The sequence below is a fragment of the Bacillus cereus genome (assembly GCF_025917685.1).
GTDB classification, from domain to species: Bacteria; Bacillota; Bacilli; order Bacillales; family Bacillaceae_G; genus Bacillus_A; species Bacillus_A cereus_AT.
Map to the genome: position 1 here is coordinate 4667501 of NZ_CP089518.1, position 56315 is coordinate 4723815.

Genomic DNA, 56315 nt, shown 5'->3' on the forward strand with positions numbered 1-56315 from the left:
GTTCACGTTGTTTGTTTCGTTCAGTTTTCAAAGAACTACTTGGTCGCTCATTTGCGACTTCCTTATGTTAACATCTTCGTTTTTCGATGTCAACTAAGTTTTTTAATTTCTTTTTTGTCGTTTTCTGCGTTTCCGCATCAGCGACGGTTATTAATATATCATGCAGAAAAATGAAATGCAACACCTTTTGAAAACTTTTTTAAAACTAACTACATTTCTTTTTTAATATCATATACTTAAACGAAATATCCCTTTCATTTCTAAGAGTTTCCTACATATATTCTATATAAAGTCACTCTACCCAAAAACATTTCTTACTATATAAATGTTTTATTCATATATCATATCATACAGGGAGGAATATATATGGACTATGCCGACTTATTAATTAAACTAGGTCTTTCGGCTATTTTAGGATTCGCCATCGGTTTAGAGCGCGAATTAAAACGTAAACCACTTGGTTTAAAAACGTGTTTAGTTATTTCTATAATTAGTTGCCTCCTGACGATTGTTTCTATTAAAGCAGCTTACAACTTACCGCATACCGATCATATGAATATGGATCCACTTCGACTCGCTGCACAAATTGTATCAGGAATCGGTTTTTTAGGTGCCGGCGTTATTTTACGCAGAGGGAACGATAGCATTGCAGGACTAACGACCGCCGCCATGATTTGGGGTGCTTCTGGTATTGGTATTGCCGTTGGAGCCGGATTCTATATTGAAGCGATTTTTGGAATGTGTTTCCTTATGATTAGTGTAGAACTTATACCATTAACGATGAAATTCATCGGTCCTAGATCATTTCGTCAACGTGATATCGCAGTAAAACTTGTTGTACGAAATATGGACAATATCCCAATTGTAATTGAAGAAATAAAAGAAATGGATATAAAAGTTAAGAACATGAAGCTCAAAACATTGGAAAATGGTTCGCACTATTTACATTTGAAATTGTCTATCGATCAAAAAAGACATACTGCTGATGTTTATTATGCTCTTCAGCACCTTGAAAGTGTTCAACAAACTGAAGTAGAAAGTATGTAAGATGAAAAAACTCTCTTTTTAATTAGAGAGTTTTTCTTTTTTCTATAATGGTAACAATGAATGTAGTCCTGCAAAGTAAGGAGGAATAATAGTTTGAAATCCCGTCCAAATTTAGTAGATACATTTCGTGATTCCATTATTTTTCGTTTAATCTGTTTTATCATTGTACTTACTGCTTTTTCTGGCTTTCTTATACATACACTCGAGCCAGCTCACTTCACCACATGGTTCGACGGGGTTTGGTGGTCAATCGTCACCATTTTCACCGTTGGATACGGCGATTTTGCCCCCCATACAACGATAGGAAAACTTATTGGTATCGGTATTATTCTATTAGGAACCGGATTTTGTTCTTATTATATGGTTCTGTTCGCTACTGAAATGATTAGTAAACAATATATGAAGATTAAAGGAGAAGAAGCTGCGACTTCTAACGGCCATATGATTATTGTCGGCTGGAACGAACGGGCAAAACACGTTGTAAAACAAATGCACGTATTACAACCAAACCTTGATATCGTTTTAATTGATGAAACACTTTCTTTACTTCCAAAACCATTTCATCATTTAGAATTTATAAAGGGTTGCCCCCATCACGATCAAACGTTATTAAAAGCTAATATTACAACGGCTCACACTATATTAATAACAGCAGATAAAGAAAAAAATGAAAGCTTAGCTGATACACAGTCCATTTTAAATATTTTAACTGCAAAAGGGCTCAACCCAAATATTCACTGCATCGCTGAACTTCTTACTTCTGAACAAATCCAAAACGCAACGAGAGCTGGTGCATCAGAAATTATAGAAGGAAATAAATTAACGAGCTATGTATTTACCGCATCTCTTTTATTCCCTTCCATTTCAGGTGTACTATTCTCACTTTATAATGAAATCTCTGATAACAAATTACAACTGATGGATCTCCCTTCGTCCTGCACCGGACAAACCTTTGCAAATTGTAGCTATACTCTTTTAAAGCAAAACATTCTCTTACTAGGTGTAAAGCGCGACGAGCAATATATGATCAATCCAGTTCATTCTTCCATTCTTATCGAAAGCGACATACTCATTGTTATTCACCATTAAAAAAATGATTTTCTAGTTCTTGTACCAATACTTTACCAATATTGACATACTTTCTCTTCACATCTCCATCTGGATCTTGCGGCTCCGCAAATTGATCCAATCCACTCGTTCCAGCTGTTAAAGCATTAACATTATCATCTAGTTCGTCTTGATATACGTGCGAAAGAATATACGGTGTTTCAAGACGGACTATTACACCAGGCACATCTAGTTCCCCATCCACCGCTGTAAATGGTACGCGTAAAAATTGATACCCTTCTTCTTCGTCGATTTTATAATCAAAGCATCCTTTATCATAATCCCAATTGCCGCCAATACTATATCCAAGTGGTTTCATAACCTCTTCTAACTTATATAACGCATATGTACTTCCTTCTAAATTTGATTGAATCGGAATCAAGCCCATCCCTCCTAGACTTTTCCTTTAGCATGTCCATTCCATTCTGAATATATATGAGATTCAACACAGAATGTAAGTTACTCGCCAAAAAATCACAAAAAAAACTGTTGGGGGCTCGTCCCCAACAGTTTTTTTATTTTAAACGCTCTTCTAATTCTGCTTTTAATTCTTCAAATCCTGGTTTACCAAGTAAAGCAAACATGTTTTTCTTGTATGCTTCTACTCCTGGTTGGTCAAATGGATTTACGCCTAATAGATAGCCGCTCATCGCACATGCTTTTTCGAAGAAGTATACAAGGTAACCGAATGTGTACTCATTTAATTCAGGGATGTTTACGATTAAGTTTGGTACTCCGCCATCGCTATGTGCAAGTAATGTACCTTCGTACGCTTTTGTGTTTACGAAGTCTATCGTTTCACCAGCAAGATAGTTTAATCCATCTAAATCGTTGTCATCTAATTCGATTTTTAGTTCGTGTGTAGATTTACCTACTTTAAGAACTGTTTCGAATAGATCACGGCGACCTTCTTGAATGTATTGACCTAATGAGTGTAAATCAGTTGAGAAGTTTGCTGAAGATGGGAAAATACCTTTTTGATCTTTTCCTTCACTTTCACCAAATAACTGTTTCCACCACTCAGAGAAGTAGTGAAGTGCTGGCTCATAGTTAACAAGCATTTCAATTGTTTTCCCTTTATTGTATAGGGCATTACGAACTACTGCGTATTGGTAAGCTGGGTTTTCTTCCAGTTCTGATGTCCCGAAGTCATCCTGACCAGCAGCTGCACCTTTCATCATCTCTTCAATATTTAAGCCACTTGCCGCGATTGGTAATAAACCAACTGGCGTTAATACAGAGAAGCGGCCGCCAACATCATCTGGAATTACGAATGTTTCGTAACCTTCGTTATCAGCTAATGTTTTTAATGCGCCACGTGCTTTATCTGTAGTTGCATAAATACGCTTGCGAGCTTCTTCTTTTCCATATTTCTCTTCTAATAACTTACGGAAAATACGGAATGCGATTGCAGGCTCTGTTGTTGTACCTGATTTGGAAATAACGTTAATAGAGAAGTCTTTACCTTCTAATACATCCATTAAATCTTTCATGTAAGTGGAGCTAATGTTTTGTCCAACAAATAGCACTTGTGGAGTTTTACGTTGTTCTTTAGATAGCGTGTTGTAGAAAGAATGGTTTAACATTTCGATTGCTGCACGTGCTCCTAGGTAAGAACCACCGATACCTACAACAAGTAAAATGTCAGAGTCATTTTTAATTTTTTCTGCGCATTTTTGAATGCGAGCAAATTCTTCTTTGTCATATTGAAGCGGAAGGTCTACCCACCCAAGGAAATCGTTCCCAGCTCCAGTTTTTTCGTGGATTGCATGATGTGTTACTTTCACTGCATCACGCAAATAAGTTAGTTCATTTTCACTGATGAAGGATAACGCTTTAGAATAGTCGAACGTTACATGTGTACTCATCTTTTTCCCTCCAATTATGTATATGTATTTCTGTATTCACTTTAGCGAAACTAAAGTTGTAAATCAAGCGATTCAACAATTGTAAACGTAACCAATATATATTTTTTAGAAAAAGTTCATTTTTTGCATAAAAATTCGCTTTTTTCGGTATAGATGTATATACATCCTTTTTAAACACATTTTTTATGTATAAAAACAACATAACTGCACCATTCTATAAAAGAGTTGATTAACTCAGCTCTTGCTCATGCTTCACAATTAAGGGGGGCTTTTTCATGAGTACATTGCAACGTATTGCATTAGTCTTTACTGTAATTGGTGCTGTAAACTGGGGACTAATCGGGTTCTTCCAGTTTGACTTAGTAGCAGCCATTTTCGGCGGACAAAACTCAGCTCTCGCACGTATTATTTACGGCATCGTTGGTATATCTGGGCTTATCAATCTTGGTTTACTCTTTAAACCATCTGAAAATCTTGGTACACACCCAGAAACAAACGAAATTCGATAACCAGTATGTCCTCTTCACCTCCGACATACGAATATGATTGCATGCAATCATATTTGCAAATATATATCATAAGATAAAGTAAAAGAGGAACGCTCATATGCGTTCCTCTTTTACTTTGTTAACTCGGACTCTTCAATCCATTCTGTCAGCTTTTCTCGCAACGTATTAAATCCGTCCTTAGATGGATTCGGTATAAGAATCCTTCCTTGTTTTCTTTTCGCCGCTTTTAACGATAAACTCATTTTTCTGTGCTCTTCATCAATTGAAAGTACTTTTACTTCTACTGTATCGCCGACTTTCAAAAAGTCATGAATATCCTTTACATATCCATTTGTAATTTCAGATATATGCACAAGTCCTTGTGTTTCTGCATCTAACGCTACAAATGCACCGTAATCTTGAATTCCAGTCACTTTCCCTGTTACAACCACTCCTGTTGTATATTGTTCTGACATATGAAACACTCCCATACGTTTACCATTTTCTCTACAAATGTAGATTGCAAAACAGATGTACTTATTATTAAATATCCGATTGGTGAATAAGTACCTTAAGTAAAATACCTAGGATACTCACACCTTATATTAGTAAATTATACCACTATGATAGAACTCATTCAAAATTCACGAAAAAATTTCCTGCAATACGTATAATTCTCCAATATTAGGATAGAATACTAACACATGGCTTTCTAGTATTCCCCCCCTTTTATGGACAAAACGTATTATGTTTTGTCCTTTTTTTATTCTCTATGAACCGTTCCATTCTCTTCATCGCTTCCATAAGTTGCTCAAGCGATGTTGCATATGAACAACGAATGAATCCTTCACCACTCTCACCAAACACACTTCCAGGAACAACAGCCACTTGTTCTTCTAATAATAATTGTTCTGCAAATTCTGCTGAAGATATTCCGGTTGAAGCTATAGAAGGGAAAACATAAAATGCCCCGCCTGGTACATGACATGTTAAGCCCATTTCATTGAAAGATGTCGCCATAAAGTTACGGCGTTTCTTATAGCTATCTCTCATTCGAATTACTTCATCATTTCCCCCACGTAATGCTTCAAGTGCTGCAAATTGAGACATCGTTGGTGCACACATCATTGAATATTGGTGGATTTTGAGCATTAATTCTGAAAATTGTACAGGGGCTGCAATCATCCCAAGACGCCATCCTGTCATCGCAAATCCTTTTGAAAATCCTGAAATTAAAATCGTATGTTCACGCATGTTTTGAATGCTCGCGAAACTTGTATACACTTCGTCATATACAAGCTCTGCATAAATTTCATCAGATAATACGATTAAATTGTGCTTCTCAACAATAACTGCTAGCCTTTCTAATTCAGATTTGTTTAACATTGCACCTGTTGGGTTATTGGGGGAGCAAAGTAATATTGCCTTTGTTTTCGCTGTAATAGCCGCTTCAATTTGTTCTGGTTGTACTTTAAACTCGTTTTCTAAAGTAGTCGCTACAGGAACTGGAACTCCTCCAGCTAATGATACAAGCGGTGCATAAGAAACGAAGCTCGGTTCAATAACGAGCACTTCATCATCAGGATTTATAATGGCGCGCATCGCTACATCTAACGCCTGGCTTGCTCCAACCGTAACAATGATTTCATCGTTTGGATCATAAGATACTGCAAATTGTTTTTTTAGATACTTTGCTATTTCTTGACGGAGCTCCAATAATCCTGCATTTGCTGTATATGACGTATACCCTTGTTCCAAAGAACGAATACATGCTTGCCTTACATTCCAAGGTGTAACAAAATCCGGCTCTCCTACCCCGAGAGAAATAACACCTTTCATATTTGCTGCTAAATCGAAAAATTTCCGAATACCAGATGGTTTTAAAGATTCTGCTGATCTGGATAGTTCAAATCGCTTCATGGTGTCACCACAATTCGCTTATCATCATCGTCTTTTTCATAAATAACGCCCTCATGTTTATACTTCTTCAAAATGAAATGAGTAGTTGTAGAAACGACAGATTCAATTGTTGCTAATTTCTCAGAAACAAACATCGCTACTTCCCCCATCGTTTTCCCTTCTAATGTAATAGAAAGATCATATGTCCCTGACATTAAATAAACGGATTTCACTTCTGAATAACGATAAATTTGTTCAGCAACCGCATCAAACCCAACGTCGTGCTTTGGCGTAACTTTCACATCGATCATCGCCGTTAAACCTGTATGTTCTTTCACCTTCGTCCAATCAATATGTGTTACATAATCCACAATAATCTTTTCATTTTCTAATCTCGCAACCATCTTCTTCACTTCTTCTACCTCTATATTTAACAGCTTCGCTAATGTATCTACAGATAATCGACTACTCTTTTCAAGACAAGCTAATAATTCTAATTCTTTTTCTGTCACCATATAAATCATCCTTCCTTTTCGTTTGTGTCTAAATTATACAAATACCTTTTCCTGTTTGAAAAGAAGATTTTTTTAGAGAATTATGTCAAAATGAAGTGAAACTTTAATCAGCGGGGGTTTTATTCATCCCCACTGATTATCAGCTGCACCAATCGGGATTAAGAGGAAAGGGGATGGAACCGTGAAACCAAAAGTATATATTGCCGAACCAGTTCCAACATTTGTAGAAAACTATTTATCAGAACACTGTGATTTTGATAAATGGGATCAAAACGAGAAAGTACCTCGTGATGTTCTATTGGAGAAAATAAAAGATAAAGATGGGTTATTAAATTTCGGATCTGCTATTAATGAAGAATTGTTAGATGTAGCTCCTAACTTAAAAGTAGTGAGTAACATTTCTGTTGGTTACGATAATTTTGATTTAACAGCGATGGAAAAGAAAAATGTTATCGGAACGAATACTCCATATGTATTAGATGATACAGTAGCTGACCTCGTTTTTGCTCTTATGTTATCTGCTGGTCGCCGTGTTTGCGAACTCAATTCCTATGTAAAAAATGGTGAATGGAACGCTGAAATCGGAAAAGAACACTTCGGACTAGATGTACATCATAGTACGATCGGTATTATCGGAATGGGACGAATCGGAGAAGCTGTCGCAAAACGAGCGAAATTTGGATTTGATATGGATGTCCTTTACTATAACCGTCGCCGTAAAGAAGAAGCCGAACAAAAATTTGATGCTACATATTGTGATTTACAAACTCTAATCAAACAATCTGACTTTATTATTCTTCTTACGCCATTAACAGATGAAACATATCATCTTATCGGGGAGAAGGAGTTTTCATTAATGAAAGAAACAGCAATTTTCATTAATGCCTCTCGCGGGAAAACAGTAGATGAAACTGCATTAATTCATGCATTAACAGAAAAGCAAATATTTGCAGCCGGTATCGACACATTTACACAAGAGCCTATCCAAAAAGATAATCCGCTCTTATCATTACAAAACGTTGTAACTTTACCGCACATCGGATCTGCAACATTAAAAACAAGACAACAAATGGCAATGACAGCTGCTGAAAATTTAGTTGCAGGATTACAAGGAAAAACACCACCTAATATTGTTCGTAGGTAATTATAAAGTGAAACTTTAATCACCCCTCACCAATCGGGCTCTTACGGGCAGTAAGACTCCCACAAATAGCGGGATAAATAAGCGAAAGGCAAGATGACGATGTCATCTTGCCTTTTTTTGTTAACATATTTTTTTCGCCCTTGGAGATGATATGAACAAAAATCAATGGAGTGACAAAAAATGAACCATGAATGCAAATGTCCTTACTTCACTTTTTCCACTCGCGGCACTACTATTCATTACGAATTGTATGAACATAATAATAAAAAAGAGCGACCTACTTTCGTACTCGTTCACGGCTTCTTATCTTCCTCATTTAGCTATCGACGGCTCATTCCTTTACTAACAAAGGAAGGTACAGTAATCGCCCTTGATTTACCACCATTCGGAAAAAGTGATAAATCTCATCTCTTTAAGTATTCTTATCACAATTTAGCAACAATTATTATCGATTTAATTGAACATTTATCGCTCTCAAATATTGTATTAGTTGGTCATTCTATGGGTGGGCAAATTTCTCTCTATGTAAACCGTATACGTCCTGAACTAATCTCAAAGACGATTTTACTATGTAGCTCTAGCTATTTAGCACGCGCAAACTTACCTTTAATGTATACTTCTTATTTACCGTTCTTTCATTTATACGTAAAGAACTGGATTATACGGCGCGGTATTGTTCACAACTTAATGAATGTCGTTCATGATCACTCATTAATTGACGATGAAATGAAAGAAGGTTACTCCGCCCCTTTTTATGATGATCGTATATTCCCTGCCTTAACTCGAATGATAAGAGACCGTGAAGGTGACCTATCTTCAAGCGAATTACAAAAAATCGAAACACCAGTATTACTCATTTGGGGTGAAAAAGATCGCGTCGTTCCTGTACATGTAGGACACCGTCTTCATAAAGATTTACCTAATTCAACATTTATCTCTTACGAAAATACAGGGCACTTACTACCAGAAGAAAAGCCCGAGCATGTTTATGAAGAAATCATGACATTTTCCGCACTGTGAAGCCAAACTTTAATCAATCCGAACGAACTAAAATAAACAAAAAGGCTGTCGTAAATTCCGACAGCCTACAATGAACAACTTCCGCCCTCTTTTAGTACAAGTAACTCCACAGCTAATTTCTCACATTTTTCAAGTGCAGGTACTTCCTCAAAAGACATAAAGTATATATGTTGAATCTTCTTTGCGATATATTTTGGATCGTCAAACACACTTACAACGTTCACAACATCGCTCGCTTCTGTTTCATAAAACTCCGGTCCCATTTGAAACGGGTCCCAATTTTTCACAAGCTCAATCATCTTTTCATATGCACCCATCTATTCCCCGCCTTTTCACTTTTTAATACTTTTCTTTATCCTATCACATCAGCTATTCTATAAGAAGAGAGAGAGAACTTTCATAACTTAACGGTTTTACAGAAGAAGGGGGCAAACATATGCAACTATTTCATAAAACGGTAAATCGGCGTGGTACACACAGCACAAAATGGGACACATATAAAAACGAAGAACTTCTCCATTCCTGGATTGCAGATATGGATTTTGAAGTACCAAAACCAATTCAAACTGCATTACAACAGCGTATAGAACATCCTATTTTCGGCTATACAATTCCTCCAGAAAATATTGGGGATATTATTTGCGATTGGACAAAAAGCCAATACGGTTGGGATATAAAAAAAGAGTGGATTGTATTTAGTGCAGGCATCGTTCCAGCTCTTAGTACGAGCATACAGGCATTAACGCAAGAAGGAGAATTTGTACTCGTACAACCTCCTATTTATCCACCATTTTTTGAAATGGTCAAAACAAATAATAGACAATTATGTGAGAGTCCCTTATTTAAACAAAATGGCACATATAAGATAGACTTCGAGCATCTAGAAACTCAATTTAAACAAGGTGTAAAACTAATGCTTCTCTGTAGCCCTCATAATCCTATTGGACGTGTTTGGACGAAAGATGAACTAACAAAACTCGGTTCGTTATGTACGCAGTATAATGTAACCGTTGTCGCCGATGAAATTCACGCCGATATTATTTATAAAGGCCATACTCATACACCGTTTGCTTCTTTATCTGAAGAATTAGCAGCATGCACTATTACTTGTATGGCTCCGAGCAAAACATTTAATATCGCAGGATTACAAGCATCTACCATTATTATTCCGAATGAAAATCTCCGTAATGCCTTTATGTCTATCCAACATAGACAAGGATTCCACGGATTAAATACATTTGCTTATACAGCAATGCAAAGCGCGTATACAGAATGTAATGATTGGCTAAATGAAATTCGATTGTACGTTGAAGATAATGCTCAATTTGCTTGTGAGTATATTCAAAATCACATACCAGCTCTTTCTGTAATTAAACCAGAAGGTAGTTTTTTACTGTGGATTGATTGTTCCCGCTTGAACCTTTCTCAAGATGCACGAACAGCATTACTTGAAGAGAAAGGTAAAATCATCGTTGAACCTGGTGAGAAATACGGGACAGGCGGGGAAGCCCATATCCGAATTAACATCGGCTGCCCACGATCTGTTTTAGAAGAGATTTTAAACAGACTACACCATACATTCTCATAACAACAAAAGCTACCTTTCACGGTAGCTTCTACTTTTTCTTCATATCCGACGCTTTTTTAACAATAACACCACAAGCAATTCGGTCACCAGATTTTCCTACTGGTTGTGTCATGCCATCATCAGCGTTTTCTGTAATAATAATAGACGCCCCATCTTTTCTATGAATCGTCGTTTTTCCTTCTTCAAGCGTTATATGCGGTGCATCGATTTCTGCTTTAATCTTTCCAGAACCATCTGCCACTACATTCGGTAAATCACCATTTTCCGCACCTTTCGGATTGAGGAGCCCATGTTTTTTATTATCTGGATTAAAATGATTCCCGGATGATTCGAAACTAGGCGCCTTACACTCTCCGATTTCGTGTACATGTAGCCCGTGTGGCCCTGGTGTAAACCCTTCCGCTTTGATCGTAATTTTCACTCCACTTGTTTGCTGAACTACTTTTGCAGTCCCCACTTCATCACCTGAAGCATTATGTAATTTCACATCAATTTCTTTCGGCTTCCCTTGGTCACAACCCGCCATTAGAAATAATAAACAACAACTGAAAAAAAGCCGTTTTTTCATTCTATTCCCTCCAAAATACTTTCTGCCCTTAGATTGTCCGAGCATAAAGGGAAACATACAATAATGAATTACTGTTTCTTTTCAGCTAAAAGCTTTTCTTCTACTTTCTGCAATCGCTCTGCTTCTCGTTTTGATACACGAATAAACATACGCCATGTAGCAACGGCACCAATGATAAATAGAACGCAAACAATACCTGGAATAATATACTCCGTTTTATCTTCAGGAAAATATAAAGGCATCATATAAAACACTCCTTATCAGGGAATTTATGAAAAGAATTAGCATCAGAATTTTCTGTCATATTATTTTAAATTATAGTTGAAGCCTGTCATATTCTCAAGGACATTCAAAAATCAACTGATTTCTTTGACTCCTTCTTATACTTTCCTTACTATAAACTTGAGGTGAAAAATATGAGAGAAACATTTGAAATTGGTGAAATCGTTACGGGTATTTATAAAACGGGAAAATACATAGGCGAAATTACAAATAGCCGTCCTGGCAGTTACGTCGTAAAAGTATTAGCTGTTTTAAAACATCCGGTGCAAGGTGATTTACATAATGTAAAACAAGCTGATGTACCATTCTTCCATGAAAGACGCGCTTTAGCTTTTCGTGAACAGACGAACATTCCAGAGCAAATGGTGAAAAAATATGAAGGAGAAATTCCGGATTATACAAAGTCACTAAAATTAGCATTAGAAACACAAATGAATTCATTTTCTGAAGATGATTCACCTTTTGCGGGGCGTAGTCTAGAAACACTTCAGCAATTGAAGCAAGATTACAAACTTTAAAAAACAAAACGACCAAATTACATGTTGTGCAATTTGGTCGTTACTGTGTACTCACGTTCTTTAACACTTTCGAAAAATCAACAAGTTCGCCTAATGTCGGAGGTGCTGGTTTGACTAAATACTCTTTATCTTTTTCTACTAATTTAAAAATATTATATGTCGTCATCGCATCATCAAGCGCACAATGATGCTTTCCTGTTCCTGCTTTTCCATATGCCTCAATTGCTTTCCACAGCCCTGTTTGATTTCTCTCTCCAAAAAACTTCTTATACTCAAGCGATAAATCACGACACTGTCCAAAGAATGGAAATTCTAAACCCGCCATTTCGCAGTTATGCTTTAAGACTTTCATATCCATATTTCCCCACGTTACAATTGTCGGTTTACACCTCTTTTCATATTCTGCAAGTTTCTCAACAAGTTCATGAAAAGAAATTCCTTTGTCCACTACTTCCTGTTTAATTCCTAAAAATTTTTTACATCGATCCGTTAAGGACGGAAATGTTTTTGGCCTGACATGTGATGCATACGTATCTTCCACCTTACAACCAACAACTGAAACGAGTCCTACCTCAATAATTTCCGGGAAAAAACCTTTTGGCTTTTTTCTATGCTGGGGCATCGTAAACTCAAAGTCTAAAAATAAAAATCGTTGTTCATCCATACGATCCCTTCCTTATCATCTTTGTCATTCCTTTCTATTTGACACTCCTACACGAACAAGCTCGAATGCTGATTCCATTTGAAATATTCAGATTGGATGTATCTTATATATATGTCAAATGCCCACAAATATTTTTAAAAATAAGAAAAAATGACCTATGCAGAAAATATGACAAAATAAACCCTTTCATTTACATCCGCCATTTTTCTACTTTATAATGGCGTTATGTGTGTTTCATCTAGTTAATTTTTTGACACACTAAGAAAAGTGAATGAAAGGAGATGAGAGTTTTGCATGAAACAACGCAAGAGCTCGCAAACTGGCAGTATTATTTCGCTATCGCAGTCTTTTTAATTACATATGCCATTATTATTTCTGAAAAAATTAACCGTGCTGTCATCGCACTTCTTGGTGCAGCATTCATGGTAATTGCAGGGGTCGTTGACTTACACAATGCCTTTACGAAACATATTGAATGGGGAACTATTACGTTACTCATCGGTATGATGATACTAGTAAACATTACAAGTAAGTCAGGTGTCTTCCAATACGTTGCCATTAAAGCCGCAAAAGGAGCACAAGGAAATCCAATTAAAATTTTAATTTCACTTTCCTTACTTACCGCGCTTGGCTCCGCATTTTTAGATAACGTTACAACAGTACTTCTTGTTGTTCCAGTTACTTTATCTATTACGCGCATCTTGCAAGTAAATCCTGTTCCATATTTACTTTCTGAAATTATTTTTTCAAATATCGGAGGAACAGCAACATTAATTGGGGATCCACCAAATATTATGATTGGTTCTGCAAATAAGCATTTAGATTTCAATGCTTTCTTACTAAACTTAGCACCAATTGTAATTATTATCATTGCAGTAACAGCAACAATGCTTTACTTCATGTACCGTAAGCAATTAATTGCTGATCCTGTACAAATTAAGAAATTAATGAGCTTAGATGAAAAACAATACATTAAAGACCCAGTATTAATGAAAAAATCTTTAACAGTACTTGGACTTACGATTGTAGGTTTCATGACTCATTCTATTTTCCATATTGATGCAGCTATCATCGCCTTAACTGGTGCTACTGTCCTTATGTTAATCGGTGTGAAAGAACATGAAATTGAAGAAGTATTCGCTAGCGTAGAATGGGTAACAATCTTCTTCTTCGCGGGACTATTCGTACTCGTTGGAGGACTTATCGATATCGGTCTTATCAAAACGTTAGCTCAAAAAGTAATCGGAATAACAGGCGGGGATATTTCTCAAGCATCTATCCTTATTCTATGGGTATCTGGTATCGCCTCTGCAACAATCGATAACATTCCATTCGTTGCAACAATGATCCCACTTATTAACGATATGGCAGTTGGGCTAGGTTTATCACCTTCTGATGCACAAATCGACGTACTATGGTGGGCATTAGCATTAGGTGCTTGCCTAGGTGGAAACGGAACATTAATTGGGGCTTCTGCTAACGTAATCGTAGCCGGAATCGCAAGTCGTGAGGGGCATAAATTCAGCTACATGGAATTCCTTAAAGTCGGCTTCCCCATTATGATCGTTTCATTAATCATTTCTCACATTTACATTTATTTCCGCTACCTTATGTAGTAGAAAAAGCGCCCTGTTAAGCAGGGCGCTTTTTTATGTCTCATTCAGTACCGATTTTTGGAAAAGTTACTCGTTATACCTCATCGGCTCATTTCGAATAATGAATAAATGAATCGGCAAGAAAACCGAAAATGTGATTACATGAATAATCGTAAATAATATCGCATTCGTTCCATATCTGTCCAAAATAGCGTAAATGAGATAAATAGACAGTACAATCGACACAGCCGCTGCTAGCAGACTTATAATTGGTACATAATTAAAAATAAAGCATGCGACATATATACCGAATACTTTCCACCCTGCTTCTTCTTTCAAGAAATCCGGCAATTTATCTTTCGCTAAGTCCCCCCATGTCTTACTATTTAAAAAAGGAATAAAAGCAAGAACACCATCCGTCGCCCCGTCATTTTTCGCCATCGTATAGAGTGCAAAAGCCGTTAACAAGTACGAAATAATTGCCCAAATTATTATAACAAGAATAAACGCAAAGCTAAGAGCAAAGAAACCTGCTAGTACGCCTTGATCTTCCATCTTATCCTCTCCTCTCTCTTCTCAACATATTTCATTACAGTGCAAGTTATGTTTTAAAATTCACCCAAACTCTTTGTATAATAAGAGAAGAAAAATAATAAGAGAGGAGCACATACCTATGCATCCATTTGTAAAGGCATTACAAGAGCATTTTACAGCTCATCAAAATCCCGAAAAAGCAGAACCGATGGCACGTTATATGAAAAATCACTTCCCTTTTCTAGGTATTCAAACACCTGAAAGAAGACAATTATTAAAAGACGTTATTCAAATACATACTCTCCCAGATAAAAAAGACTTCCAAATTATCGTACGTGAGCTTTGGGATTTACCAGAACGTGAATTTCAGGCAGCTGCACTTGATATTATGCAAAAATATAAAAAGCATATAAATGAAACTCATATCCCATTTCTAGAAGAACTTATTGTCACGAAATCTTGGTGGGATTCTGTAGATAGCATCGTTCCTACCTTTTTAGGTGGTATCTTTTTAAAACATCCAGAATTAATTTCTGCATATATTCCAAAGTGGATTGCATCAGAAAACATATGGTTACAACGTGCCGCAATTTTATTCCAGCTAAAATATAAACAAAAGATGGATGAAGAACTTCTTTTCTGGATTATCGGACAACTACATTCTTCAAAAGAATTTTTCATTCAAAAAGCGATTGGCTGGGTCCTTCGTGAATACGCAAAAACAAAGCCAGATGTAGTATGGGAATACGTTCAAACTAACGAACTTGCCCCGCTCAGTAAACGTGAAGCTATTAAACACATTAAACAAAACTATGGAATAAATAATGAAAAAATAGGCGAGACTCTATCATAGATAGACACGTTCCTCTATTGAGATTTAAAAAAGAACGTGTTAGAATATGTTCATTATTATTAATATAAGTAGCGATGACGGACTTATAAGTACTTGCACAAAAAGCGATTTGGGGATAGTGAAAGCCTGAAGCAGCAAGGAAACGGCAGTCTCGAGCAATACATTATAAAGTGGATGTGCATTTTGTACATCAACTAGGGTGGAACCGCGGGCAAACGCTCGTCCCTAGGCGAATAAGCCTTGGGATGAGCGTTTTTTTATGTTTTTTAAAGCATATACTGCTCGTTTCACAAGTACCAGAGTACGTCATCGCAAATACGTTAACTTTCAAAAGGAGGATTTTATTATGTATTCAATGGAACAAGTTGTAAACTTAGCGAAACATCGCGGTTTCGTTTTCCCTGGTTCTGAAATTTACGGTGGTCTTGCAAACACATGGGATTACGGTCCACTTGGAATCGAATTAAAAAATAACGTTAAAAAAGCTTGGTGGAAAAAGTTCATTCAAGAGTCTCCACACAACGTTGGTTTAGATGCAGCTATTTTAATGAACCCAAAAACTTGGATCGCTTCTGGTCACGTTGGTAACTTCAACGATCCAATGATCGACTGTAAAAAATGTAAAGCTCGTCACCGTGCTGACAAATTAATTGAAGATGCATTAGATGCAAAAGGCATCGAAATGGTTGTTGACGGTCTTACTTTCGACCAAATGGCTGACTTAATGAAAGAACATGAAGTAAAATGTCCTGATTGCGGTAGTGAAGAGTTCACTGAAATCCGTCAGTTCAACTTAATGTTCAAAACATTCCAAGGTGTTACAGAATCTAGCACAAACGAAATCTTCCTTCGTCCTGAAACAGCACAAGGTATTTTCGTAAACTTTAAAAACGTACAACGCTCTATGCGTAAAAAACTTCCATTTGGTATCGGCCAAATCGGTAAAAGTTTCCGTAACGAAATCACACCTGGTAACTTCACATTCCGTACACGTGAATTCGAACAAATGGAACTTGAATTCTTCTGTAAGCCTGGTGAAGATTTAGAATGGTTCGCATTCTGGCGTGAAACTTGTAAGAACTGGTTACTTTCACTTGGTATGCACGAAGAAAGCATGCGTCTTCGTGACCACGGTGAAGAGGAATTATCTCACTACAGTAACGCAACAACTGATATTGAATTCAAATTCCCATTCGGTTGGGGCGAACTATGGGGCGTTGCATCTCGTACAGACTTCGATTTAAAACGTCACATGGAACACTCTAACGAAGACTTTAACTATATCGATCCACAAACGAATGAGCGTTACGTACCATACTGCATCGAGCCATCTTTAGGTGCTGACCGCGTAACATTAGCATTCTTATGTGATGCATATGAAGAAGAGCAATTAGAAAACGATTCTCGTACAGTTCTTCGTTTCCACCCTGCTTTAGCACCATATAAAGCAGCAATCTTACCATTATCTAAAAAGCTATCTGAAGGCGCTACTGAAGTATTCGCAGAACTAGCTAAAGACTTCATGGTAGACTTTGATGAAACTGGTTCTATCGGTAAACGTTACCGTCGTCAAGACGAAATTGGTACACCATTCTGTATCACTTATGACTTCGACTCAGTTGAAGACAAAGCTGTTACAGTACGTGACCGCGACACAATGGAACAAGTTCGTATGCCAATTAGCGAACTAAAAGGTTTCTTAGAGAAGAAAATCCAGTTCTAATTATAAAAAAGAGGCCGCTCTAATGAGCAGCCTCTTTTCTATTTTTCACGTTTTTCTTTAATAGCTACTGTACATCTTGAAATACATAATAAGTCATCATTTTCATCAATGATACGAATATCCCAAACCATTGTTGAATGCCCTCTATGTATAGGTGTCCCAATCGCTGTTACAATTCCATCTTTCTTTGAACGAATATGATTTGCATTAATTTCTAAACCAAAACAAATACATTTCTCTTGATCAATTAAATTGTATGAACCAACGCTTGCTACCGTTTCTGCTAATGCAACCGATGCACCACCGTGTAAAAATCCAAATGGCTGATGCGTACGCTCATCAACAGGCATCGTAGCAACCACCTTATCTTCTGTCATCTCTAACAACTCAATTCCAAGCGAATCCATTAAAGTTTTTGACATATCGTTTCCCCCTTTTCCTCACTTTTAATCAAATGTATATTTTTACCTGTTTAATTTCAAACTACCTATAACACTTATATAAGGAGGTTTCACCTAAATGAAACAAAAATTTTGTATACTATCGCTTATATTCTCCTTGCTGACTATTGTACCAAATTGTGCACTAGCAGCCAAAGCATCTAACCTGACAATCGATGTTCAGACTGTAACGCAAAAAGGTAAGAAACCTTATATAGAATATCAAATTAATAGGCCTTCCTTTCACAACTTTTCTGACTCAAAATTTCAAAATAAGCTGAATTTCTATTACAAAAACTCTACTGCCAAATTTAAAAGTAAATTAGAAAAAGAAGCAAAGAAATATTATAAAGAAACAGAAGGATCTAGTACCCCTTTCCATCCATACGTTGCAAATGTTGACTATAAAGTAGCTTTAAACAAACGACCTTTTCTAAGTCTATATGTGAATTACTATCAATATACAGGCGGAGCGCATGGACTTTATACGTGGAAAGCAAATACATTTGATTTAAACGAAAAAAAGTTATTACACTTAGACGATTTATTTCAACAAGAGGATACATATAAAGAAATAATTCGTACGGAGATTGTAAGACAAATTAAACAAAATGAAGGCATTTATTTTCCTGATGCAGTCGAAAAAGTAACGAGCACAAAAAAGTTTCACTATTTTTTAGAACCAGATAATCTTGTGATTTATTTCCCTTTATATGAGATTGCTCCTTATTCAAGCGGAATCCCGCAATTTCATATTCCATATACGTTGCTAAGAGACTATTTAAAGCCTTTTTATCAAAATATTTTGATTGACAACAAGTAAATATTTTCGCTACGATAATGTTAACCTAAAAACAACAGGAGGTTAACATTATGAGAAAATTTCATGTTTTAGATTTAGCATTAGCTGCCATGTTCGTCGCTCTTATGGCTATTGGTGCAAACATTGTATCTTGGGCACCATTCTTGCAAGTAGCGGGCATCCCATTATCTATGCAACCATTTTTCGCAATTTTAGCAGGGCTTCTTCTTGGAAGTAGACTTGGCGCATTATCAATGACTGTTTATATGCTTGTTGGAGTAGCAGGTGCGCCAATCTTCGCTAACTTCAAAGCTGGATTTGGAGCACTTTTAGACCCTACTGGTGGTTTTATTATCGCATTTATTATCGTTGCTTACGTATCAGGAAAAATAGTAGAACAAAAAGAACGACCAACATTCAGCACCTTTGCAATTGCTTCGTTCACAGGAATCATTTTAACGTATATTATCGGTACTACTTACATGTACGGAGCGGTCAATATTTTCATGGGTGGTAATATGAGTTATAAAGCTGCGTGGATGATTATGATGTGGTTCGCAGTAAAGGACATTGCATTTACAATTATCGGTGCTATTATCGCACCCCGCATATACTATGCTGTACGTCGCTCGGCTTATCAGCATTCTCATTCGACGATTTCATAAGAAAAAGGAGTTGTTCCAGTAGGAACAACTCCTTTTTTATATTAAGACTCTTGATTCGTTTGCTCTTCTAAAATTTTCTTCATCATTGTGACCATGTCATCGCGTAATTCTGGGTGTTGCAGAGCCATTTCAATTGTCGTTTGAACGAATCCTAACTTTTCACCTACGTCGTAGCGTTTTCCTTCGAAGTCGTAAGCAAATACACGTTGAATTTCATTTAAGCTTTGAATTGCATCCGTTAACTGAATTTCGCCGCCCGCTCCAACTTGTTGCTGTTCTAAGAACATAAAGATTTCAGGTGTTAAAATGTAACGTCCCATAATCGCTAAGTTTGAAGGTGCAGTACCTTGCGCTGGCTTCTCAACAAAATTACGAACTTGATAACGACGACCCTCTTGCTCTAACGGATCGATAATTCCGTAGCGATGTGTTTCTGCTTCAGGAACAGTTTGCACACCAATAACAGAAGAAAGTGTTTTGTCATACTCGTCCATTAATTGACGTAAACATGGTTTTTCAGCTTGAACGATATCATCGCCTAATAATACTGCAAACGGCTCATCACCAATAAATTTACGCGCACACCAAACAGCATGTCCTAATCCTTTTGGTTCTTTTTGACGAATGTAATGGATATCTACCATTTTAGAAGAAGCTTGTACTTTTTCAAGTAACTCATACTTTTTCTTCTCTAATAAGTTTTGCTCTAATTCAAATGCATTATCGAAATGATCTTCGATAGAGCGCTTTCCTTTACCAGTAACGATAATAATATCTTCGATGCCTGATTTTACTGCTTCTTCTACGATGTATTGAATTGTTGGTTTATCTACAATTGGAAGCATTTCTTTTGGCATTGCTTTCGTTGCTGGTAAAAAGCGTGTTCCTAATCCCGCTGCCGGGATAATTGCTTTTCTCACTTTTTTCATGACAAATACCCTCGCTTTTCCTTTTAATTCTCTTAGTAAGGTGCAAATTTATAACATTATCTCTTAATAATCCTCTACATCATACAAAACTATAAGAAAAGAGGAGGCCGTTCTCCGTTCTCCCCTTTTCCTATCAGTAGCACTCTATTCTATTATAAACGATTCATAATATCTTCTTTAATAGTAAGTAACTTTTGTTCACTATTTTGTAAGGAATCATCTTGTACACCAAAGTAGAATTTAATTTTTGGCTCTGTGCCCGATGGACGTAAGCAGAACCAAGAACCATCTTCTAATTGATATTTTAACACATTTGATTTCGGTAAGTGAATCTCTTCCTTATTTCCACCTTGTAACGTTGTAATGATGCTCTCCTTATAATCCTCAACTGCAACGACTGTGAAACCAGCTACTTCTTTCGGAGGATTCCCGCGGAATGTTGCCATCATCTTTTGAATCTGTTCAGCACCGTCTTTTCCTTTTAACGTTAACGATACAAGATCTTCACGGAAGAAACCATGTTTCTCGAATACTTCTAACAGACCATCATATAACGTTTTGCCTTGTGATTTGTAGTACGCAGCTACTTCACATGCAAATAGAACAGATTGCACCGCATCTTTATCACGGCAGAATGGACGGATTAAATAACCGTAGCTTTCCTCATAACCGAATTGGAATTCATATTGTCCGCTTTCTTCATACTGTTTAATTTTCTCACCGATAAATTTAAATCCAGTTAACGTATCAACTGTATCTAAACCGTATGCTTTTGCGATTGTACGGCCAATTTCAGACGTTACGATTGTTTTTAAAACAACACCGTTTTCTGGAAGCGTTCCGTTTTCTTTCTTTTGTGATAATAAGTAATCAAGCATTAACGCACCTGTTTGGTTCCCAGTTAACACTTGGAACTCACCATCGTGATTACGAACTGCTACGCCTAGACGGTCTGCATCAGGATCTGTTGCGATTAACACGTCTGCGCCTACTTTTTCACCGTCGCGAATTGCATACTCAAACGCTGCATGCTCTTCTGGGTTTGGTGATTTCACTGTAGAGAAGTTTGGATCTGGTAACTCTTGCTCTTTTACAACTGTTACATCTGTAAATCCAACTTCTTCTAAGCCACGGCGTACAGAAATATTTGAAGTTCCATGTAATGGTGTAAAGACGATTTTTAAATCTTTTCCTACTTCTTTCACCATCTCTTTATTAATAATGACATTGTTCAATTCTGCTGCATATGCATCATCTACTTCTTGTCCAATTATATGTAATAAACCGTCAGCTTTTAATTGCTCTACATCAGCAACTTCAACTGTTAATTCATCTTCTACTGCATTTACGTAACTAATTAACTCATCAGCTTCTTTTGGAGGCAATTGTCCACCATCGTCACCATATACTTTATAACCGTTATATTCAGGCGGGTTATGGCTTGCCGTAAGAACGATTCCACTTACTGTATGTAAATGACGAACTGCGAAAGAAAGCACTGGCGTTGGGCGTAAGCTTTCAAACACATATGTTGTAATACCGTGTGCACCTAGTGTAGCGGCTACTTCCATTGCAAATTCAGGTGATTTATGACGAGAATCATACGCTACAACAACACCACGTTTCTTCGCTTCTTCACCTAATTTTTCAATAAATTTCGCTAATCCTTGTGTCGCTTTACGAACTGTATATACATTTAATCGGTTCGTACCAGCACCAAGTTCACCACGCATACCACCTGTGCCGAACTCTAGATTTTTATAAAAGCTATCCTCGATTTTCTTCTCATCTTGCTTCATGTTTTCTAGCTGTTCTTTTAATTCTACATCTAATTCTGCATATGAAAGCCAGCGACTAAATTCTTGTTTCCAATCCATACTTCTATCTCCTCCCGCTTGTCATACCTTTATTATATGAAAAAAACAACCTGTATCTCAATATTTTATAAAATCTAGCAGGATTTTACTAGGAATATTTGTATACACTATGATTAAATACTCCACCAAAGGGAATGAGGATTATGCAAGAATGGGGCTTGTCAGAAGAACTCAAAATACAAACAAAACAAATGATTGAAATTGCTGAAAAAGAATTATCAATTATGAGACAGGCAATTGATAAAGAAGATGAATGCATTTTATGCAAAATGGAAGATATTCATCACATGTTAGCAAATGTACAAACATTGGCAGCTACATACTATATTCAGGCGTATTTATCACCTTATACAGAAAGCTCACATTTTATCACAACTGCTGTCCAACATTTAAGTGCCCGCAAACACGGTGCTCTTATCGTTGTGGAACGAAACGAGACGCTTGAATCTTGTATTCAAACTGGGACCACATTAAACGCTCATTTAACCGCACCGTTACTCGAATCAATTTTTTATCCAGGTAATCCTCTTCATGACGGAGCCGTTCTCGTTAAAAATAATCATATTGTTTCAGCAGCTAATATTCTTCCGTTAACGAAAAGTACGGAAGTTGATCCTGAACTAGGAACACGTCACAGAGCTGCAATTGGCTTATCAGAAAAAAGTGATGCACTTATATTAGTTGTCTCTGAAGAAACAGGACGCACTTCCTTTGCTTTAAGTGGGACCTTATATACGATTTCTTTATAAGACGAGTCTTTCACTATGTCATACGTTATTAAACGGCATAATAGTAAATGAAATGGTATCGACTTACCAACAAAAACTAATCATACTCGTACCATATCAATAAGAAAAGACTGTCTCAAATGTTTGAGACAGTCTTTTCTTCAAAAATTATTCTTCCTCGAAACGCTCCACAAGTGTTGCAAGTGTACGTACCATTGCACCTGTTGCCCCGGCCGGCCCTAAATCATGCGCTCCTGATGTTTCAGATGTTCCAGCGATATCTAAGTGTACCCATGGTGTGTCTTCAGCGAATTCACCTAGGAATGTCCCAGCCATAACCGCATGTCCTTCACGACCTGGTGAGTTATTTAAATCAGCAAATTTACTGTTTTTGACACGTTCTTTATCGCGCTCGAAAATCGGTAATTGCCAAATTGGCTCATCCGTTTCCATTGATGCTTCTAATACTTGTTCAAACAACTCTTCATTATTTGTCATCGCACCTGTTGTATGATTTCCAAGTGCAACAATTACGCCACCTGTTAATGTTGCAACATCAACTAAGTAATTTGCACCAAGCTTCTTCGCATACGTAATACCGTCAGCTAACGCTAGACGACCTTCTGCATCTGTATTTAATACTTCGATTGTTTTTCCGCTCATAGATGTAATCACATCATCTGGCTTGAATGCAGTACCACTTACAACGTTATCCGTTGATGGAATTACAGCGATAACATTTTGCTCCGGGCGAAGTTCACCAATAATTTCCATCGCACCAAGAACAGCTGCTGCACCGCCCATATCACCTTTCATACCAACCATGCCTTCACGTGGTTTTAAAGAGTAGCCGCCTGTATCGTATGTAATCCCTTTTCCAACGAATCCAATTACATCTGTCCACTCTTCTTTTCCTTTATAAATAAGAGCGATCATTTTCGGTGGCTCTACACTACCTTGGTTTACTGCAAGTAATGCACCCATACCAAGATCTTCCATTTCTTCTTTCTCAAGAACTTTATAATCCATATCATACTTTTCCGCTAATTCAACCGCATACTCAGCAAGCCTTGTCGCTGTTAATACGTTTGGCGGCATATTTACAAGTGTACGAGCTGAATTTGTTGCATGTCCATGTACGTAACCAACTGTTAATGCCGCTTCAATTTCTTGTGCATCTTCCGCTGTAATAGCCGTGAACTTCTCTAGCTCTACACGTTCCTTTTTATCTGATTTATACGTTTGTAATTCATATGTACCAAGACCTTGTACTTCTGCTGCAATATGAGCAACATCAATCGCGTCTAACTTCTCTGTTACGAAAGAATCAAGTAAGATTGCTGCCTCTTGTACTTTGGCTGCCTGCAGTGTTTTAAACGCCTTACCAAGAGCCGCACGTAATGTTTCCGTCGTATAAGATTCTTTCTTTCCTAAACCAACGAAATAATAACGTTTCACATTTGTTTTTCCTAAACTATGTACTTTTGAAATAGCTTTCTTCTTAGTAGAAAGTTCTTTCTCTTCTAATAAAACTTGTAATTGCCCTTCAAACGCTTTGTCTAGTTCTTGTACAAAACTACTCGTTTTCTCTTCTTCAAATAAGGCAACAATCACCGCTTCATGGCTTGCTAATTCTTTTTGTACTTGAAACATGTTCAGACCCCCTAAATTTCTCTACTCTGCCTTTATTATAACTTTATTTTCGATAAAATGCGACAATTCTAACTTCTGTTACATCCTATATACTCCATATTTCTTCTAATAAAAAATAAAAAAAGTCTAGCGTAATTACCACTAGACTATCTTTGTTTTAAATATTGGCCGCGAAACACTTGCATCGTTTCGTCTTGATTTAACATCGTTAACTCTTCTTCTGAAAACTTACCATTTCCAACTTTCACTACATACACATTTACTTTTTTCTTACCCCATTGGCTATAAACATCTTTCACCGTATCATAATACAGATCAAGACGGTTTCCTTTTATTGCACCGCCCTTATCAGCTACTACACCATACCCATAACCCGGTACGAATAGAATCGTTCCAATTGGGAATACGCGTAAATCCGCAGCGATCGTGGAATATAAATCCCTTTTCACCTTAACACCTGAATATGTAATACCATACTCCGGATGTCCCGGGCTCTTACCGGTTGACTCTATGCCTGATGTATAACCTGTTGCAGTCATTTCAATTGAACGATATTTAGACCAGTCGTTTGCCTGTTCTAAAGCATTTATCACTTCTTTACTCGGAGCAACATTTCTCTTAACTTCTGCTGCATGTACTTCTTTTGCACTCGTTCCCTCATATTTCTTTACAATCTCTAATAAAGAAACTCCTGTGAAAGCATTCCATGTTACGCATAATGCGGATACAAGTAAACAAGTCATCATAATGCGAATACAATATCGTTTTAACATTTTTATATTCCACACTCCTTCATCGTTAATCATTCCCTATACAATGAAGGAATATGCAAAAAAATAATCTCCAAATGAATTGGAGATTAAAACATTTGATATCCGCTTTTCCGAAGTTTCTTAATCACGATTCCTGCTAAAGCAGCACCTACTAACCCAGTAGATAAAATAAACACATCTGCTTGTCCTAAATGCGATACACTTGTCCCAAATGAAGAAAATGTTTCTTTTGGCTTTGAAAAATAATCCCACACACTCGCCTTATTAATAATAAGCATACAAACAATCGGATACACAATAACCATTACCCATGTCGCTCGCAATATCATGTTGAGTAAAAATCCAATTCCAAAAAACAAAATAAAAAATAACATCATTGAAATAAGCAGTACCGGTATACTCACTCTTTCTCCCTCTCCTTCTCATGCGCCGTAAATACGTGGTAAGCCGTATAACCAAATTGTTCTCCTGGATTTAATGTTTTGTCCATTTCAAGATGGAATTCTGATTTTCTTTCTAACAAATATTTAATAAGTACAGACGTATTTGGATCGTCTGCAATCGTATCTGGATGTAGAAACGCTACTTCAGACAATTCCTTCTCCTGTACAATAATATTTTCCCCTTCAGGTTCCAAAAGGAAAATAATCATATTATCACTAATTTCATTGCGAATCACGCCCGATCGAACGCCAATAATTCCCTTCACATGAGCGACAATACCTGTCTCTTCTAACACTTCACGTTTCACAGCTTCATCAACCGTCTCACCTTCATTTACAAAACCAGCCGGCAAAGACCATTTCCCCTTTAATCCACTGTATTTCTTCTTAACGAATAGCCACCTGCCATCTTTTGTAGCTACTAGGCCACTAACAGCTAACCATACTTTCCCGCGCTTCCCCATGATGCAACCTCCTCTACTAGAGAGAACAGAATATTCTTTCTTTTTTATATATTATACTATATTTTTAAGTACACTGTGACTTTTCCTTTCTTAGAATAATGCCCCATTGCCACCAACTTAAAAAATTGGCATTTCCCTATATCGAAAAAAATGAGCCGAATTATTATAAATAACTCTGGAAAGATAAAATTTTCATTTTGGGGATACTTCAAAATATCAGCCTGATGGACATAGGTATCACCACATGTCCATGGATTAAAGAAAAAGCATATTATTAAACTGTGCCCTACTCTTTGGGTCGGAAGAGGTGCTATAGATGAATATAAAGGCATATAGGGCTCAACTGTTTTCTTGGTCTAAGGAGTCCAAGGTAGAAATAGTAGAACTCATTTCCGCTGGCATAGGTATGGCCGGACCTGTTCTGTTCGCCACATTTCTAGGCTATCCCGCTCTTGGTTTTGCTGCATCGGTCGGAAGTTTGGCAGTCAGTAGCGTGAAAGTCGGTTCAAGTTTTATAAATCACGGGGAAAAGTTGGCGTCAGCGCTCATATCAGTAGCACTCGCTGCAATTGCTGCTGGTCTCTCTTTCGGACAAGGCTACCTGACATTCGGAGTCTTGACCCTGCTGGTAATCCTTGCTACGTTAATTGGCGGATATAGTCGGGCTTTGGCCGTGGCAACAACACGCTTTGTCATATTCCTGATCATCATCCTCAATATGTTAGACCAGACGGAGTACCCGATGGCACTAATTTTTTCAATCTTAGCAGGAGCGATTTGGACCATCAGTATCAGCTTGGTACTAGGCATCTGGGTACACCGCTGTTTTAAATCATCGCTGGATGGAGCTATGAAAGGGCCAACATCGAAAAAAATCATTCTATGGTGGAATTCTCTTGCACACCTATCCAGTTGGCAATTCCCAATCAGGCTCGCATTATGTCTAGTTATAGCTGAGGGATTACGAATACTTTGGCCCGAGCACCACTTCTATTGGATTGCAATTACTGTAGCGATCCTTACTCAGCGGAAAATAGAATTCTTTCCAATCAAAACAACACAACGAGTGCTTGGTACAATAATCGGCGTGATTGTTGCGAGCTTGCTTCTCGCAACTAGTCTACCAATTTGGGGATTAGTTATAAGTATCGGTCTATTCGCAAGTGTTCGACCTCTTCTAAAGGTTCGAAATTACCTTGTATACTCTGCAACCATGATTCCGCTCATTATTTTGATCATGGAAGCCGGCAAGCCGTTCCAGTCTATCATTCTGTTCGACCGTGTATTTGCAACCCTTATCGGTGCAGTCATCGTGATTGCAGTGAACTTGATATTCAGTAGAGCGCTGGCGAAATCAGTGTAAAGGTGGTTATCTAGCGAAAGATGCTTTCATATTTTTCTCATTTTTTCCAGTTGAACAAAATCCCCTAAAATGAAAAAATACGCTATTCTTTCTGTATGATCCTAAGAAAGAATGGCGTTTTTGTATGTCTATTTCTGTATCTGATAAATGACAATTATTTGTTAAATAACTATATAGAATGGAAGTATGAAGAAAACGAAACAGGGGCCTCACGAATCTGCATTTTCTTTCTTCGGAAACGCAATTATTTTATATTTAATTCCTTTCACTTCCCCCTTTTTCATTACTATATCGAAAACGTGTATTATACAAAAAAAGCAGAAACAGCTCATAGCCGTATCTGCTTTTCTCCACTATATATTAAAATAACTTCAATTTACCTTTTTTAAGAACTAATAAAGGTCCACCTAATAAGAATAGGTAACGGTTATCAATAACTTTCTTCATGAAGGAAGCTTTCCAACCTGTTAACTTTTTGCCCATAACAACGCCCATTGCATCGTCATGACCTAAAGAACATACAGATCCTTTATTGTCGAATGCGAATGTTTTCATTTCGCCTTTGCCACGAACTAACACAGTTAAGTTGTGTGCAATGTTGTAACCTTGTTGAATTGCGATTTGTGCTGTTGGTGGGTATGGACGGTTAATTTCTTCGTTAATGATTAAGGCTGCGTCACCAACCATGAATACATCTTCGTATCCTGGAGCGTGCATGTACTCATCAACTTTTACACGTCCGCGCATTGCTTCAAAGCCAGACTCTTCCACAATACCGTTACCACGAACACCTGCAGCCCAAACTACTGTTTCAGACTTAATTAATTCAGTATCATCACCATTTGCAACGATAATACCTTCTTCAGTTCCTTCTTTAATTGCTGTACCGATGCGGAATTCTACGCCTTTTTTCTCAAGTTGTTTTACAGCGTATTCTACTAATGCTGGATCGAAACCTGGAAGTGCTGTTGGAGCAGCTTCAACGCAAATAATACGTGCTTTTTCACGTGGTACATTGTACTGTTTGCAAAGTTCAGGAACACGGTTTGCAAGCTCACCTACGTATTCGATACCAGTAAATCCAGCACCACCAACAACGATTGTTACTAACTCATCGCGTTGTTCAGTTGCATATTTAGCGAAACTAGCTTCCATATGCTCACGAATTTGACGAGTTGCATTAATGTTAGCGATTGAGAATGCATGCTCTTTTAATCCTGTAATTCCGAATGTTTCTGATTCGAAACCAAGACCGATTACTAAGTAGTCATACTCTAACTCGCCGTCTTTTAAGATAATGCGTTTTTCAGCAGCTTTAATTTCTACTACTGTATCTTGTACAAAGTTCACTTTATTTGTATCGATAACGTCTTGAATATCTAGACAGATTTTTTCATCTTGTAATGTACCAGCTGCGCTCTCATGTAACCAAGTCGCTTGGTAGTGATAGCTGTTGTTGTTTACTAACGTAATTTCAGCTTCATTTACAGATAATGCTTTTTGCAGACGAACAGTCGTAATCATCCCGCCATAACCTGCACCTAAAACTACGATTTTTGGAGTCTTCACCAAATCACAACCCTTTTCTTTATATAATAGTAATGAAAAATAATACCAAGTACTAAAAACTCTATTTGTCAAGAATGTGGAATTTATCACATTCTATATCATAACAACACGCATTCAAAAAATCGCACGAAATTTGTCATAGAAATTTAACATAATACTTCCCTATATTAGTCGGTTTTATTCCAGAATTCAAGCACCTAGCGAATTATCAATATTTTAAAATAACATAGCGTTTTCAAGGGTTTTTCAGCCTTTTTTTCATGTATTTTCCTTTCCCTGTATTTTATACAATTAAAAAAGCATCTATGCGAAAACTTACACACAATTCAGTCGTTTTCAGAAGTATTATAAACTTAAATATGCTATCATTTATTTGAAAGTGTCATCATTTGCAGGATTTTCATGTACATATGAACAATATATGAAATCAATATTAAAATTCCATCATCTATAGGGGGAATGAAAATGACAGAAAATCAAAAGGTTTACGACATAACAATTATTGGTGGTGGCCCAACAGGACTATTCACCGCATTTTATGGCGGAATGAGACAGGCAAGTGTAAAAATTATTGAAAGCTTACCTCAACTTGGGGGGCAATTATCTGCGCTATATCCTGAGAAATACATTTATGATGTAGCTGGATTCCCGAAAGTACGCGCACAAGAGTTAGTTGATAACTTAAAAGAGCAAATGAAGAAATTTGATCCAACCGTTTGCTTAGAGGAAGCTGTTGATACTCTTGAAAAACAGGCTGACGGTATATTTAAGCTTGTTACAAATAAACAAACCCACTACTCTAAATCTGTCATTATTACTGCTGGTAATGGTGCTTTCCAACCACGCCGCTTAGAATTAGAAGGCACAGCAAAATACGAAAAGAAAAACTTACATTATTTCGTTGATGATATGAATAAATTTGCTGGAAAACGTGTCGTTGTATTCGGCGGCGGTGACTCAGCAGTAGACTGGACGATGATGTTAGAACCGATTGCAGACAAAGTTACAATCGTTCATCGCCGTGATAAATTCCGTGCACATGAACATAGCGTAGAAAGCTTACTGAATTCCCGTGCAGAAGTAAGCACACCGTATGTTCCAGTTGAGCTCATCGGTGATGACACGATTGAACAAGTTGTTCTTCAACACGTAAAAACAGAAGAAAAAGTTATCATTGATGTTGATGACGTAATCGTAAATTACGGCTTCGTGTCTTCGCTTGGTCCAATTAAAAACTGGGGCTTAGATATTCAAAAGAACAGCATCCTCGTGAATTCAAAAATGGAAACAAATATTCCTGGCATTTATGCTGCCGGTGACATTTGTACATATGAAGGAAAAGTAAAACTCATTGCTTGCGGCTTTGGTGAAGCACCGACAGCAGTAAATAATGCAAAAGCTTACTTCGATCCAAACGCAAAACTCCAACCAATGCATAGCTCAAGTATGTTTTAATATAGAAATGAAAAGAACTCCTTTTACATGAAAGGAGTTCTTTTCATTTAAAGATTCCTAATCGAAATTCCTCTTTTTCCTAAATAAAATACATTTCAACTTAATAAAAAACACTACTCCCTTCCAAAATATGTTATAATAAAAAACAGAACGTACGTTCCGTCCAATAAAGGGAGGTTTTATTAATGAAAGAACCGATTATCGTAACAAAAGAAGCTTTCCAAGCAATCGGCGTCTCTATTACGACGACAAACGAAAAAGAGGCATCTACTGAAGGAGAAATTCCAAAGCTTTGGAATCGCTACTTCCAAGAACAAATTATGCATCAAATTCCAAATCAACAAACAAAAGAAACATTCGCCTTCTATTCAAACTACGAATCGGATGAAACCGGTATATATCAATTTACTATTGGCATGCCCGTTTCTTCACTGGAAGACGTTCCTGAAAATATGACAGCTATAACAATACCTGCCACAACGTATGCAGTATTTACAACGAGAAAAGGCCCTGTGTCTGAAGTCGTGTGCGAGGCTTGGGAATATATTTGGCAATGGTCGAAAGAAAACAAACGCGCTTTTACAACAGATTTCGAACTGTATGATGAAAAAGCAACGGATCCAAATAACGTACAATTAGATATTTATATTGCTTTAGCTTAAAAAAAGATGCCCTTCGGCATCTTTTTTGTCGTTAAATAGCCACTGTGCAAATCCAACATTATTGTCTACAATGAGAAAGTGCAGTATAGAAATATTAGAAAGTGTATAAAGTGAAACTATACTCAGTGGGGGTTTTGTTCATCCCCCCACTGAGTATCAGCCCTCACCAATCGGGCGTTTACGGGCAGTTGGTCTCCCACCTAACTTCTTTGCTCGAGCCAAATTTTGAGGTGGGAGCTTTACTGCCCGTTAACGCGGGATAAAACGATTGTTAACAGGTTTTTTAGTTTAAATTTGTCACATAGAAAGGAAGCAATATGGAGGAACTACAACAAAATAAATCTGCTTTAGAGGGACGCGGAAAACCGTTATTAAAAAATACGAATTTCCTTTTTCTTTGGGCAGCTACTCTTTTTTCAAGTTTTGCTTTAGCCTTTTTTACTTTTTCACAAACGTGGTACATAGCAAAAACATTAAACCTTGAAGCTTCACTCGGTGTTGTTTTCGTAGCTCTTAGTGTTCCAAGGCTTATTTTTATGATTATTGGCGGCGCTGTAGCTGATAAATTCCCGAAAAAAAACATTATGTTTTATTCTAATATTATTCGTGCTATTCTCGTCGCAACCATTCTTACATGGTTCATCGTAGGTGATGTAACACTATATACATTTGCTTTATTTGCTTTATTCTTTGGACTTGCTGATGCTTTTTTCTGGTCAGCTGATGGATCTATCTTACCTGAACTTGTAGAAAAAAGCCGTTTAACACAAGCAAACTCACTTACACAAATGACAAACCAAGCATCGGTCATCTTAGGCCCTGTACTTGGCGGAATTCTTATCAAATTTACGAACTATGAAACGATTTTTTCAATCACGATTTTATTACTGATCGTCGCAGCCATACTCGTTCAAAAAATACAATTTACGATGCCAGAGCAGCAAAATACAGACAAAGGCATGTTCACTTCTATTAAAGAAGGAATTTTATACGTAAAGGAATCACCATTCCTTTCAACTTTCCTTCTTTGTAGCGCCTTTTTAAACTTATTTTTAATTGGTCCGATGCAAGTCGGTTTCCCGCTTTTCGTTAAAAATGTTTTGCACGGCGACTCACTCCAGTTCAGTTACTTAGAAGCATCTGTAGGAGGCGGAATGGCAATAGGCGCGGTCATTGTCGGATTAAAAAATATTAATCGTAGACGCGGCCTATTTTGCATTATCATGATGCTACTGTCTGGTGTCTTCTTCTTATCCATCAACTTTAGCACCGTACTTTGGCAAGCATTATTAGCTGGCATGTTTTACGGTATTACGATTGCAATGGCTATCGTTCCGCTTATGGCGATGATTCAATCGACAGTAAAAGAAGAAATGATGGGACGCGTAATGAGTTTACTTATGCTATCATCAATGGGCTTTATTCCGCTCTCTTATGCATTCACATCTATTGCGCTTGCAATAGGAATTCCAATCGTAACCGTTATGAAAAGTGGTGCAATCGCGGTTATTGTCTTCGTACTATTTGTAGCGATTCGTGTGCCAGTCGTAAGAAAGTTCGATTAGCTAATTAGAGTCATGTACTATACGCATGGCTCTTTTTCAAATGGATCAAACAGCGATATCCCCTTACTTCTCCTTGATGCAGCTCCCCACTCTAATCCAACCTCTAAAAATAAATCCCGCACTGTACTATTTATAAGACTGATTATATCAGGGGCGAAATAAATAGGAAAACCAAATGTTTGGCTACGCCAAACCGAAATTCATCTCCCACACGCCACTAGACTATCGTCTTTCACACGCCTGAGGAAGGAGACTTCTTTCGGATAATACGTTAAACTCTTCTTTACTTCGAAATTCACTGTGTGGTTTCATTAAATTATATAAGCTTCCCATTTTTATCACCTCATTTATAGGTAAGAGTCAGGAAGAAAAATTGGCGTGATATTTTAAATTTTTTTGGAGGTGACAATATGATCGTAATAAGTGCTTGTTTAGGTGGTATCGCTTGTCGGTATGATGGAAATGACAATCTCGTTTCAAAAATAGAGGAGCTACTGCAGAAAGAAGATACAGTCCTCGTTTGTCCTGAAGTATTAGGAGGATTACCAACGCCTCGTCCTTCAGCTGAAATTATTGGTGGGAATGGCGATGACGTTTTGGATGGAAAAGCGAAAGTGATGACAAAAGACGGAAAGAATGTCACAGAAGCCTTCGTAAATGGTGCTTATAAAGCGTTAGAACAAATTAAAGATTTACATCCAGAGTATATTATTTTAAAAGAACGTAGTCCATCTTGTGGTAGTTCTACGATTTATACTGGAGAATTTAACGGTAATAAACAAACTGGTTATGGGGTAACAACTGCTTTATTTAAAAGACATGGCTTTACAGTCATTTCAGAAGAGGATTTTGAGAACGAAAAAAGGAATTGACCCTGTTCGTCAATTCCTTTTCTATCTGTCTTATTTCACGCCTAATTTTTCTTTCACTTTCGCTGGAAGTTCGTCTTTTTTCACTTCTTCCCAAGCTGTTACACCTTTTTTATCTGAGTGGTATAAGCGTAAGAATGCTTCTTTACGAAGATTTTTCACAGCTGTAAATTCTAACTCTTTTTCTTTACCTTCTTTATCAAATGCAGGTAACTTATATTGATAATCTTTATATGGTTCACCATTACTAGACTTACCATTATACTCTTTTCCATCTACTGTAATTTGAACGTAATACTCGTCTTTACCCATACGGTTAATATCACAACCAACTAACAAACTTGCAAATACAACTAAAATACTAAATAGTGCAATGTATCTTTTCATTTCCTTCACCTCATATGTTTTTTCTTATATTCTTATCTTAAAGCCCAGAGCTTAAAGAAGAAATTCAAAAACATGACATGAACATTACACTTTTGTAAGATAATAATTATTTCTTCACTTTAGAAACCGTCATCCCGTCACCAATTGGAATAAGTACAGATTCTAAACTTGGATGATTCGCTACTACTTCATTAAACTTCTTCATAGCTTCTGTATAACGTTTTGATTTCACACTTTCATCAGCTACACTACCAGCAGCTAGAACATTATCTGTAACAATTAATGCGCCTGGCTTAGCAAGCTGAATGCAGTATGTTAAGTAATTTTCATAATTCTCTTTATCAGCATCGATAAAGAAGAAATCAAATCGCTTATTACCTGCGGCTAATTTTTCAAGACTTAGTAAAGCAGCACCAGTCATATACGACACTTGTTTTCCAAATCCCGCTTTATGTAAATTGCTGTGCGCTACCTTTGCATATTTCTCTTCTAGTTCAAGTGAAGTTAACGTGCCTTCTTCTCCAAAACCTTTCGCAAGACAAATTCCGCTATACCCACCTAATGCACCTATTTCTAAAATATCTTTCGCTCCAGAAATGGAAACTAACATCGTTAAAAGTTTACCCGAAGAAGGTGATACTGATATCGGCGGCATTTCGTTTTCTTTTATGGAAGCAATCACTTCATCCAAAAGAACATCTTGACCACAAAATACAGAATCAATATAACGATTAATTTGTTTCATCAGATGCAGTCCCTTTCTCTAAATCTGCCTTCTCATCTAACATAGACGCTTCTTCCGTTTCACTCTCATGTATTTCAAATAGTTGTGTAAATTCATTAATAACCATATCAATTGCCTTTAATTCCCCGATTAAAATTTGCTGAATAGACTGGAATTCTGGCTTACTTAACTGTTGTTTAATTGTCACTCGTTTTAAATTCATCATTTCTAAAAAGGCAATTGCTCTCCCGCGGCGAAATGTTTTCGGCCCGCGATGATGAGATCCATCTCTCCCCCTATGACGCTCACCACGGTGACGGCCTTCTTTCATAAACTTATCTTCTCTCATTTCAAATCCCCCTTTGTATACAAAATAAAAAACCTTAAGGGAAATGAATTTTATAATTCATCTCTCTTAAGGTTTTTTCTCCGCTATCTCTTTACTGCCAATTTTTCTATGTACCTATTACCGCCAATAACGTCTTTCACGCCAGTTTCGCCACTTATCACGGATTTTATCACGTAATTTCCTTATACCGTTTATTACACCTTCTATTATGCATTCTATTATAATATCTATCACAATGTATCTTATAAACCTAAAAATAGAGCCTATCACGTACTTCACTACAAATTCAAAAATATCTTCCAACATATATCCCCTCCTCTTTCTATCCTTCAATTATACTTGTAAGAAAGAGAACGATTAAAGCAAAATAAAAGACCTCCTTAACGATTTTATTCCATCGCTAAAAAGGTCTTTTTCTATTTCGGCCAAAAATTTAGCACTCTTCTGGCTTACCAGCATTCGAAGCTGTACGGAAAGATGATCCACATCCGCATGATGCGATTGCGTTTGGATTATCGATTGTAAACCCACCGCCAAGCATAGATTGTTTATAATCAACTTTTACTCCTTTAACAATTGGAGCACTTTCTTTATCAATAACAAATTCAACACCGAAAAATTCAAGAACTGTGTCGTCTTCGTTTGGTTCTACTTCAAATCCTAGGCCGTAAGAAAGACCACTACATCCGCCGCCATGTACAGCAAGGCGCACGTACTTCTCTCCATCTTCAGCATCTTTTAACATATCTTTAATTTGAAAAGCTGCTTGTTCTGTTACTTCAATCATGAAATACACCATCCTTTCTGTTCTCGTTCTATTATACATCTTTACGCTTCTATCTTGTACTCATACACTCCGCGGCAAATTACTTCCGCAGGTCCTTTCATTAACACATTCCCTTCTTCTGTCCATGCAATCATTAAATCGCCACCTGCTAAGTGCACTGTAATTTCTTTACCACGTTCCATTTTTCCATTGAGAATCGCCGCAACTACAGCTGCGCATGCTCCTGTCCCGCAAGCTTGCGTTACACCAGATCCACGTTCCCAAACGCGGAAATTCATTTCTTCATCATTCAAAATCTCGATGAACTCAACATTCACTCGCTCCGGGAACATTTCATGCGTCTCAAGAACTGGCCCTAACGTTGTAAGAGGCGCTTTTTCTACATCATCAACAAAAATAACCGCATGTGGATTCCCCATTGAAACAGCTGTAAATGCATAACGGTGATTATTGTATAAGAAGTTTTCACGAATAAATGGTGTTTCTCCTTCACCCAGCATCGGTATCTCTTCGCGTGTTAAACGAGGTGCCCCCATGTCGATTTTCGCTAACGTAACTTTGTCATCTTCTACCGTTACTTCTGCCGTAACGATACCAGCTAACGTTTCAATTGTGAAAACTGTATCTTCTACTAGTTTATGCTCATACGCATATTTCGCTACGCAGCGTAAACCATTTCCACAGCTCTTTCCTTCTGAACCATCGTTATTAAACATACGCATTTTTACTGGTGCCACATCAGAAGGACAAATTAAAATCATTCCATCCGCACCAATACCAGTATTAATATTCGAAACCTTTTCTGCTACAAGAGCTAAATCTTCTTCTCTAATTTGTTCCTCAAACATATTTACATATATATAACTATTGCCAAGACCATGCATTTTTGTAAAAGAAAATTGGCTCATTTTTATTCACTCCAAAAATAATTTATTATTTCAAGTATAAAATGCATGCTTTTAGAACACAATATGAATGTCCCCCGTTTCTCATATTTGACAACGTTTTGGCGATAAGTCATTCTTACACAAATCGTGTAAGAAAAAAGCCCTTCTAAAAGGGCCTTTTTTTATTTATATTCCGTATTATCCTCCCCTGCGAAATAACCTTTTATCTAATGAAAAAGGTGTTGCCGATTCGCAACACCTTAAAACATTGGATTTTCATCCAAATAATCATATACATTATTAACAAGTTCTTCTACTGTCGCACCTTGTACTACTTCACCATTCACAAGGGCAAATGGTCCTTCAAAACAAATACCACAATATCCTAAACAACCATACTCCATTACATCTAAATTCGGATCTTTTTCTAATTTCTCTAAAGCTGCTTGTGAACCACTCGCAAGGTTACCTACACAAAATTCAATTAACGGTTTAATCAAAATTCTCCCCCCTGTACTACAAAACAAATTACCTTCTGACTTCATCTATAAGAAGAAAACTAAGCTGTTTCTTGTTGTTTTCGTTACATTTACTAAACTATTCAATTCCTTCACTATTTCACTTCAAAGAAAATATTCTTATCTATATAAATATATTCACGACACCGCTTTTCGGCCTTCATAATGAAATAGTAACTAGAAAAAGAAAACAGTTTACTTTACTTTTCTTCTTATTGTACAACAGAGTATTCATTCATGCATTGTTATTTGTTCACAAATTCGATATAATTTGATTGAGTAAAGTCAAAATATTTTATTAATATAAAATTTTAGGATTAGGGGATATTTCAACAGAAAAGGGGTAATCCATCATGAAACACCTCGTAATACTAGGTGGTGGCTACGGTGGAATGAGAATTCTGCAGCGGCTACTTCCAAGCAACCAACTTCCAGATGATGTACAAGTGACATTAATCGACAAAGTACCATACCATTGTTTCAAAACTGAATATTATGCATTAGTAGCGGGTACAATTTCAGAAACGCATATTCGCATACCGTTTCCTGAGCACCCACGCCTCAATATTCAATACGGCACAATAACAAATATTGATCTCGAAGAAAAAGCTGTTCATCTTGATGGCGGCGAAGCAGTCCAATATGATGATTTAATTATCGGACTTGGCTGTGAAGATAAATATCATAACGTTCCTGGGGCGAAGGAATATACACACAGTCTACAATCGATTGAACAAACACGTAAGACATATGAACAATTAAATAGTCTAGAACCAAATGCAACAGTTGCTGTCGTTGGTGCTGGCTTAAGTGGCGTTGAAGTAGCGAGTGAACTTCGTGAGAGCCGTTCTGATTTAAAAATCTATTTATTTGATAGAAAAGATAGAATTTTATTCCCATATCCAGAGAAATTAAGTAGATATGTAGAAGAATGGTTTATAAAACATAACGTTACCATTATACGAAACTCTAATATTACCAAAGTCGAACCAAATATTGTGTACAACCACGATGAACCTCTTGAATGTGATGCAATCGTCTGGACAGCTGGTATTCAAGCCAATGAAGTTGTTCGAAACCTTCCGGTTGAACAAGATGGTAGCGGACGGGTTGTTTTAACAAAATATCACAATATTCCAAATGACGAGCACGTTTATGTTGTAGGAGATTGTGCAGCACTTCCACATGCACCATCTGCTCAACTTGCTGAAGGTCAAGGAGAACAAATTGTCCAAATATTATTAAAACGTTGGAACAATGAACCACTCCCTGATGAACTACCTGTTATTAAATTAAAAGGCGTTCTCGGTTCTCTCGGCAAAAAACACGGATTTGGTTTACTAGCAAACCAACCATTAATGGGGCGTGTACCGAGATTATTAAAATCCGGTCTTCTTTGGATGTACAAATATCATAACGGTTAATACTTTAAAGGCTTTCTACTATGTAGACAGCCTTTTTCTATTCATTTTTTTAAAAATAACTTTCTCAATATAGATTCATAAAATCCTTCTATTTCAATATTAAAAATTACAGATTAAAAGTGTATACTATATGTAATAGTTATTTCATTTTATTATTTTCTTTAGGACCGAATACGTTCGGTCTTATTTTTTATGCTATAAGTACTACACGTAATAGGAGACATTTCATTTCACTTATGAACTTAACAAAGCTAAATAATCGAATAGAAGTGAAAAAGAGGGAATTAATCCACCTCGTTGAAAAGTATGGATTTACTCACGATAAAGTCATTTCTCTCAGTCAAGACTTAGATCGTTTACTAAACTTATTAACGAAACTAAATACTTCCGTCTCAAAATGCTCTAATCCTGCAAACAAAGAAAAAAGAGACTCCCTCTGAATAGACTTTATTTTTCTATTTTTCTTTCTTTTTGATACGATATAACTAGAATTAGAAAGGAGCAATTTATGTTTATATTAAAAGACATCAAATATAAAGATATTCTACACATTCCTTATTTACAGATTCAAAAAGAAAAAACTACTTGTATTATCGGTGAAAGTGGTAGTGGCAAAAGCACACTACTTCGTATGTTAAATGATTTACAATCACCAACATCTGGAACAATTGAATATAATGGAAAATCTATTTTAGATTATCCTCCCATTCAATTACGACGTGAAGTTGTCATGCTCGGACAAACTCCGCCTATTTTTGATGGAACAATTAAAGATAATTTATTAATGGGACTGCGCCTTTCTGAAAAGCCATTTCCAAATGACGATGCCCTGCGGGACGCATTAACGACTGTTAGCCTAGATAAAAAATTAGAAGATAGCGCCTCTTCTTTATCAGGCGGTGAAAAACAAAGACTTGCTTTCGCTCGTATTGTACTAATGGATCCACCCGTCTATTTATTAGATGAACCAACTTCGGCACTAGATAGTGATACAGAACGACGCGTTATGAAACAATTCACTCTACTGGCAAGACAAAAGAAAAAAACAGTTATCTTCATCACGCACTCGCAACAACTTCCAGAAGAAATCGCAGACGATATTATTGAAATTAGTAAAACAAACGGTGCAACTAGAAAGGAAGTGCTATCAATTGAAGGGCGTTATTGAACTACAAATTTGGCAACTTGCAGCTGCATATATTTTCATCCTTATTTTAATCGGGCTTGTGAAATTAAAAGGAATACCGCGTGAGAAACAAATTACAATTGCTACATTACGTATGACGATTCAGCTCGTACTAGTCGCATATGTCCTTACATACATATTTGAAAATAGTAATCCGTTTTATACAATAGCTCTCATTACTTCTATTACTACATTTGCGATTTTCAATATTTATAAACGAGTTAATATTCCAATGTCAAAAGAATTAAAACGAGTAGCTGCCCTCTCCATGATTGCTGGATCAATTGGCCCTCTTCTACTATTTATCTTTGTCATTATTGGACACGATCCTTGGTATGCTCCGCAGTATATCGTTCCTATTGCCGGTATGCTAATCGGTAACGCTATGACAGGCATTTGCCTCGGGGCAAATACCTTTTTAAGCAGCATGAAATCACAAAGAGACCATATTGAAGGTGCACTTATGCTTGGGGCAACTCCAAAACAAGCAGCCGCCCCGCTCATACGGGACGCTTTCGATTCTGCTATTTTACCGACAATCAATTCTATGGTTGGAATGGGGATTATAAGTCTTCCAGGCATGATGACTGGTCAAATTTTATCCGGTGTATCACCGTTTACAGCGATTCAATATCAAATTGCGATTATACTTGGCATTTCTGGAAGTACAGCTTTCTCTGTTATTATCTTCTTACAACTTGGGTATAAAACGTTCTTTAATAAGCGGTGTCAGTTGAAAGAAGTTGAAGTACAATCATAAAAAAGACGCTCTGCAAGTTACTTACAGAGCGTCTTTTTTCTTTGCTAATCTTACGCCTTCTTAACGAACTGTGATTTTAACTTCATAGCTCCGAAACCGTCGATTTTGCAATCAATATCGTGATCTCCTTCAACTAGACGAATACTCTTTACTTTCGTACCAATCTTTACAACTGAAGAAGTTCCTTTTACCTTTAAATCTTTAATGACAGTAACAGCATCGCCGTCTTGAAGAACGTTTCCGTTCGCATCTTTTACAACTTTTGCACCATCATTATTTTCAGCTTCTGCTTCTTGGCCCCACTCATGAGCACATTCTGGACATACGAAAAGAACGCCATCCTCATACGTATATTCTGAATTACATTTTGGACAATTTGGTAAAGTAGCCATAAATTCATTTCCTCCGTTCATTATTTATACGTAAAAATCAAATGTGATGTTTACATCTCGATAAATAAAATTTGTATAGCATTTCTTTATACTGCCATAGTCTCACGTTATTGACAAGCCTACCTCAAATTCTCATTTTTTATTGTATTTTACAAAAGTTCAATCAGTATGGCGTTTTGTATTCACATTTTTCGTTAATTAACTTACTCGACATGTACTTCTTCCATCCAGCTGCTCGTCTTAGATTTCACTACTATTAAGTGCTCATTTTCCCATTTTAGTTTGCCTAAAAATCTAGAATAGACTACTTCATTCCCTACTTCTTCTACGAGTAATTTATTTACCACTCTTAGTCCTTTATCGTTATACACTTCACACATTAGCTGAAATCCTTCCGAACGATGAATTCCTTTTAATATGGCCGTTTTCTTTCGGCTTGGGCTCTTCTTCGGTGTTTTATCCACTAAAAATACAATCTCATAATTCTCTTTCTCTATTTCTTGAAGCGCTTCGTTCACATGCTCTTTAATCATTTCTATTGATATTTTTGAATACTTTTCAATAGCTGGTACGACATAGAGGTGAACCAACTCACAAAAATGCTTATATTTCTCCTCAACTGATTCCAGATTTAAAAATTGCATATAATCATAAGGTACGAATATACAAATTTCACCCAGGGTCTCGTGTAGTTCATAAGAAACATCTTTATTAGGGTTTGCTAGGCAATATATATCTATATTTTCTACAGTTCCTAATCCAAGATCCAACCTACTTAATCTCTTTGAAAAAATCAATTCAAAAATTCTCATTTCATGTAATCTATTATAATGTTTTTTAGGACGTTTCTTAGCCCAATCATAAAAATGAACATCCATCATACTACCTTTTCCTCCTAATATTATTTACTTTTCTAATATACAAAAAGAAGAACCTTCACAAGATTCTTCTTTTTAAAATGAACGAGTTTCTCTCTAGAAAAACCACATATTTTCTTCAACATAGATTTGATACTCTTCAGCTTCTTCTTCACTCAACTTTTTATTATTTAAATACACTTCTTGCCATTCAAAGTAATCATCATTTAAATATACAGCGAATTTAATTTTCACATTTTTCTTTTCTTCATAATCATAACCAGTAAATTCTACTACATCATAATCTTGTTCTTTCTTTACATACTTCCAATTTGGTTTATCTGTAATAGACTCTAAAGCCTCTCCTTCAAGACTTAAGCGAACAACGTTTTTAATATTAGGTTCAGTTGGTATAGAAGCTAAACCGAAACTAGCGCCTGCAAAGAATACAAATACTATCACCTGTAAAGCAATCATAAGCCCGATATGAGCGCCACCTTTTGATTGTAAATAATACTCTTTCTTATACTCAGGCACATCCTCTTCCTTATGAAAAATACGGATAACATGCTTATAATATAATCGGTTTCCTTGCCACCCAGTAAACAGCATCGTTCCAGCATATATGATAAAATCTATCCACATCGGTATATCAATAAAAGTAGCTATAATTAAAGTAGGTACCGCCAATAACGTAAGTATAATAAATAACTTATACATTTTACGATAAGCTAACCAAAAAGACGGGAAGAAAAAGGCTACCCAATTCCATGTATTCCCTTGTGCTGGATTTTCTACTTTGCCCCATTTAAAGTCATAATAAGCTGTATTCTTTTGAACAACTTTATGTAACTCTTGTGGAGAAATTGTTTCTTGTAAAACTGTGTCCTTCACGTACATCATCCTTTTCTTATTTCTACATCAATTTATTTTATAGAAATAAAAAGAAGTAATCTAACAAAAAGGGCATATATTTCATAAAATTGAACGGAAATCGAATATATTCCGACAATTACCCACTTATTATTTTATTTTACTTCTAAATGTATTAAAATGATCATATATCATATCTTTAATACACTAAGTTAATTATTTTATATATTCACTAAAAGTGATGTTAATGAATCACTTTTAGTGAATATATAAAATACTATTGGAATATCGCCAAATCTAAAATCTCGACTTAAGAGACTTCACAAATTAGCGTTCTACTATTTCAAACATATTTCCACTTACACAACTAATGAATAATCTATCATTAACTTCCTCAATCGATACAATAAAATCTATTTCGACTACATTTTTAGGCAGTTTAATAATATCTTTTACTTCGCCACATTCAGCATCAAGTATTATTAATTCTAAATTTGAAGTAGCAATGTAAATTTCACCATCTTTATATAACAGAACCCTTGCAATATCATGTAGAGTAGTATGGCTCCAAATCACTTTACCCGTTTGAATATGAACACCATAAATTCTGCCTTCTCCTAAGGATAATACCATCATCTCTCCGATAAGAAACGGAGGCAATTCAATTTCAGAAGGTACATTTACTTCATATAACTTTTGACCGTTCTTATGATCATAACATTGTATTTGTGTACTTACACCTTCGTATCTATACTCAGTTCTTGTTACTACTATTTTTGATTCCTTTGATACAATGTAAGAGTATTCTACTTCATCAAGGACTTTTTCAAAGATTACGTTACAATCTTCTTTACCATATTCCCATTTTCGTAGTAAATCTGCTGCTATACATATAAAATTTTCATTGTCTAAAACAACTGGATCATTCGGATAACAATCTTCTATCATTTGTTTCCATAGTGTAGAAGCGTCTAATAATTGCATGGCAATTGCAACGTTACTATATGCATCAACTTCCCCATCTTCATCAAAAGGATTTCCTGCTAACACATAGTAATCTGAGCCAAGATGGCACTGCAACTTTTCTCCTCCGACTCGGACATTCTTTTCCCATACTTTCACTCCACTTTCAAGCTCTAATAAAACATTGTAGCCTTCCTGTGTAATAACTAATAAACGTGGTAATTCTTCCCTCGTAGTTTTTACATCTTGTATAATATGCCCTTCTATTTCTAAATTCCATAGAAACTCTCCAGAACTTGATGAAATAGCGTACAATTTCGCAATATTTTTTCCAAATCTATTCGCATGCCAAATAATTGTGACCCCATTCACAGTTATGCAATTACAATCTTCTACTAGTGGAAGATTGCACTGCCAAATCTCTTCTTTCGTTTCACTATCGAGTTTACGAATTTCGTGGTTATTTTCCTCCACATAAAAGATACTCTTCTCATTATGAGATAGTACCGGAGTAAATATCGGTTCAACCTCTATTCCTTTTACATACTGCCAATTTAATTCATATTTATCACTTGTAGCATGATAAATTCGATACATAATTGTGTCATTTCCATTTACAAGTTTAGAAACAAATGGTTCAATTTCTAACATTCTATGATAAGCATCTTTAATTCGAAAAGAATCCACCCCACTTACGTAAATCTGCTCTATCTCCTTTTTAAGAAACGCAAAGATTACTCGTAAAAATTGCTCACTATCAACACTAGCTAACTTCTTTCCTCTCTGATCAAGAATAAGAAATTCCCCATCCTTCTTCTTAAATTCCACCTTTTTTTCATATTCATTCAAAAAAATCACAGCATCATCATATTTAAAAAATTCAACCCAAGCGTCAAACAACCAACAAATCGGGTCTATTATGTCTGTTTTTTCTTGAAACACAATACTTTCATCTATACTAAGTACTATTTCTCCAGTATTTTCTGTTGGCAATTTATTTAGTTCAATTTGAAACTTTTTCATTATTTTCTCCCTCTTAATCACGTTGAAATACTATGTTTATTTACCCCACATTCCCCTGCACTTTCTCAATAACATCTTCTATACGTTCCGTTATACATTCTTTCTCCCATTCTCCCTCACCGTGCATAGCCGTATAAACTGGATAATTCTCATCGTTACTATCTACAAAAATCGGATCTCCAAGATACGAATCTATCCCAATTACAATCCATCCTTCTTTCCAATCTCCTTCTTCATTCCCGGCTAAGCTTTGCCCTTCTTCATCAAAACTATAACCAAGTTGCCCTTCTTCTATTTCTTCACTATTAAACAATTCTATCGTCATTGGTTCAAATTCATACTCTAGCTCAATTTCATTATCCTCAGCACGATCTACATGTGCTAAAAGTTGTTTAATTTTATTATGGTTAATCATGATATCTTCTCCATTCTATCTTAAAGAATCTAGCTTTATTCATAATGAGCTGCCGCAAGTAACATTTGGGCGATAAAGTGAAACTTTAATCAGTGGGGGTTTTGTTCATCCCCGCTGATTATTAGTTGAACCAATCGGGCTTTTATGAGCAGTTGATCCCCCGCCTAACTTCTTTGCTTTCACTGAATTTTGATGTAGGGGGTCTTACTGCCCGTTAATGCGGGATAAACTGCCATGGAATATTTTCTGGAAGCCTCTCCCCTTGATTTATATAAACACCTTCATAAGCACCTAACCAACCATGGAATGCCTCTAAATAAGTCTCTATCTCTACGTTCTCCCATTCATCTTTATTCTCTTTTAAATCCTTTTGGAGATATACAAGAAACTTCAACAAATCTTTTTCAGAATTCACATTATCAAATTATTCAAATACACCCATATTTAGTCCCTCTTTCTATTGCTCATTATTCAAACTAACTATACTATATGAAATAAGATTCTTAAAACTATTATTTGAGGTGACCAATATGAAGACTACACTTTGGACAGAAGATGACTATTTAAAATTAGCACCGATTAACGACGAACTAATAAAAAAAGCTGAAGAAGTACTAAACGTAAAGCTTCCAGAATCGTACATAAACCTGCTAAAAGAACAAAATGGGGGGACGCTTCGCCTTGATGCTCACCCTACTCCAAAGCCAAATTCTTGGGCAGACGATCACGTTAATGTGTCTGGTTTATATGGCATTTCTTTTGATGAAAATGATTCTAGTATTTTAGAGAGCCGTTATTTAATTAAAGAGTGGGAAATGCCTGAGAATCTCGTACTTTTATCTGGGGACGGACATACATGGATTGCATTAGACTATCGAAATGTAGCTGAAAATCCTCCAGTTATATTTATCGATAATGAGTTTGAGGAAATTATCGAATTAGCACCTAACTTTGAAAGTTTCTTACAAAACTTAACTACTTACGATTATGATGAAGAATAAACTTAATCTTAAAGAAGAGCGAGATTTCATTACAAATTTACATGCTACTTTAAAACCACTCGGCTTTAAGAAAAAAAGACATACATTTTTCAAAGCTGATAATGGATTTTACAAGCTTATCAATATACAAAAAAGCCAGTTTGGGGATGACTTCTATATAAATATAGGAGTTCACCCTATCGGCCTCCCGCAGCTTATTACGGACCAATTACAAATAAGAGAAAATATTTCAATATTCGATTGTATTCTACAGACGAGAATAGAGCCTATAAACATTAAAAAGAGCTATCTATTGCATAATGTTTCACATGAAACTATCCACATTCCGGATTATCTTTCGACTTCTCATTCTTTGTAAAGCGTTTTTTTATTATATAAAAATAACAAAAGCATCCTTGTATATGAAGGATGCTTTTACTATTCACCTACCAATTCTCCCTGCACTCTTCAATCAAACACAGCAAGTACCTCTTCGTCATATCTGCCCTTCTCCACCTTGAGAGCATTCGCTTTTCTTTTGGATTATGCCGTATTCTCTCTACTTCTTTTAATAAAGGGTCCCATTCTTTCGCTGAACGTTCTAATAAGTATTGTAATCCTCTATCTTTTGAGACAATTGTTTTATGATCCAGTGTATATAAAATACGTCCCATCGTAACGACAGCTGATTCCACCCATTCTTCTATGAAAAATAAATATGGCTGCTTCGCTTTTTCACTCCAGTAATGTTCTACGTTGTATTTCATCGTATTTACTACATCGTCCCATCGTATTTGAAACGAAAGGTCTTCTGCTTCTCCCCCGGCAACTGTAATACCTTGATTTTTCAATGTCCACCATGTGACCGCATTAATATCCCAATGACCTATATTCGCCTTACCGTCTGCACAATACACGTACTCATTCATTTCATCATTGTATTTCCCTAAGTCAGCAAGAGGAATATACATACCATCCATTCTTTTACCTAACGTACTTTTACTAAGCTTTTTATGAAATTCTATAATTTGTTGTTTTTCAGCTTCATTTACGGAATCACTTATTACCGTAACAAAATCAACATCGCTCGTTTCTATATGAAATGCTCCTAACGCGATCGATCCGTAAATGTATACCCCGACTATTTTTTCATCCGAAAAAATTTCTTTTAACTCTACTATGTACTGATTCATTAACTGTTTTACTTCTTCTGGTAGAGCCTGCTTTATTCCGTTCTCCACATCTATCCCTCCATATAAAAAGGCCTTTGCAAATTCGCAAAGGCTTCATGCTTTATAAATATTTCTCGATTTCTTCGTAAACATCCTTCAAACGAGGATTTCCTTCTCCAACGATTTCACCATTTACAAGAACGACCGGATAAAATAGATCTTCCTCCACTACGCGCTCTGCGAATGCTTTTTTATCTTCATTCTCTTGTTCTTCTTGAAAATCAATATACTCGAAATTAAATTTATTTTCTTGTCCTTCATATTTACGACCAATCGCCGCTTGTAACCATTCAAACGTTTCTGTTGAAGATGGCATTCCAACGCAGCTCGCACAAATTACTTTCGTCCCATACACTTGAACATTAACCATTTCTTCTCCCCCACTTCTTGTTTCAACAGCATATTCAGATGTCTTAGTACATAAGCACATCATTTTACAAACTTATTCCATACCCCTATACTGAAAAAACACGTTGTACACACGATACAATATTTCGACAATAAAACAAGAAGAGAAAAAATAGATTTTCCCCTCTATCTTGATTATAATAAAACTGATGAAAGGAGTCGATAAAAATGGAAAACCCACATATGCAAGAACAAGTATTAGAAGTATTAGATAAATTACGTCCATTCTTACTTCGCGATGGCGGAGACGTTGAATTAGTAGACATTGAAGAAGGTATCGTAAAACTACGCCTTATGGGTGCATGCGGAAGCTGCCCAAGTTCTACAATCACACTAAAAGCTGGTATCGAACGCGCGTTACTTGAAGAAGTACCAGGCGTTATTGAAGTAGAACAAGTATTTTAATTAAAAGCGGAAGCGGCTCGTTCAAAATGTGAGGGGGATGGAGCTTCTGACATAGAGGCGCTTTTTGCCTCGGCGGAAGAAGCGAAGCCACCGAACATTTTAGCCGCTGGAGCTAGATATTAATTAAAAGCGGAAGCGGCTCGTTCAGAATCGCTTGCTAAAAAGAGACCCAAATGGGTCTCTTTTTTTATTCACATAACTATTCCGCTTTAACATCATAAAACAAAATTGGAAATCCTTCTCAAAAAATGCGATAATTGATACTATATAGTGAATCGTTCACACATATAAATTAAAAAACATAGGGGGACGACACATGCCAAAAATGGGAAACACTTTTTTAACAATTCAAGAACTAGAAAAGAAAAAAGAGTATTTATTAGAACTTTCATCCGTTATACCAACATGGAATGCGAGCTATCAATTTTTATTTAAAGAAATCCAACAAGAATTATTGAGTAAAGTAAATGAGAAAATCGAAAAACATCAACTCATTTTACATATATGTGCAGATCAACAGGTAGGGGCATAATGTATTACATACAATTGTGGTATAAAAAAGAGACCTCAATCGGTCTCTTTTTTATACTTTTATGATAGCCAATCTAATTTTCTAATCCCAAGCTTATCAACTGGTAAACGAAGTGACCCGTAAAAATGCTTCATAAATTGCTCGGAGCGGTTCACATCGTGTAAAATGGCTTCTAAGCGATCTCTATATATGCTTTTTTGTTCTTCGTTTCCTGTTTGATAATATCGTTCAACCGTTTCAAAGTACTGGAGTGGGAACAGAATCCTTGCAAATAATAAGCGCCAACCAAATGAGGATAGCGAATAATTACGTTCATAATCTGTAATGAATTGAACTACCGTTTGCTCCCAGTCGTTCTTTTTTTCTGTCATCATATGGCGAATACATTCTGCTATATCCCGACTTGGGTGGTCATATACCCAATCAAAAGGAAGTTTTAAGCGCTTCGTTTGATGCCATAATAAAGGTGTAAATCGTTCTTGGCAAATTGTTGCCGCGTCAGTTATTTGCGGTGTATCGTCCATTTCTGTATCGACAACATATTGAATTGCATTTTCTGCAACTCCTAAGTAATACGGGAAGGATTCAATAAACAATTGATCGAATACGTCTGAAGGATGGTTCATCACTTGCGATTGCCAAAACTTTTCTAATTGATCGAGCCTTTTTTCCCATAATGCTTTCCATTCACCAATGCGGCTTAATTGCTCAACTTCTTCTGGAAAGAATGCACCACGTTTATGGAATATAGAAAGCTCACTTCCTAATGATGTAGCATGTCGCTCTAACATACGCATACCTTTTAATAAGCAATAATTTTTTTCTTCTATCTCACTTACATAGTAGCCGTGTATAGTTGGAACGAAAGTCGCAACAGTTATATCCCCTTGCTGGTTCATATAATCACTGAGCTTTTTCATCTCTACAAGTACTTCTTCCTCCATTTCTCCAATTGGAACAAGTACATAAATTTTGTTGCGAATCCAAAAGCTTTTATAGGGGCCAAGGGGGATTAATTCTTTAACATGCATGTGATAATGCTCATAAATATGCTGAATCATCGCAGTCGCCACCTATGGTTTTTCTTTATATATATGAGCTTGTGCTCGCCTTTCATTCCTATGCACATGATAAAGCAACGAAACGTATACAAATACTAAAAAGAAAAAAAGGTGATAAACATGAAAGAATCAAATCAACTACAAGAAAGAGCATTACAACTATTACAAGAACGCGGTGTAACAATTGACGATATTGCTGAACTTGTTCATTTTCTTCAAAAGAAATACCATGCAAATTTAGAGATGTCAGAATGTCGCTATAACGTTGAGCGTGTACTATCAAAACGCGAAGTACAAAACGCACTTATTACAGGCATTGAACTTGATGTCCTTGCTGAAAAGGGAATGTTAAGTCAACCGTTACAAGATATCGTAAAACGCGATGAAGGACTATATGGAATCGATGAAGTTATCGCACTTTCTATCGTTAACGTGTACGGTTCTATCGGTTTCACGAACTTTGGATATATCGATAAATTAAAACCGGGTATTTTAGAATACTTAAATGATAAATCATCTGGAAAGGTGCATACCTTCCTTGATGATATCGTTGGCGGAATTGCTGCCGCTGCTTCAAGTCGTTTAGCGCACCGTGCTGAGCATTCGGAATAAAGTGAAACTTTAATCAGTGGGGATTTTGTCCATTCCCCACTGATTATTAGCCTTCACCAATCGGGCTTTTACGGGCAGTTATCTCCCGCCTAACTGACTCGCATCCGCCGAATTTTGAGGTGGGAGTCTTACTGCCCGCAAATAGCGGGATAAAGTGTCTAGGCCGTCAGTTTTATACTGACGGCCTTTCGTATTCCATAAGCATAAACTCTCTTCCACGGCTCAAAAAAACAGGTCCTACTTGAAATCCAATGTTTTTATATAACCTAATTGCTCTTTTATTAAATGTCGCTACACTTAGTCGAAACATTTTTGAATTTAATTCCTCAGCAGCAAATGCAATTCCCGCTTGAAAAAATATTTCCCCCATCCCTTTCCCTGTTAAATCCGGCTTCATTCCAAGCCCGATATCTACTACATTTTCTCCCCTATATAAATTAGCATCTCTTCCGCCCGGAACTTGCGCATTTTCTCCAAAACAAAAATAGCCGATGAATTCTCCCTTCTCATCACAACAACCGTAATACGTCCCATCTAATAGCTCTTCTATTACTTCAACCTCTCCTGAAAAACTATATAAATTGTACGGTTCCTCATACGTCCACATATTTATCTCATTCGCTTCTTCTTCTGTTAACTTATGTATTTCCATTCCTCTCGCTCCTCATCAAATATTCTATATATATTTACTCATTCATTTTCAACACTCAATTTCCCTCTAATTACAATATGCATAATTGCATACGCACACCCATTTAAAAAATGTTAAGCTTTATTTGAATCGCTGTTGTTACACTTCTTGATTAAGAAAGACCGTTAACCGGAAAATTAACGTCTTATCAAATTCAAGCAATTGGCACATTTTGTCATCATCAAAGACACTCAAAAGAGTGTCTTTTTTTCTATAAATGAGCAGGACCTGCTCATTTATAAAATAAATACATAAATTAATATAACTCTTTAAACGCATTATTCCCTTTCTATACGCTAGGGTGTTCGTTACGACAGATTCGGATAATAAAAAGCACTCCAGCCAGAGTGCTTTTTACTTTCAAACAAGGAGGTTACATATATGGATAGTACTCTTGTATTTAACTTCGGCATTGGTATTGTCATCATTTTATTCGTCTTCTTTGTTCTTTGTATGAGCGGAGTATAGCAATCTTTTATGCTGATAACTCCTTTAAAGTATCACTTAATTTGAACTTTCTTAATTGTAATGAAGCAATCATTGCTGCCCCTGATCCAAGTATCACACTAGCTAGGGCCAATATGAAAACTTGATTATACGGAATAATAATAACCGTTAACTCTAAGCTTGATAACACAATATAACTAAACAAAATCCCACCAAAAATGCCAATACAACCAGCTATCGCTCCAAGTAAAGTTCCCTCTAATAAAACAATCCGTCTCATTTGCTTCGGGATAGCCCCTACCGCACGAATCATACTAATTTCAGCACGTCTTTCATGTAAGCTTGCGACAATCGCATTCATTAATCCTATACCAGAAATAATGAAAACAATTACAACTAACAAGCGAATTAACATCATCATTTGCGATAATAACTGCTCTTGTTCTTTCAATAAATCATAACTGTTTATAACTTCTACATTCTCTTTATTATTTGTAACTTGTTTTACTTGCTTCTTAATCGCTTCAAATGATTGATTAGAATTAGTCATAATTTGAATTGCTTCATATCCTTGTACGTGAAACTTATCGCGAGCCCATTGTTCATTTACAAAAATATCTAACCCTCTTAACCTTAATCCTTGCTCAATAATCGAAACAACTTTAATTGTTTGTTTTTCTTTCCCTTTTCCTTGTACGTCAATCGTATCATGCAACTGAAGCCCTAAATTTTTAGCCGTTTCCTTCGTAACGACTCCCTCACCATCTTGTAATGGCTTATTTAAACTTTGTCCTGCAATCACTTTCGCCTTTGTTATTTTTTGATACGCGACAATATCATTCCCCACAACTTCCATCAAATCAGGTTCAAAATTATTTTTCCTCGCATATTCATACCATTCTTGATTCGCTTTTTTAAAATTATAATTCACAAGCCTTGCTGTAAAATCGGTAGCATTCCCTACACTCGCCTCTACACCGTCAATTTCTCTAACCTTTCCATTTCAATAATATTCATCCCGATATCCCCTTCTCTCTCTATTTACCAATCTATATATTCTATTCAGAATGCAAAATTCCTACTTTTTTGTATTTTTTTGTAACATGCTAATATTTCTCATGTCAGAAAAATTGACTCGCGCAAAAAAAGTAACCATAATAGTTACACGAATACATAAAAGTTATTCACATATCCACAAATAGGAGGAAGAACAATGAAACATGTAATCGTTTATGCACACCCAAATACAGAAAGCTTCAACCATGCGATTTTAGAAACGGTAAAAAGTGAATTAGAAGGAAAAGGTCATGAAGTACGCGTTCGCGATCTATACGAATTAAACTTCAATCCAGTATTAGGCGCTTCTGATTTCATCTCATTTTCTCAAGGAAACACACCAGAAGATATTAAAGAAGAGCAAGAGCATATCTCTTGGGCTGATAGCATTACATTCATTTACCCAGTTTGGTGGGCAGGACTTCCTGCTATTTTAAAGGGATACGTTGACCGTGTATTTAGCCACGGCTTTGCTTATGCTTACGGTGAGAATGGCATTGAAAAGTTATTAAGCGGCAAAAAAGGATTATTATTATCTACAATGGGAAATACGAAAGAAGCATACACCGCAGGCGGTATGTTTGACGCAATGAAGAAAACAGCGGATGTTGGTATTTTTGAATTTACAGGAATTGAAACAATTGAGCATACATTCTATACGAGTGTTCCTTCTGTGGATGATAGTGTGCGTAAACAATATCTTGAAGAAGTTAAAGACGTTGTTAATCGTGCGTTTTAATAAAAAAACTCTGGTTATAACAACCGGAGTTTTTTTATTTCATCATCAATTTTGGAATATATCTTTGAAGCATACTTTCTAATTCATTCATATCTTCCTGTCTAATAAGTAAATTTACATTGTCATTCATTTTTTCTCGCCCGCGATATAAAAATATATTTTCTTTTGGATTTTCCCATGTTGATGTTTTATAGCCTTTTAATTCTTCATATGAATAAAAGTTCAATCCGTCTATTACACCTTTTTCATATATTTGTACACTTTTAATCAGATGGATAGCTATTAAAGTCATAAAACAGCTTGCTACAGCATAACTACCTGACTGAATGAGAAACTGTTCAAATGTACCAATATCACCACTTACGTATTGAGCATATATATACATACATTGTCCGATAAAGTACGCTGGTCCAAGTAAAACAATCCAACGTCGTTTCACCCGAGGATATGCTGCAATAAGCTTTCCCGCGCTTTTTTTCATTTCATTTATTTTATATATCTTCCATAGAACAAAGAATAAAACACATAATGTAAAAATAAACATAATACATGACATCCAGTACACTCTTATTTCCTCCCCTTCACATCATTACATATAAATTTTACATTTTATATCCCTATAGTACATATGCAATTGTGCATAAAAAAACAGGTAACCTCTTCCGGTTACCTGTTTTTCATTACATCTTCTCAATCCACTCCGTCAAGTTATGCACAACTTGCGTCGGTTGTACTTCATATTCTGTTAACTTCTCCACAGTTGTTACTCCAGTGTGGACAATAAGGGTATGCATACCAGCATTTATCCCCGCTAAAATATCTGTATCGTAGTTATCCCCAACCATTAATGCTTCTTCTTTTTCTATGCCAAGCACTTTTAACGCTTGTTCCATAATGATTGATTCTGGTTTTCCGATAAAGATTGGATCCACACCTGTTGATACTGCTACAACTGATGTTAATGAACCGTTACCTGGTAATAATCCGCGCTCAGTCGGAATGGCAATGTCCCCATTTGTGGAAATAAACGTTGCACCGTTACGCACAGCAAGGCAAGCTTTTGCTAATTTTTCATATGTGATATCACGATCTAAACCAACAACAACGAAATCAGGATTTTCATCCACAAGTTCAAAGCCTTTTTCCACAAGTGCAGCGTGTAAGCCCTCTTCACCAATCATATATACAGTTGCATCTTGTTTACGCTCATAAATAAAGTTCGCTGTAGCCATACTCGTTGTGAATACTTGCTCTGCTTTCGCTGGAATATCGAAACGAACGAGTTTTTCTGCAACTTGTTCTGGTTTACGAGTTGAGTTATTCGTAACGAATAAATACGGAATGCCGCGCTCTCCTAATGCTTTCACGAAGTCGCTTGCTTCTTCAATTTGTTCTTCACCACGATACATTGTACCGTCTAAGTCAATTAAATAACCTTTATACATCGATTATGTCTCCCCTTCTCTGCTGACGTTCTCATCTATCATACCACTCTTATATTACCCCCTTTTTCCAAAGAAAAAAACGCTTTACACTAAAGCGTCCCATAACGTTCATTTTTTCTCTTTTACTTGGTAAGAACAACTACAATCACCCTCGCACATGTTTGCTAGTGTCTTTACATCTGCATTCGCAAATAAACGCTTATACATCTCTTTTTCATCTTCACATACTTGCGGGAATCTCTCTGCAATTTCCTTTAACGGACAATTTTGCTTTTCAATTACGAAAGAGTTCTCTCCATCTCTCTTTATTTGAACCATATAACCATTTTTCTCTTGCATAGCAGCTATTTCCTGTACTTTATATGCTAAATTACTTTGATTGCTTATCTTCTTTTTTAACTGTTCTTCCATTCGTTTCGTTCTCGCTTGTAAAACATAACGAAGTATTTTTTCATCGCCCATTCGAGCTAAATCATCTAATATTTCAATAGCAAACTGCTTATATTCTTTCGGGAATGTATCTTCTCCCTTTTGACTTAGTCCATACAAATATGTTGGGCGTCCAACATGCTGCCTTACCATCTTTGAATAAATTAGCTCATCATTCTCTAGTTTACTTAAATGCCTTCGGATCGCCATCTCTGTAATTTCTAAAGCTTCGGCTAATTCTGCTACAGTATGCTCGCCCTTTACCTTTAATAATTGTATAATTTCTTCTTTCGTAGTACGTGCTTCCCCCATAGCTCATCCTTCTCCCTTTTCTCTCTCATATACAATATAAGATCCCCAAAAGGAATCCTCGGGGATCTTATAAGCATAATTATTCTGGTACAAATGCAGATACAGGCCCTAATTCCTTCTCTAAATAACTGCGAATATTTGCTGGGTAGTTCTCTACCACTGCAATATGTTTTTGAATCGTCTTATATAATTCATCATGATTCATTTGAATATAATCTTGCGTAAGCATTTTTCGAAGAAGGATAACTTCTTTCATTCCTTGTCCTTCTTCTGCACTTATCACTCGCTCGTCCATTAAAATATCGATAATATCTTCATAGCTTCCTGGATCGCGCATAATAAATCCATCAATCATCGCATTCCCTACATCTAATACGCAATCAATCATAAGATGGGCTATGCGCTCTAATGCATAAAATTCAAACTCGGTTTCATATATCTTCTTCTCTTGAAATGTATTTGTTGCTCGTTCTAAACATACTAGCATTTGTTCTATTTTTTTTCTGTCTACGAAGTACATTCATGTCACCTACCTGGAAATTAAAGCATTTACATTTTAATTGTAACGCTTTCTTCTGAAAAAATCGACAATTTTTCGAATTCACCTTTTCTCCTTTATTTGTTATAGTTATATTTGTATGATTTTTGAAATTGGAGGAATGGAATCTTGGAACGTGAACTCGCACTAGAAATTGTCCGTGTAACAGAAGCAGCAGCATTAGCATCCGCACAGTGGATGGGCCGCGGAAAG

The 56315-nt window shown here is 36.4% G+C and carries 67 protein-coding genes and 2 pseudogenes (1 of these 69 cut by a window edge); 29 read left to right on the forward strand and 40 right to left on the reverse strand.

Annotated features, from left to right (window positions below; translation table 11 throughout):
• The first annotated feature begins 366 nt into the window (after positions 1–366).
• Together LUS72_RS24370 and LUS72_RS24375 are read left to right on the forward strand one after the other, a co-directional pair.
• Complete coding sequence (locus LUS72_RS24370) at positions 367–1047, forward strand: MgtC/SapB family protein (protein WP_097832248.1); 681 nt, start codon at positions 367–369, stop codon at positions 1045–1047.
• A 93-nt stretch (positions 1048–1140) separates the two neighbouring features.
• Complete coding sequence (locus tag LUS72_RS24375; protein ID WP_097832247.1) at positions 1141–2136, forward strand: ion channel; 996 nt, start codon at positions 1141–1143, stop codon at positions 2134–2136.
• On the opposite strand, the gene LUS72_RS24380 is transcribed toward LUS72_RS24375, so the two are convergent.
• Positions 2123–2536, reverse strand: coding sequence for a YugN-like family protein (locus LUS72_RS24380; RefSeq protein ID WP_141533510.1), 414 nt, complete (start codon positions 2534–2536; stop codon positions 2123–2125). The genes LUS72_RS24375 and LUS72_RS24380 overlap by 14 nt on opposite strands.
• Positions 2537–2669: 133 nt before the next feature.
• Positions 2670–4022, reverse strand: a complete 1353-nt coding sequence (locus tag LUS72_RS24385) for a glucose-6-phosphate isomerase (RefSeq protein ID WP_097832245.1) — start codon at positions 4020–4022, stop codon at positions 2670–2672.
• Between the two features lie 275 nt (positions 4023–4297).
• Here LUS72_RS24385 and LUS72_RS24390 point away from each other — a divergent pair, with 275 nt between their 5' ends.
• Positions 4298–4531 carry a DUF378 domain-containing protein gene (locus tag LUS72_RS24390; RefSeq protein WP_000105788.1) on the forward strand — a complete coding sequence of 78 codons (234 nt, stop codon included), beginning with the start codon at positions 4298–4300 and terminating at the stop codon, positions 4529–4531.
• A gap of 110 nt (positions 4532–4641) precedes the next feature.
• Here the strand turns inward: LUS72_RS24390 and yugI are convergent, their stop codons facing one another.
• The 3 genes from yugI to LUS72_RS24405 all read right to left on the reverse strand — a co-directional run bounded on the left by yugI (position 4642) and on the right by LUS72_RS24405 (position 6924).
• On the reverse strand, positions 4642–4986 hold the full coding sequence (gene yugI / locus LUS72_RS24395; RefSeq protein ID WP_000003767.1) for a S1 domain-containing post-transcriptional regulator GSP13: 345 nt from the start codon (positions 4984–4986) through the stop codon (positions 4642–4644).
• Between the two features lie 253 nt (positions 4987–5239).
• Positions 5240–6430, reverse strand: a complete 1191-nt coding sequence (locus LUS72_RS24400) for an aminotransferase (RefSeq protein WP_097832243.1) — start codon at positions 6428–6430, stop codon at positions 5240–5242.
• Positions 6427–6924, reverse strand: coding sequence for an Lrp/AsnC family transcriptional regulator (locus LUS72_RS24405; RefSeq protein ID WP_141533511.1), 498 nt, complete (start codon positions 6922–6924; stop codon positions 6427–6429). The genes LUS72_RS24400 and LUS72_RS24405 overlap by 4 nt, the downstream gene beginning before the upstream one ends.
• A gap of 151 nt (positions 6925–7075) precedes the next feature.
• Here LUS72_RS24405 and LUS72_RS24410 point away from each other — a divergent pair, with 151 nt between their 5' ends.
• Both LUS72_RS24410 and LUS72_RS24415 read left to right on the forward strand, forming a co-directional pair.
• Positions 7076–8068 carry a 2-hydroxyacid dehydrogenase gene (locus LUS72_RS24410; RefSeq protein WP_097832241.1) on the forward strand — a complete coding sequence of 331 codons (993 nt, stop codon included), beginning with the start codon at positions 7076–7078 and terminating at the stop codon, positions 8066–8068.
• A gap of 180 nt (positions 8069–8248) precedes the next feature.
• Positions 8249–9088 carry an alpha/beta fold hydrolase gene (locus LUS72_RS24415; protein WP_097832240.1) on the forward strand — a complete coding sequence of 280 codons (840 nt, stop codon included), beginning with the start codon at positions 8249–8251 and terminating at the stop codon, positions 9086–9088.
• Positions 9089–9153: 65 nt separating this feature from the next.
• On the opposite strand, the gene LUS72_RS24420 is transcribed toward LUS72_RS24415, so the two are convergent.
• A complete protein-coding gene (locus tag LUS72_RS24420; RefSeq protein WP_097832239.1) occupies positions 9154–9405 on the reverse strand; it encodes a YugE family protein in 252 nt (83 codons plus the stop codon).
• 119 nt (positions 9406–9524) lie between these two features.
• Here LUS72_RS24420 and LUS72_RS24425 point away from each other — a divergent pair, with 119 nt between their 5' ends.
• The gene (locus LUS72_RS24425) at positions 9525–10676 is read left to right on the forward strand and encodes a MalY/PatB family protein (RefSeq protein ID WP_097832238.1); all 1152 of its coding nucleotides are present in this window, start codon (positions 9525–9527) and stop codon (positions 10674–10676) included.
• Between the two features lie 28 nt (positions 10677–10704).
• Here the strand turns inward: LUS72_RS24425 and sodC are convergent, their stop codons facing one another.
• Together sodC and LUS72_RS24435 are read right to left on the reverse strand one after the other, a co-directional pair.
• Complete coding sequence (gene sodC, locus LUS72_RS24430; RefSeq protein ID WP_097809341.1) at positions 10705–11244, reverse strand: superoxide dismutase [Cu-Zn]; 540 nt, start codon at positions 11242–11244, stop codon at positions 10705–10707.
• 68 nt (positions 11245–11312) lie between these two features.
• Positions 11313–11489, reverse strand: coding sequence for a hypothetical protein (locus LUS72_RS24435; RefSeq protein ID WP_000982763.1), 177 nt, complete (start codon positions 11487–11489; stop codon positions 11313–11315).
• A 171-nt stretch (positions 11490–11660) separates the two neighbouring features.
• On the opposite strand from LUS72_RS24435, the gene LUS72_RS24440 reads away from it, so the two are divergent.
• Positions 11661–12044, forward strand: a complete 384-nt coding sequence (locus tag LUS72_RS24440) for a kinase-associated lipoprotein KapB (RefSeq protein ID WP_097832237.1) — start codon at positions 11661–11663, stop codon at positions 12042–12044.
• Positions 12045–12084: 40 nt separating this feature from the next.
• Here the strand turns inward: LUS72_RS24440 and kapD are convergent, their stop codons facing one another.
• Positions 12085–12708 carry a 3'-5' exonuclease KapD gene (gene kapD, locus LUS72_RS24445; protein ID WP_097832236.1) on the reverse strand — a complete coding sequence of 208 codons (624 nt, stop codon included), beginning with the start codon at positions 12706–12708 and terminating at the stop codon, positions 12085–12087.
• Between the two features lie 290 nt (positions 12709–12998).
• On the opposite strand from kapD, the gene LUS72_RS24450 reads away from it, so the two are divergent.
• Positions 12999–14324, forward strand: a complete 1326-nt coding sequence (locus LUS72_RS24450) for an ArsB/NhaD family transporter (RefSeq protein WP_141533512.1) — start codon at positions 12999–13001, stop codon at positions 14322–14324.
• Between the two features lie 66 nt (positions 14325–14390).
• Here LUS72_RS24450 and LUS72_RS24455 read toward each other — a convergent pair whose 3' ends face one another.
• Positions 14391–14858 (reverse strand): hypothetical protein, encoded by a 468-nt coding sequence (locus LUS72_RS24455; protein WP_097832234.1) that lies wholly within the window; start codon positions 14856–14858, stop codon positions 14391–14393.
• 118 nt (positions 14859–14976) lie between these two features.
• Between LUS72_RS24455 and LUS72_RS24460 the strand changes: the two genes are divergently transcribed.
• Positions 14977–15690 carry a DNA alkylation repair protein gene (locus LUS72_RS24460; protein WP_097832233.1) on the forward strand — a complete coding sequence of 238 codons (714 nt, stop codon included), beginning with the start codon at positions 14977–14979 and terminating at the stop codon, positions 15688–15690.
• A 346-nt stretch (positions 15691–16036) separates the two neighbouring features.
• The gene (locus LUS72_RS24465) at positions 16037–17413 is read left to right on the forward strand and encodes a glycine--tRNA ligase (RefSeq protein ID WP_000287143.1); all 1377 of its coding nucleotides are present in this window, start codon (positions 16037–16039) and stop codon (positions 17411–17413) included.
• A gap of 38 nt (positions 17414–17451) precedes the next feature.
• Here the strand turns inward: LUS72_RS24465 and LUS72_RS24470 are convergent, their stop codons facing one another.
• On the reverse strand, positions 17452–17835 hold the full coding sequence (locus tag LUS72_RS24470; RefSeq protein ID WP_016093481.1) for a hotdog fold thioesterase: 384 nt from the start codon (positions 17833–17835) through the stop codon (positions 17452–17454).
• Positions 17836–17932: 97 nt separating this feature from the next.
• Between LUS72_RS24470 and LUS72_RS24475 the strand changes: the two genes are divergently transcribed.
• Together LUS72_RS24475 and LUS72_RS24480 are read left to right on the forward strand one after the other, a co-directional pair.
• Entirely contained in the window at positions 17933–18676 is a 744-nt protein-coding gene (locus LUS72_RS24475; RefSeq protein WP_097832232.1) for a DUF3298 and DUF4163 domain-containing protein, read from the forward strand.
• Positions 18677–18726: 50 nt separating this feature from the next.
• On the forward strand, positions 18727–19320 hold the full coding sequence (locus tag LUS72_RS24480; RefSeq protein WP_264448380.1) for a biotin transporter BioY: 594 nt from the start codon (positions 18727–18729) through the stop codon (positions 19318–19320).
• Between the two features lie 41 nt (positions 19321–19361).
• Here LUS72_RS24480 and galU read toward each other — a convergent pair whose 3' ends face one another.
• Together galU and LUS72_RS24490 are read right to left on the reverse strand one after the other, a co-directional pair.
• Positions 19362–20249: a UTP--glucose-1-phosphate uridylyltransferase GalU gene (gene galU / locus LUS72_RS24485; RefSeq protein WP_000757821.1), complete on the reverse strand. Its 888-nt coding sequence runs from the start codon at positions 20247–20249 to the stop codon at positions 19362–19364.
• A 152-nt stretch (positions 20250–20401) separates the two neighbouring features.
• On the reverse strand, positions 20402–22126 hold the full coding sequence (locus LUS72_RS24490) for a phospho-sugar mutase (RefSeq protein ID WP_097832230.1): 1725 nt from the start codon (positions 22124–22126) through the stop codon (positions 20402–20404).
• Between the two features lie 143 nt (positions 22127–22269).
• Here LUS72_RS24490 and cdaS point away from each other — a divergent pair, with 143 nt between their 5' ends.
• The gene (gene cdaS / locus LUS72_RS24495; protein WP_097832229.1) at positions 22270–22875 is read left to right on the forward strand and encodes a sporulation-specific diadenylate cyclase CdaS; all 606 of its coding nucleotides are present in this window, start codon (positions 22270–22272) and stop codon (positions 22873–22875) included.
• A gap of 147 nt (positions 22876–23022) precedes the next feature.
• Here cdaS and pepA read toward each other — a convergent pair whose 3' ends face one another.
• The 4 genes from pepA to LUS72_RS24515 all read right to left on the reverse strand — a co-directional run bounded on the left by pepA (position 23023) and on the right by LUS72_RS24515 (position 26187).
• The gene (gene pepA, locus LUS72_RS24500; RefSeq protein WP_097832228.1) at positions 23023–24507 is read right to left on the reverse strand and encodes a cytosol aminopeptidase; all 1485 of its coding nucleotides are present in this window, start codon (positions 24505–24507) and stop codon (positions 23023–23025) included.
• 146 nt (positions 24508–24653) lie between these two features.
• A complete protein-coding gene (locus LUS72_RS24505; protein WP_128856461.1) occupies positions 24654–25280 on the reverse strand; it encodes a 3D domain-containing protein in 627 nt (208 codons plus the stop codon).
• Positions 25281–25366: 86 nt separating this feature from the next.
• A complete protein-coding gene (locus LUS72_RS24510) occupies positions 25367–25684 on the reverse strand; it encodes a YuiB family protein (protein WP_000027019.1) in 318 nt (105 codons plus the stop codon).
• Positions 25681–26187, reverse strand: coding sequence for an NUDIX hydrolase (locus tag LUS72_RS24515; RefSeq protein ID WP_071743944.1), 507 nt, complete (start codon positions 26185–26187; stop codon positions 25681–25683). The genes LUS72_RS24510 and LUS72_RS24515 overlap by 4 nt, the downstream gene beginning before the upstream one ends.
• 316 nt (positions 26188–26503) lie before the next feature.
• Between LUS72_RS24515 and LUS72_RS24520 the strand changes: the two genes are divergently transcribed.
• Positions 26504–27550 carry an FUSC family protein gene (locus tag LUS72_RS24520; RefSeq protein ID WP_071770898.1) on the forward strand — a complete coding sequence of 349 codons (1047 nt, stop codon included), beginning with the start codon at positions 26504–26506 and terminating at the stop codon, positions 27548–27550.
• A 360-nt stretch (positions 27551–27910) separates the two neighbouring features.
• On the opposite strand, the gene LUS72_RS24525 is transcribed toward LUS72_RS24520, so the two are convergent.
• Complete coding sequence (locus tag LUS72_RS24525) at positions 27911–29119, reverse strand: NAD(P)/FAD-dependent oxidoreductase (RefSeq protein ID WP_071770899.1); 1209 nt, start codon at positions 29117–29119, stop codon at positions 27911–27913.
• Positions 29120–29584: 465 nt separating this feature from the next.
• Here LUS72_RS24525 and LUS72_RS24530 point away from each other — a divergent pair, with 465 nt between their 5' ends.
• The 4 genes from LUS72_RS24530 to LUS72_RS24545 all read left to right on the forward strand — a co-directional run bounded on the left by LUS72_RS24530 (position 29585) and on the right by LUS72_RS24545 (position 33673).
• Entirely contained in the window at positions 29585–30574 is a 990-nt protein-coding gene (locus tag LUS72_RS24530; RefSeq protein WP_128856434.1) for an NAD(P)/FAD-dependent oxidoreductase, read from the forward strand.
• Between the two features lie 185 nt (positions 30575–30759).
• On the forward strand, positions 30760–31236 hold the full coding sequence (locus LUS72_RS24535) for a GyrI-like domain-containing protein (protein ID WP_097832225.1): 477 nt from the start codon (positions 30760–30762) through the stop codon (positions 31234–31236).
• Positions 31237–31553: 317 nt separating this feature from the next.
• The gene (locus LUS72_RS24540) at positions 31554–32801 is read left to right on the forward strand and encodes an MFS transporter (protein WP_097832224.1); all 1248 of its coding nucleotides are present in this window, start codon (positions 31554–31556) and stop codon (positions 32799–32801) included.
• A 410-nt stretch (positions 32802–33211) separates the two neighbouring features.
• On the forward strand, positions 33212–33673 hold the full coding sequence (locus LUS72_RS24545) for a 2-thiouracil desulfurase family protein (protein ID WP_097832223.1): 462 nt from the start codon (positions 33212–33214) through the stop codon (positions 33671–33673).
• A 30-nt stretch (positions 33674–33703) separates the two neighbouring features.
• On the opposite strand, the gene LUS72_RS24550 is transcribed toward LUS72_RS24545, so the two are convergent.
• The 7 genes from LUS72_RS24550 to LUS72_RS24580 form a co-directional block, all read right to left on the reverse strand.
• Positions 33704–34057, reverse strand: a complete 354-nt coding sequence (locus LUS72_RS24550; RefSeq protein ID WP_097832222.1) for a YxeA family protein — start codon at positions 34055–34057, stop codon at positions 33704–33706.
• A gap of 106 nt (positions 34058–34163) precedes the next feature.
• Positions 34164–34802, reverse strand: coding sequence for an O-methyltransferase (locus LUS72_RS24555; RefSeq protein WP_264448381.1), 639 nt, complete (start codon positions 34800–34802; stop codon positions 34164–34166).
• The gene (locus tag LUS72_RS24560) at positions 34789–35130 is read right to left on the reverse strand and encodes a hypothetical protein (protein ID WP_097832220.1); all 342 of its coding nucleotides are present in this window, start codon (positions 35128–35130) and stop codon (positions 34789–34791) included. The genes LUS72_RS24555 and LUS72_RS24560 overlap by 14 nt, the downstream gene beginning before the upstream one ends.
• A 117-nt stretch (positions 35131–35247) precedes the next feature.
• Positions 35248–35436, reverse strand: coding sequence for a hypothetical protein (locus LUS72_RS24565; RefSeq protein WP_097832219.1), 189 nt, complete (start codon positions 35434–35436; stop codon positions 35248–35250).
• Positions 35437–35563: 127 nt separating this feature from the next.
• A complete protein-coding gene (locus LUS72_RS24570; protein WP_097832218.1) occupies positions 35564–35917 on the reverse strand; it encodes a HesB/IscA family protein in 354 nt (117 codons plus the stop codon).
• A gap of 41 nt (positions 35918–35958) precedes the next feature.
• The gene (gene dapF, locus LUS72_RS24575; protein ID WP_097832217.1) at positions 35959–36825 is read right to left on the reverse strand and encodes a diaminopimelate epimerase; all 867 of its coding nucleotides are present in this window, start codon (positions 36823–36825) and stop codon (positions 35959–35961) included.
• Positions 36826–37064: 239 nt separating this feature from the next.
• A complete protein-coding gene (locus LUS72_RS24580) occupies positions 37065–37304 on the reverse strand; it encodes a YuzB family protein (RefSeq protein WP_000595025.1) in 240 nt (79 codons plus the stop codon).
• A 371-nt stretch (positions 37305–37675) separates the two neighbouring features.
• Between LUS72_RS24580 and LUS72_RS24585 the strand changes: the two genes are divergently transcribed.
• From LUS72_RS24585 to LUS72_RS24600, 4 genes are all read left to right on the forward strand, one after another.
• The gene (locus LUS72_RS24585; RefSeq protein WP_097832216.1) at positions 37676–38746 is read left to right on the forward strand and encodes an NAD(P)/FAD-dependent oxidoreductase; all 1071 of its coding nucleotides are present in this window, start codon (positions 37676–37678) and stop codon (positions 38744–38746) included.
• 236 nt (positions 38747–38982) lie between these two features.
• Positions 38983–39186: an aspartyl-phosphate phosphatase Spo0E family protein gene (locus tag LUS72_RS24590; protein WP_097832215.1), complete on the forward strand. Its 204-nt coding sequence runs from the start codon at positions 38983–38985 to the stop codon at positions 39184–39186.
• Positions 39187–39254: 68 nt separating this feature from the next.
• Positions 39255–39914: an ABC transporter ATP-binding protein gene (locus tag LUS72_RS24595; protein ID WP_264448382.1), complete on the forward strand. Its 660-nt coding sequence runs from the start codon at positions 39255–39257 to the stop codon at positions 39912–39914.
• Positions 39898–40692 carry an ABC transporter permease gene (locus LUS72_RS24600; RefSeq protein WP_097809355.1) on the forward strand — a complete coding sequence of 265 codons (795 nt, stop codon included), beginning with the start codon at positions 39898–39900 and terminating at the stop codon, positions 40690–40692. Before LUS72_RS24595 ends, LUS72_RS24600 begins: the two co-directional genes overlap by 17 nt.
• Positions 40693–40742: 50 nt before the next feature.
• On the opposite strand, the gene phnA is transcribed toward LUS72_RS24600, so the two are convergent.
• The 6 genes from phnA to LUS72_RS24630 all read right to left on the reverse strand — a co-directional run bounded on the left by phnA (position 40743) and on the right by LUS72_RS24630 (position 45630).
• Positions 40743–41084, reverse strand: a complete 342-nt coding sequence (phnA, locus tag LUS72_RS24605; protein WP_002174031.1) for an alkylphosphonate utilization operon protein PhnA — start codon at positions 41082–41084, stop codon at positions 40743–40745.
• A gap of 203 nt (positions 41085–41287) precedes the next feature.
• On the reverse strand, positions 41288–41965 hold the full coding sequence (locus LUS72_RS24610) for a hypothetical protein (protein ID WP_264448383.1): 678 nt from the start codon (positions 41963–41965) through the stop codon (positions 41288–41290).
• A 93-nt stretch (positions 41966–42058) separates the two neighbouring features.
• Positions 42059–42841 carry a DUF2628 domain-containing protein gene (locus LUS72_RS24615; RefSeq protein WP_097832211.1) on the reverse strand — a complete coding sequence of 261 codons (783 nt, stop codon included), beginning with the start codon at positions 42839–42841 and terminating at the stop codon, positions 42059–42061.
• Positions 42842–43141: 300 nt separating this feature from the next.
• Entirely contained in the window at positions 43142–44800 is a 1659-nt protein-coding gene (locus LUS72_RS24620) for a PQQ-like beta-propeller repeat protein (RefSeq protein ID WP_264448384.1), read from the reverse strand.
• A 40-nt stretch (positions 44801–44840) separates the two neighbouring features.
• Positions 44841–45215 carry a hypothetical protein gene (locus LUS72_RS24625; RefSeq protein ID WP_097832209.1) on the reverse strand — a complete coding sequence of 125 codons (375 nt, stop codon included), beginning with the start codon at positions 45213–45215 and terminating at the stop codon, positions 44841–44843.
• Between the two features lie 214 nt (positions 45216–45429).
• Positions 45430–45630, reverse strand: a complete 201-nt coding sequence (locus tag LUS72_RS24630) for a DUF7660 family protein (RefSeq protein WP_264448385.1) — start codon at positions 45628–45630, stop codon at positions 45430–45432.
• A 115-nt stretch (positions 45631–45745) separates the two neighbouring features.
• On the opposite strand from LUS72_RS24630, the gene LUS72_RS24635 reads away from it, so the two are divergent.
• Complete coding sequence (locus LUS72_RS24635; protein ID WP_097832208.1) at positions 45746–46216, forward strand: SMI1/KNR4 family protein; 471 nt, start codon at positions 45746–45748, stop codon at positions 46214–46216.
• Positions 46203–46559 (forward strand): annotated as a pseudogene (locus LUS72_RS24640) (DUF4304 domain-containing protein); the annotation flags it as partial. The gene LUS72_RS24635 and the pseudogene LUS72_RS24640, both read left to right, overlap by 14 nt.
• 82 nt (positions 46560–46641) lie before the next feature.
• Here the strand turns inward: LUS72_RS24640 and LUS72_RS24645 are convergent.
• Both LUS72_RS24645 and LUS72_RS24650 read right to left on the reverse strand, forming a co-directional pair.
• Entirely contained in the window at positions 46642–47442 is an 801-nt protein-coding gene (locus LUS72_RS24645) for a nucleotidyltransferase domain-containing protein (protein WP_240523228.1), read from the reverse strand.
• Between the two features lie 46 nt (positions 47443–47488).
• Positions 47489–47797 (reverse strand): YuzD family protein, encoded by a 309-nt coding sequence (locus LUS72_RS24650; RefSeq protein ID WP_000248596.1) that lies wholly within the window; start codon positions 47795–47797, stop codon positions 47489–47491.
• Between the two features lie 206 nt (positions 47798–48003).
• Between LUS72_RS24650 and LUS72_RS24655 the strand changes: the two genes are divergently transcribed.
• Together LUS72_RS24655 and LUS72_RS24660 are read left to right on the forward strand one after the other, a co-directional pair.
• Positions 48004–48240 carry a NifU family protein gene (locus LUS72_RS24655; RefSeq protein WP_000431159.1) on the forward strand — a complete coding sequence of 79 codons (237 nt, stop codon included), beginning with the start codon at positions 48004–48006 and terminating at the stop codon, positions 48238–48240.
• Positions 48241–48556: 316 nt separating this feature from the next.
• Positions 48557–48772 carry a carbonic anhydrase gene (locus tag LUS72_RS24660; RefSeq protein WP_097832205.1) on the forward strand — a complete coding sequence of 72 codons (216 nt, stop codon included), beginning with the start codon at positions 48557–48559 and terminating at the stop codon, positions 48770–48772.
• 59 nt (positions 48773–48831) lie between these two features.
• Here LUS72_RS24660 and yutH read toward each other — a convergent pair whose 3' ends face one another.
• Positions 48832–49833, reverse strand: a complete 1002-nt coding sequence (gene yutH / locus LUS72_RS24665) for a spore coat putative kinase YutH (RefSeq protein ID WP_097832204.1) — start codon at positions 49831–49833, stop codon at positions 48832–48834.
• 120 nt (positions 49834–49953) lie between these two features.
• On the opposite strand from yutH, the gene LUS72_RS24670 reads away from it, so the two are divergent.
• Positions 49954–50445 carry a phosphatidylglycerophosphatase A family protein gene (locus tag LUS72_RS24670; protein ID WP_044740520.1) on the forward strand — a complete coding sequence of 164 codons (492 nt, stop codon included), beginning with the start codon at positions 49954–49956 and terminating at the stop codon, positions 50443–50445.
• Between the two features lie 172 nt (positions 50446–50617).
• Here the strand turns inward: LUS72_RS24670 and LUS72_RS24675 are convergent, their stop codons facing one another.
• Entirely contained in the window at positions 50618–51097 is a 480-nt protein-coding gene (locus LUS72_RS24675) for a GNAT family N-acetyltransferase (RefSeq protein WP_097832203.1), read from the reverse strand.
• 514 nt (positions 51098–51611) lie between these two features.
• Positions 51612–52580 (reverse strand): annotated as a pseudogene (locus tag LUS72_RS24680) (ABC transporter permease); the annotation flags it as partial.
• A 216-nt stretch (positions 52581–52796) separates the two neighbouring features.
• Here LUS72_RS24680 and LUS72_RS24685 point away from each other — a divergent pair.
• Positions 52797–53378: an NAD(P)H-dependent oxidoreductase gene (locus tag LUS72_RS24685; protein ID WP_000683439.1), complete on the forward strand. Its 582-nt coding sequence runs from the start codon at positions 52797–52799 to the stop codon at positions 53376–53378.
• Positions 53379–53412: 34 nt separating this feature from the next.
• On the opposite strand, the gene LUS72_RS24690 is transcribed toward LUS72_RS24685, so the two are convergent.
• The 4 genes from LUS72_RS24690 to LUS72_RS24705 form a co-directional block, all read right to left on the reverse strand.
• A complete protein-coding gene (locus tag LUS72_RS24690) occupies positions 53413–53943 on the reverse strand; it encodes an iron ABC transporter substrate-binding protein (RefSeq protein WP_097832202.1) in 531 nt (176 codons plus the stop codon).
• 115 nt (positions 53944–54058) lie between these two features.
• A complete protein-coding gene (locus tag LUS72_RS24695) occupies positions 54059–54823 on the reverse strand; it encodes a TIGR01457 family HAD-type hydrolase (RefSeq protein ID WP_097832201.1) in 765 nt (254 codons plus the stop codon).
• A gap of 108 nt (positions 54824–54931) precedes the next feature.
• Complete coding sequence (locus tag LUS72_RS24700; protein WP_097832200.1) at positions 54932–55564, reverse strand: helix-turn-helix transcriptional regulator; 633 nt, start codon at positions 55562–55564, stop codon at positions 54932–54934.
• Positions 55565–55643: 79 nt separating this feature from the next.
• Positions 55644–56084 (reverse strand): DUF86 domain-containing protein, encoded by a 441-nt coding sequence (locus LUS72_RS24705; protein WP_087949220.1) that lies wholly within the window; start codon positions 56082–56084, stop codon positions 55644–55646.
• Between the two features lie 147 nt (positions 56085–56231).
• Between LUS72_RS24705 and glpX the strand changes: the two genes are divergently transcribed.
• Positions 56232–56315, forward strand: the 5' end (the start) of a protein-coding gene (gene glpX, locus LUS72_RS24710; RefSeq protein WP_000439096.1) for a class II fructose-bisphosphatase. Its footprint extends 888 nt past the window's final position; 84 of the gene's 972 nt are visible here — the first part of the coding sequence; the start codon lies at positions 56232–56234; its stop codon lies beyond the right edge, outside the window.

What these genes read in the sequence shown, in the direction of transcription:
- LUS72_RS24625 (WP_097832209.1), bottom strand. Translation starts at nt 45,215, where the DNA reads ATGATTAACCATAATAAAATTAAACAACTTTTAGCACATGTAGATCGT.
- yugI (WP_000003767.1), bottom strand. Translation starts at nt 4,986, where the DNA reads ATGTCAGAACAATATACAACAGGAGTGGTTGTAACAGGGAAAGTGACT.
- LUS72_RS24620 (WP_264448384.1), bottom strand. Translation starts at nt 44,800, where the DNA reads ATGAAAAAGTTTCAAATTGAACTAAATAAATTGCCAACAGAAAATACT.
- LUS72_RS24685 (WP_000683439.1), top strand. Translation starts at nt 52,797, where the DNA reads ATGAAACATGTAATCGTTTATGCACACCCAAATACAGAAAGCTTCAAC.
- LUS72_RS24545 (WP_097832223.1), top strand. Translation starts at nt 33,212, where the DNA reads ATGATCGTAATAAGTGCTTGTTTAGGTGGTATCGCTTGTCGGTATGAT.
- LUS72_RS24455 (WP_097832234.1), bottom strand. Translation starts at nt 14,858, where the DNA reads ATGGAAGATCAAGGCGTACTAGCAGGTTTCTTTGCTCTTAGCTTTGCG.
- LUS72_RS24420 (WP_097832239.1), bottom strand. Translation starts at nt 9,405, where the DNA reads ATGGGTGCATATGAAAAGATGATTGAGCTTGTGAAAAATTGGGACCCG.
- LUS72_RS24535 (WP_097832225.1), top strand. Translation starts at nt 30,760, where the DNA reads ATGAAAGAACCGATTATCGTAACAAAAGAAGCTTTCCAAGCAATCGGC.
- LUS72_RS24695 (WP_097832201.1), bottom strand. Translation starts at nt 54,823, where the DNA reads ATGTATAAAGGTTATTTAATTGACTTAGACGGTACAATGTATCGTGGT.
- galU (WP_000757821.1), bottom strand. Translation starts at nt 20,249, where the DNA reads ATGAAAAAAGTGAGAAAAGCAATTATCCCGGCAGCGGGATTAGGAACA.
- LUS72_RS24550 (WP_097832222.1), bottom strand. Translation starts at nt 34,057, where the DNA reads ATGAAAAGATACATTGCACTATTTAGTATTTTAGTTGTATTTGCAAGT.
- LUS72_RS24435 (WP_000982763.1), bottom strand. Translation starts at nt 11,489, where the DNA reads ATGATGCCTTTATATTTTCCTGAAGATAAAACGGAGTATATTATTCCA.
- LUS72_RS24405 (WP_141533511.1), bottom strand. Translation starts at nt 6,924, where the DNA reads ATGGTGACAGAAAAAGAATTAGAATTATTAGCTTGTCTTGAAAAGAGT.
- LUS72_RS24670 (WP_044740520.1), top strand. Translation starts at nt 49,954, where the DNA reads ATGAAAGAATCAAATCAACTACAAGAAAGAGCATTACAACTATTACAA.
- LUS72_RS24635 (WP_097832208.1), top strand. Translation starts at nt 45,746, where the DNA reads ATGAAGACTACACTTTGGACAGAAGATGACTATTTAAAATTAGCACCG.
- LUS72_RS24570 (WP_097832218.1), bottom strand. Translation starts at nt 35,917, where the DNA reads ATGATTGAAGTAACAGAACAAGCAGCTTTTCAAATTAAAGATATGTTA.
- LUS72_RS24555 (WP_264448381.1), bottom strand. Translation starts at nt 34,802, where the DNA reads ATGAAACAAATTAATCGTTATATTGATTCTGTATTTTGTGGTCAAGAT.
- LUS72_RS24610 (WP_264448383.1), bottom strand. Translation starts at nt 41,965, where the DNA reads ATGATGGATGTTCATTTTTATGATTGGGCTAAGAAACGTCCTAAAAAA.
- LUS72_RS24520 (WP_071770898.1), top strand. Translation starts at nt 26,504, where the DNA reads ATGAATATAAAGGCATATAGGGCTCAACTGTTTTCTTGGTCTAAGGAG.
- LUS72_RS24675 (WP_097832203.1), bottom strand. Translation starts at nt 51,097, where the DNA reads ATGGAAATACATAAGTTAACAGAAGAAGAAGCGAATGAGATAAATATG.
- LUS72_RS24655 (WP_000431159.1), top strand. Translation starts at nt 48,004, where the DNA reads ATGGAAAACCCACATATGCAAGAACAAGTATTAGAAGTATTAGATAAA.
- LUS72_RS24440 (WP_097832237.1), top strand. Translation starts at nt 11,661, where the DNA reads ATGAGAGAAACATTTGAAATTGGTGAAATCGTTACGGGTATTTATAAA.
- LUS72_RS24475 (WP_097832232.1), top strand. Translation starts at nt 17,933, where the DNA reads ATGAAACAAAAATTTTGTATACTATCGCTTATATTCTCCTTGCTGACT.
- LUS72_RS24385 (WP_097832245.1), bottom strand. Translation starts at nt 4,022, where the DNA reads ATGAGTACACATGTAACGTTCGACTATTCTAAAGCGTTATCCTTCATC.
- LUS72_RS24415 (WP_097832240.1), top strand. Translation starts at nt 8,249, where the DNA reads ATGAACCATGAATGCAAATGTCCTTACTTCACTTTTTCCACTCGCGGC.
- LUS72_RS24530 (WP_128856434.1), top strand. Translation starts at nt 29,585, where the DNA reads ATGACAGAAAATCAAAAGGTTTACGACATAACAATTATTGGTGGTGGC.
- LUS72_RS24590 (WP_097832215.1), top strand. Translation starts at nt 38,983, where the DNA reads ATGAACTTAACAAAGCTAAATAATCGAATAGAAGTGAAAAAGAGGGAA.
- LUS72_RS24400 (WP_097832243.1), bottom strand. Translation starts at nt 6,430, where the DNA reads ATGAAGCGATTTGAACTATCCAGATCAGCAGAATCTTTAAAACCATCT.
- LUS72_RS24565 (WP_097832219.1), bottom strand. Translation starts at nt 35,436, where the DNA reads ATGTTGGAAGATATTTTTGAATTTGTAGTGAAGTACGTGATAGGCTCT.
- kapD (WP_097832236.1), bottom strand. Translation starts at nt 12,708, where the DNA reads ATGGATGAACAACGATTTTTATTTTTAGACTTTGAGTTTACGATGCCC.
- LUS72_RS24700 (WP_097832200.1), bottom strand. Translation starts at nt 55,564, where the DNA reads ATGGGGGAAGCACGTACTACGAAAGAAGAAATTATACAATTATTAAAG.
- LUS72_RS24615 (WP_097832211.1), bottom strand. Translation starts at nt 42,841, where the DNA reads ATGTACGTGAAGGACACAGTTTTACAAGAAACAATTTCTCCACAAGAG.
- LUS72_RS24585 (WP_097832216.1), top strand. Translation starts at nt 37,676, where the DNA reads ATGAAACACCTCGTAATACTAGGTGGTGGCTACGGTGGAATGAGAATT.
- phnA (WP_002174031.1), bottom strand. Translation starts at nt 41,084, where the DNA reads ATGGCTACTTTACCAAATTGTCCAAAATGTAATTCAGAATATACGTAT.
- pepA (WP_097832228.1), bottom strand. Translation starts at nt 24,507, where the DNA reads ATGTTTCAAGTACAAAAAGAATTAGCAAGCCATGAAGCGGTGATTGTT.
- LUS72_RS24460 (WP_097832233.1), top strand. Translation starts at nt 14,977, where the DNA reads ATGCATCCATTTGTAAAGGCATTACAAGAGCATTTTACAGCTCATCAA.
- LUS72_RS24470 (WP_016093481.1), bottom strand. Translation starts at nt 17,835, where the DNA reads ATGTCAAAAACTTTAATGGATTCGCTTGGAATTGAGTTGTTAGAGATG.
- LUS72_RS24505 (WP_128856461.1), bottom strand. Translation starts at nt 25,280, where the DNA reads ATGTTAAAACGATATTGTATTCGCATTATGATGACTTGTTTACTTGTA.
- LUS72_RS24465 (WP_000287143.1), top strand. Translation starts at nt 16,037, where the DNA reads ATGTATTCAATGGAACAAGTTGTAAACTTAGCGAAACATCGCGGTTTC.
- LUS72_RS24490 (WP_097832230.1), bottom strand. Translation starts at nt 22,126, where the DNA reads ATGGATTGGAAACAAGAATTTAGTCGCTGGCTTTCATATGCAGAATTA.
- LUS72_RS24425 (WP_097832238.1), top strand. Translation starts at nt 9,525, where the DNA reads ATGCAACTATTTCATAAAACGGTAAATCGGCGTGGTACACACAGCACA.
- LUS72_RS24390 (WP_000105788.1), top strand. Translation starts at nt 4,298, where the DNA reads ATGAGTACATTGCAACGTATTGCATTAGTCTTTACTGTAATTGGTGCT.
- dapF (WP_097832217.1), bottom strand. Translation starts at nt 36,825, where the DNA reads ATGAGCCAATTTTCTTTTACAAAAATGCATGGTCTTGGCAATAGTTAT.
- LUS72_RS24560 (WP_097832220.1), bottom strand. Translation starts at nt 35,130, where the DNA reads ATGAGAGAAGATAAGTTTATGAAAGAAGGCCGTCACCGTGGTGAGCGT.
- LUS72_RS24650 (WP_000248596.1), bottom strand. Translation starts at nt 47,797, where the DNA reads ATGGTTAATGTTCAAGTGTATGGGACGAAAGTAATTTGTGCGAGCTGC.
- LUS72_RS24370 (WP_097832248.1), top strand. Translation starts at nt 367, where the DNA reads ATGGACTATGCCGACTTATTAATTAAACTAGGTCTTTCGGCTATTTTA.
- LUS72_RS24705 (WP_087949220.1), bottom strand. Translation starts at nt 56,084, where the DNA reads ATGTACTTCGTAGACAGAAAAAAAATAGAACAAATGCTAGTATGTTTA.
- LUS72_RS24660 (WP_097832205.1), top strand. Translation starts at nt 48,557, where the DNA reads ATGCCAAAAATGGGAAACACTTTTTTAACAATTCAAGAACTAGAAAAG.
- yutH (WP_097832204.1), bottom strand. Translation starts at nt 49,833, where the DNA reads ATGATTCAGCATATTTATGAGCATTATCACATGCATGTTAAAGAATTA.
- LUS72_RS24515 (WP_071743944.1), bottom strand. Translation starts at nt 26,187, where the DNA reads ATGGGGAAGCGCGGGAAAGTATGGTTAGCTGTTAGTGGCCTAGTAGCT.
- LUS72_RS24480 (WP_264448380.1), top strand. Translation starts at nt 18,727, where the DNA reads ATGAGAAAATTTCATGTTTTAGATTTAGCATTAGCTGCCATGTTCGTC.
- sodC (WP_097809341.1), bottom strand. Translation starts at nt 11,244, where the DNA reads ATGAAAAAACGGCTTTTTTTCAGTTGTTGTTTATTATTTCTAATGGCG.
- cdaS (WP_097832229.1), top strand. Translation starts at nt 22,270, where the DNA reads ATGCAAGAATGGGGCTTGTCAGAAGAACTCAAAATACAAACAAAACAA.
- LUS72_RS24595 (WP_264448382.1), top strand. Translation starts at nt 39,255, where the DNA reads ATGTTTATATTAAAAGACATCAAATATAAAGATATTCTACACATTCCT.
- LUS72_RS24540 (WP_097832224.1), top strand. Translation starts at nt 31,554, where the DNA reads ATGGAGGAACTACAACAAAATAAATCTGCTTTAGAGGGACGCGGAAAA.